At 38.4% G+C, this 57,671-nt stretch carries 53 protein-coding genes and 5 pseudogenes (1 of these 58 only partly in view); 24 read left to right on the top strand and 34 right to left on the bottom strand.

Features of this window, described 5'->3' with window-relative positions; translation table 11 throughout:
• Positions 1-69: 69 nt before the first annotated feature.
• Positions 70-501, bottom strand: a pseudogene (locus N1I86_RS10140) ((Fe-S)-binding protein); the annotation flags it as partial.
• Positions 501-1,913: pseudogene (gene glcD / locus N1I86_RS10135) on the bottom strand (glycolate oxidase subunit GlcD). The pseudogenes N1I86_RS10140 and glcD, both read right to left, overlap by 1 nt.
• A 144-nt stretch (positions 1,914-2,057) precedes the next feature.
• Between glcD and N1I86_RS10130 the strand changes: the two are divergent.
• The gene (locus N1I86_RS10130) at positions 2,058-3,212 is read left to right on the top strand and encodes a CdaR family transcriptional regulator (RefSeq protein WP_341096135.1); all 1,155 of its coding nucleotides are present in this window, start codon (positions 2,058-2,060) and stop codon (positions 3,210-3,212) included.
• Positions 3,213-3,274: 62 nt separating this feature from the next.
• On the opposite strand, the pseudogene N1I86_RS10125 reads toward N1I86_RS10130, so the two are convergent.
• From N1I86_RS10125 to N1I86_RS10105, 5 genes and pseudogenes are all read right to left on the bottom strand, one after another.
• Positions 3,275-3,712, bottom strand: a pseudogene (locus N1I86_RS10125) (DJ-1/PfpI family protein); the annotation flags it as partial.
• A 333-nt stretch (positions 3,713-4,045) separates the two neighbouring features.
• The gene (locus tag N1I86_RS10120; RefSeq protein ID WP_003353085.1) at positions 4,046-5,227 is read right to left on the bottom strand and encodes an IS701 family transposase; all 1,182 of its coding nucleotides are present in this window, start codon (positions 5,225-5,227) and stop codon (positions 4,046-4,048) included.
• A 645-nt stretch (positions 5,228-5,872) separates the two neighbouring features.
• Positions 5,873-7,234, bottom strand: coding sequence for an aspartate kinase (locus N1I86_RS10115; RefSeq protein ID WP_341096133.1), 1,362 nt, complete (start codon positions 7,232-7,234; stop codon positions 5,873-5,875).
• Positions 7,235-7,505: 271 nt separating this feature from the next.
• A complete protein-coding gene (locus tag N1I86_RS10110) occupies positions 7,506-8,663 on the bottom strand; it encodes a cation:proton antiporter (protein WP_341096130.1) in 1,158 nt (385 codons plus the stop codon).
• 386 nt (positions 8,664-9,049) lie between these two features.
• Positions 9,050-9,589: a thermonuclease family protein gene (locus N1I86_RS10105; protein ID WP_341096128.1), complete on the bottom strand. Its 540-nt coding sequence runs from the start codon at positions 9,587-9,589 to the stop codon at positions 9,050-9,052.
• Between the two features lie 318 nt (positions 9,590-9,907).
• Here N1I86_RS10105 and N1I86_RS10100 point away from each other — a divergent pair, with 318 nt between their 5' ends.
• Positions 9,908-11,269, top strand: coding sequence for an IS4 family transposase (locus N1I86_RS10100; RefSeq protein ID WP_341096126.1), 1,362 nt, complete (start codon positions 9,908-9,910; stop codon positions 11,267-11,269).
• A gap of 182 nt (positions 11,270-11,451) precedes the next feature.
• Here N1I86_RS10100 and N1I86_RS10095 read toward each other — a convergent pair whose 3' ends face one another.
• From N1I86_RS10095 to N1I86_RS10085, 3 genes are all read right to left on the bottom strand, one after another.
• Positions 11,452-13,104 carry an IS1182 family transposase gene (locus N1I86_RS10095; RefSeq protein ID WP_341094424.1) on the bottom strand — a complete coding sequence of 551 codons (1,653 nt, stop codon included), beginning with the start codon at positions 13,102-13,104 and terminating at the stop codon, positions 11,452-11,454.
• Positions 13,105-13,356: 252 nt separating this feature from the next.
• The gene (locus N1I86_RS10090) at positions 13,357-14,004 is read right to left on the bottom strand and encodes an NAD(P)-dependent oxidoreductase (RefSeq protein WP_341096125.1); all 648 of its coding nucleotides are present in this window, start codon (positions 14,002-14,004) and stop codon (positions 13,357-13,359) included.
• Positions 14,005-14,101: 97 nt separating this feature from the next.
• Positions 14,102-15,289: a YhgE/Pip domain-containing protein gene (locus tag N1I86_RS10085; RefSeq protein ID WP_341096124.1), complete on the bottom strand. Its 1,188-nt coding sequence runs from the start codon at positions 15,287-15,289 to the stop codon at positions 14,102-14,104.
• A 177-nt stretch (positions 15,290-15,466) separates the two neighbouring features.
• Between N1I86_RS10085 and N1I86_RS10080 the strand changes: the two genes are divergently transcribed.
• Positions 15,467-16,648 (top strand): IS701 family transposase, encoded by a 1,182-nt coding sequence (locus N1I86_RS10080; protein WP_003353085.1) that lies wholly within the window; start codon positions 15,467-15,469, stop codon positions 16,646-16,648.
• Between the two features lie 40 nt (positions 16,649-16,688).
• On the opposite strand, the pseudogene N1I86_RS10075 reads toward N1I86_RS10080, so the two are convergent.
• The 4 genes and pseudogenes from N1I86_RS10075 to N1I86_RS10060 all read right to left on the bottom strand — a co-directional run.
• Positions 16,689-17,498 (bottom strand): annotated as a pseudogene (locus tag N1I86_RS10075) (M30 family zinc metallopeptidase); the annotation flags it as partial.
• 233 nt (positions 17,499-17,731) lie between these two features.
• Positions 17,732-18,910 (bottom strand): RNA-guided endonuclease InsQ/TnpB family protein, encoded by a 1,179-nt coding sequence (locus N1I86_RS10070; protein WP_003353565.1) that lies wholly within the window; start codon positions 18,908-18,910, stop codon positions 17,732-17,734.
• Entirely contained in the window at positions 18,873-19,523 is a 651-nt protein-coding gene (locus N1I86_RS10065) for an IS607 family transposase (RefSeq protein WP_341095540.1), read from the bottom strand. The genes N1I86_RS10070 and N1I86_RS10065 overlap by 38 nt, the downstream gene beginning before the upstream one ends.
• Before the next feature lie 73 nt (positions 19,524-19,596).
• Complete coding sequence (locus N1I86_RS10060) at positions 19,597-20,646, bottom strand: hypothetical protein (RefSeq protein ID WP_341096123.1); 1,050 nt, start codon at positions 20,644-20,646, stop codon at positions 19,597-19,599.
• A gap of 473 nt (positions 20,647-21,119) precedes the next feature.
• Here N1I86_RS10060 and N1I86_RS10055 point away from each other — a divergent pair, with 473 nt between their 5' ends.
• The 4 genes from N1I86_RS10055 to N1I86_RS10040 all read left to right on the top strand — a co-directional run bounded on the left by N1I86_RS10055 (position 21,120) and on the right by N1I86_RS10040 (position 23,988).
• Positions 21,120-21,371 (top strand): hypothetical protein, encoded by a 252-nt coding sequence (locus tag N1I86_RS10055; RefSeq protein WP_341096121.1) that lies wholly within the window; start codon positions 21,120-21,122, stop codon positions 21,369-21,371.
• Between the two features lie 212 nt (positions 21,372-21,583).
• Complete coding sequence (locus N1I86_RS10050; RefSeq protein WP_040341231.1) at positions 21,584-22,036, top strand: MerR family transcriptional regulator; 453 nt, start codon at positions 21,584-21,586, stop codon at positions 22,034-22,036.
• Between the two features lie 360 nt (positions 22,037-22,396).
• On the top strand, positions 22,397-22,978 hold the full coding sequence (locus N1I86_RS10045; RefSeq protein ID WP_003353986.1) for a DUF421 domain-containing protein: 582 nt from the start codon (positions 22,397-22,399) through the stop codon (positions 22,976-22,978).
• Positions 22,979-23,343: 365 nt separating this feature from the next.
• Positions 23,344-23,988: an SDR family oxidoreductase gene (locus N1I86_RS10040; RefSeq protein WP_048622482.1), complete on the top strand. Its 645-nt coding sequence runs from the start codon at positions 23,344-23,346 to the stop codon at positions 23,986-23,988.
• 72 nt (positions 23,989-24,060) lie between these two features.
• Here the strand turns inward: N1I86_RS10040 and N1I86_RS10035 are convergent, their stop codons facing one another.
• Both N1I86_RS10035 and N1I86_RS10030 read right to left on the bottom strand, forming a co-directional pair.
• Positions 24,061-24,402 (bottom strand): VOC family protein, encoded by a 342-nt coding sequence (locus N1I86_RS10035; RefSeq protein WP_315968615.1) that lies wholly within the window; start codon positions 24,400-24,402, stop codon positions 24,061-24,063.
• Positions 24,403-24,713: 311 nt separating this feature from the next.
• Positions 24,714-24,854: a ribbon-helix-helix protein, CopG family gene (locus N1I86_RS10030; protein WP_003352379.1), complete on the bottom strand. Its 141-nt coding sequence runs from the start codon at positions 24,852-24,854 to the stop codon at positions 24,714-24,716.
• Positions 24,855-24,941: 87 nt separating this feature from the next.
• On the opposite strand from N1I86_RS10030, the gene N1I86_RS10025 reads away from it, so the two are divergent.
• A complete protein-coding gene (locus N1I86_RS10025; RefSeq protein WP_003353982.1) occupies positions 24,942-26,054 on the top strand; it encodes an RNA-guided endonuclease TnpB family protein in 1,113 nt (370 codons plus the stop codon).
• A 172-nt stretch (positions 26,055-26,226) separates the two neighbouring features.
• Here the strand turns inward: N1I86_RS10025 and N1I86_RS10020 are convergent, their stop codons facing one another.
• Positions 26,227-27,312 (bottom strand): S-layer homology domain-containing protein, encoded by a 1,086-nt coding sequence (locus N1I86_RS10020; RefSeq protein ID WP_341096118.1) that lies wholly within the window; start codon positions 27,310-27,312, stop codon positions 26,227-26,229.
• 558 nt (positions 27,313-27,870) lie between these two features.
• Between N1I86_RS10020 and N1I86_RS10015 the strand changes: the two genes are divergently transcribed.
• Entirely contained in the window at positions 27,871-29,025 is a 1,155-nt protein-coding gene (locus N1I86_RS10015; protein ID WP_341096115.1) for a S8 family peptidase, read from the top strand.
• Between the two features lie 233 nt (positions 29,026-29,258).
• Here the strand turns inward: N1I86_RS10015 and N1I86_RS10010 are convergent, their stop codons facing one another.
• Both N1I86_RS10010 and N1I86_RS10005 read right to left on the bottom strand, forming a co-directional pair.
• Positions 29,259-29,396, bottom strand: a complete 138-nt coding sequence (locus tag N1I86_RS10010) for a hypothetical protein (RefSeq protein WP_003354842.1) — start codon at positions 29,394-29,396, stop codon at positions 29,259-29,261.
• A gap of 87 nt (positions 29,397-29,483) precedes the next feature.
• Positions 29,484-29,873: a MarR family winged helix-turn-helix transcriptional regulator gene (locus N1I86_RS10005; RefSeq protein ID WP_234395487.1), complete on the bottom strand. Its 390-nt coding sequence runs from the start codon at positions 29,871-29,873 to the stop codon at positions 29,484-29,486.
• 28 nt (positions 29,874-29,901) lie between these two features.
• Between N1I86_RS10005 and N1I86_RS10000 the strand changes: the two genes are divergently transcribed.
• From N1I86_RS10000 to N1I86_RS09990, 4 genes and pseudogenes are all read left to right on the top strand, one after another.
• Positions 29,902-30,183, top strand: coding sequence for a hypothetical protein (locus N1I86_RS10000; RefSeq protein ID WP_340396339.1), 282 nt, complete (start codon positions 29,902-29,904; stop codon positions 30,181-30,183).
• Positions 30,174-30,341 (top strand): Ig-like domain-containing protein, encoded by a 168-nt coding sequence (locus N1I86_RS16755; protein WP_445662262.1) that lies wholly within the window; start codon positions 30,174-30,176, stop codon positions 30,339-30,341. The genes N1I86_RS10000 and N1I86_RS16755 overlap by 10 nt, the downstream gene beginning before the upstream one ends.
• Before the next feature lie 175 nt (positions 30,342-30,516).
• The gene (locus N1I86_RS09995) at positions 30,517-31,698 is read left to right on the top strand and encodes an IS701 family transposase (RefSeq protein ID WP_341094502.1); all 1,182 of its coding nucleotides are present in this window, start codon (positions 30,517-30,519) and stop codon (positions 31,696-31,698) included.
• A gap of 333 nt (positions 31,699-32,031) precedes the next feature.
• Positions 32,032-32,355 (top strand): annotated as a pseudogene (locus tag N1I86_RS09990) (transposase); the annotation flags it as partial.
• A 316-nt stretch (positions 32,356-32,671) separates the two neighbouring features.
• Here N1I86_RS09990 and N1I86_RS09985 read toward each other — a convergent pair.
• Entirely contained in the window at positions 32,672-33,556 is an 885-nt protein-coding gene (locus tag N1I86_RS09985; RefSeq protein ID WP_340397623.1) for a LysR family transcriptional regulator, read from the bottom strand.
• A 124-nt stretch (positions 33,557-33,680) separates the two neighbouring features.
• Here N1I86_RS09985 and N1I86_RS09980 point away from each other — a divergent pair, with 124 nt between their 5' ends.
• Both N1I86_RS09980 and N1I86_RS09975 read left to right on the top strand, forming a co-directional pair.
• Positions 33,681-34,955 carry a hypothetical protein gene (locus N1I86_RS09980; protein ID WP_341096112.1) on the top strand — a complete coding sequence of 425 codons (1,275 nt, stop codon included), beginning with the start codon at positions 33,681-33,683 and terminating at the stop codon, positions 34,953-34,955.
• Between the two features lie 14 nt (positions 34,956-34,969).
• Positions 34,970-35,932: an AEC family transporter gene (locus N1I86_RS09975; RefSeq protein WP_340397626.1), complete on the top strand. Its 963-nt coding sequence runs from the start codon at positions 34,970-34,972 to the stop codon at positions 35,930-35,932.
• A gap of 474 nt (positions 35,933-36,406) precedes the next feature.
• Here the strand turns inward: N1I86_RS09975 and N1I86_RS09970 are convergent, their stop codons facing one another.
• Together N1I86_RS09970 and N1I86_RS09965 are read right to left on the bottom strand one after the other, a co-directional pair.
• A complete protein-coding gene (locus N1I86_RS09970; RefSeq protein ID WP_341096109.1) occupies positions 36,407-37,027 on the bottom strand; it encodes a TetR/AcrR family transcriptional regulator in 621 nt (206 codons plus the stop codon).
• Between the two features lie 175 nt (positions 37,028-37,202).
• Positions 37,203-38,384, bottom strand: a complete 1,182-nt coding sequence (locus N1I86_RS09965; RefSeq protein WP_003353085.1) for an IS701 family transposase — start codon at positions 38,382-38,384, stop codon at positions 37,203-37,205.
• A gap of 91 nt (positions 38,385-38,475) precedes the next feature.
• On the opposite strand from N1I86_RS09965, the gene N1I86_RS09960 reads away from it, so the two are divergent.
• Positions 38,476-39,411, top strand: a complete 936-nt coding sequence (locus N1I86_RS09960) for an Ig-like domain-containing protein (RefSeq protein ID WP_341096107.1) — start codon at positions 38,476-38,478, stop codon at positions 39,409-39,411.
• A 199-nt stretch (positions 39,412-39,610) separates the two neighbouring features.
• Here the strand turns inward: N1I86_RS09960 and N1I86_RS09955 are convergent, their stop codons facing one another.
• Positions 39,611-40,213 carry a lysophospholipid acyltransferase family protein gene (locus N1I86_RS09955; protein ID WP_003353995.1) on the bottom strand — a complete coding sequence of 201 codons (603 nt, stop codon included), beginning with the start codon at positions 40,211-40,213 and terminating at the stop codon, positions 39,611-39,613.
• A gap of 439 nt (positions 40,214-40,652) precedes the next feature.
• On the opposite strand from N1I86_RS09955, the gene N1I86_RS09950 reads away from it, so the two are divergent.
• Positions 40,653-41,636, top strand: a complete 984-nt coding sequence (locus N1I86_RS09950; protein ID WP_341096104.1) for a DMT family transporter — start codon at positions 40,653-40,655, stop codon at positions 41,634-41,636.
• Positions 41,637-41,776: 140 nt separating this feature from the next.
• Here N1I86_RS09950 and N1I86_RS09945 read toward each other — a convergent pair whose 3' ends face one another.
• The 6 genes from N1I86_RS09945 to N1I86_RS09920 all read right to left on the bottom strand — a co-directional run bounded on the left by N1I86_RS09945 (position 41,777) and on the right by N1I86_RS09920 (position 47,218).
• Positions 41,777-42,829 carry a galactitol-1-phosphate 5-dehydrogenase gene (locus N1I86_RS09945; protein ID WP_341096102.1) on the bottom strand — a complete coding sequence of 351 codons (1,053 nt, stop codon included), beginning with the start codon at positions 42,827-42,829 and terminating at the stop codon, positions 41,777-41,779.
• 295 nt (positions 42,830-43,124) lie between these two features.
• Positions 43,125-44,156 (bottom strand): zinc-binding dehydrogenase, encoded by a 1,032-nt coding sequence (locus N1I86_RS09940; RefSeq protein WP_341096100.1) that lies wholly within the window; start codon positions 44,154-44,156, stop codon positions 43,125-43,127.
• Positions 44,157-44,192: 36 nt separating this feature from the next.
• Entirely contained in the window at positions 44,193-45,455 is a 1,263-nt protein-coding gene (locus N1I86_RS09935; RefSeq protein WP_048622470.1) for a PTS galactitol transporter subunit IIC, read from the bottom strand.
• Positions 45,456-45,524: 69 nt separating this feature from the next.
• A complete protein-coding gene (locus N1I86_RS09930; RefSeq protein WP_003354007.1) occupies positions 45,525-45,812 on the bottom strand; it encodes a PTS sugar transporter subunit IIB in 288 nt (95 codons plus the stop codon).
• 2 nt (positions 45,813-45,814) lie between these two features.
• Positions 45,815-46,294 (bottom strand): PTS sugar transporter subunit IIA, encoded by a 480-nt coding sequence (locus N1I86_RS09925; RefSeq protein WP_003354008.1) that lies wholly within the window; start codon positions 46,292-46,294, stop codon positions 45,815-45,817.
• A gap of 33 nt (positions 46,295-46,327) precedes the next feature.
• Positions 46,328-47,218: a PTS sugar transporter subunit IIA gene (locus tag N1I86_RS09920; RefSeq protein WP_341096099.1), complete on the bottom strand. Its 891-nt coding sequence runs from the start codon at positions 47,216-47,218 to the stop codon at positions 46,328-46,330.
• A gap of 88 nt (positions 47,219-47,306) precedes the next feature.
• On the opposite strand from N1I86_RS09920, the gene N1I86_RS09915 reads away from it, so the two are divergent.
• Positions 47,307-48,352, top strand: a protein-coding gene (locus tag N1I86_RS09915; protein WP_076611651.1) for an IS630-like element ISBs2 family transposase whose coding sequence is annotated in 2 segments (ribosomal slippage) — positions 47,307-47,810 and positions 47,813-48,352 — 1,044 coding nt in all. Because the reading frame shifts where the segments join, the coding sequence is not laid out codon by codon here.
• A 4-nt stretch (positions 48,353-48,356) separates the two neighbouring features.
• Here N1I86_RS09915 and N1I86_RS09910 read toward each other — a convergent pair.
• Both N1I86_RS09910 and N1I86_RS09905 read right to left on the bottom strand, forming a co-directional pair.
• Entirely contained in the window at positions 48,357-49,526 is a 1,170-nt protein-coding gene (locus tag N1I86_RS09910) for a BglG family transcription antiterminator (RefSeq protein ID WP_341096097.1), read from the bottom strand.
• 351 nt (positions 49,527-49,877) lie between these two features.
• A complete protein-coding gene (locus N1I86_RS09905; protein ID WP_341096095.1) occupies positions 49,878-50,486 on the bottom strand; it encodes a TetR/AcrR family transcriptional regulator in 609 nt (202 codons plus the stop codon).
• 95 nt (positions 50,487-50,581) lie between these two features.
• Here N1I86_RS09905 and N1I86_RS09900 point away from each other — a divergent pair, with 95 nt between their 5' ends.
• Both N1I86_RS09900 and N1I86_RS09895 read left to right on the top strand, forming a co-directional pair.
• Positions 50,582-51,151: a cysteine hydrolase family protein gene (locus N1I86_RS09900; RefSeq protein WP_341096093.1), complete on the top strand. Its 570-nt coding sequence runs from the start codon at positions 50,582-50,584 to the stop codon at positions 51,149-51,151.
• Positions 51,152-51,275: 124 nt separating this feature from the next.
• Complete coding sequence (locus tag N1I86_RS09895; RefSeq protein WP_341096091.1) at positions 51,276-52,469, top strand: multidrug efflux MFS transporter; 1,194 nt, start codon at positions 51,276-51,278, stop codon at positions 52,467-52,469.
• Positions 52,470-52,653: 184 nt separating this feature from the next.
• On the opposite strand, the gene N1I86_RS09890 is transcribed toward N1I86_RS09895, so the two are convergent.
• The gene (locus tag N1I86_RS09890) at positions 52,654-53,019 is read right to left on the bottom strand and encodes a nucleotide pyrophosphohydrolase (protein ID WP_218016358.1); all 366 of its coding nucleotides are present in this window, start codon (positions 53,017-53,019) and stop codon (positions 52,654-52,656) included.
• Positions 53,020-53,194: 175 nt separating this feature from the next.
• Between N1I86_RS09890 and N1I86_RS09885 the strand changes: the two genes are divergently transcribed.
• On the top strand, positions 53,195-53,521 hold the full coding sequence (locus N1I86_RS09885; protein WP_341097320.1) for a thioredoxin family protein: 327 nt from the start codon (positions 53,195-53,197) through the stop codon (positions 53,519-53,521).
• 481 nt (positions 53,522-54,002) lie between these two features.
• Here N1I86_RS09885 and N1I86_RS09880 read toward each other — a convergent pair whose 3' ends face one another.
• Together N1I86_RS09880 and N1I86_RS09875 are read right to left on the bottom strand one after the other, a co-directional pair.
• A complete protein-coding gene (locus tag N1I86_RS09880; RefSeq protein ID WP_341096089.1) occupies positions 54,003-54,752 on the bottom strand; it encodes an HIRAN domain-containing protein in 750 nt (249 codons plus the stop codon).
• Positions 54,752-55,594 (bottom strand): HipA domain-containing protein, encoded by an 843-nt coding sequence (locus N1I86_RS09875; RefSeq protein ID WP_341096086.1) that lies wholly within the window; start codon positions 55,592-55,594, stop codon positions 54,752-54,754. Before N1I86_RS09875 ends, N1I86_RS09880 begins: the two co-directional genes overlap by 1 nt.
• A gap of 340 nt (positions 55,595-55,934) precedes the next feature.
• On the opposite strand from N1I86_RS09875, the gene N1I86_RS09870 reads away from it, so the two are divergent.
• The 3 genes in view from N1I86_RS09870 to N1I86_RS09860 are tightly spaced (at most 16 nt apart) and all read left to right on the top strand, a layout consistent with a single transcriptional unit that may run on beyond the window.
• Positions 55,935-56,564 (top strand): YhbD family protein, encoded by a 630-nt coding sequence (locus N1I86_RS09870; protein ID WP_341096084.1) that lies wholly within the window; start codon positions 55,935-55,937, stop codon positions 56,562-56,564.
• Positions 56,565-56,567: 3 nt separating this feature from the next.
• Positions 56,568-57,272, top strand: coding sequence for a polymer-forming cytoskeletal protein (locus N1I86_RS09865; protein WP_341096081.1), 705 nt, complete (start codon positions 56,568-56,570; stop codon positions 57,270-57,272).
• Positions 57,273-57,288: 16 nt separating this feature from the next.
• On the top strand, positions 57,289-57,671 hold the 5' portion of the coding sequence (locus N1I86_RS09860; protein WP_327796764.1) for a polymer-forming cytoskeletal protein. The gene runs 349 nt beyond the window's last position; the window shows 383 of its 732 coding nt (coding positions 1-383); its start codon is at positions 57,289-57,291; its stop codon lies beyond the right edge, outside the window.

Below are 57,671 nucleotides of genomic sequence, written 5' to 3'. Positions count from 1 at the left end.
AGAAAATCAGTCCCCTATCAATTCAAATCCATTTCAGAGAAACCCTACCCCATTTACATTACACAAAATTCTTGACGGTACCCCAACCAAGCTAGTGACATTTATTAGATTGCTTTTTTTGGGAAATAATTTTTCAAAGACTACTTTACGAACCGTTCGAACGGGTAAAGAATGTTTTTTATTTTGGTTTATGATGTCTCTGGCTTCTTCCAATAAATGGCCGTAATGAACATCTGACGGACAGACCGGCTCACACGCACGGCAGCCTAAACATAAGTTCAATGAGTTCACAAACTCATCATCCGGTTGTATCACTCCGTCATAAACTGCCTTCATTAAAGCGATTCTTCCGCGTGGTGATTGGCTTTCTTTGTACCCAGATACCAAGTATGTCGGACATGAAGGCAAGCAAAAACCGCATCTCATACAGTTTAATAACTCATCTTCATTCATACGTTCCTTGAAGGCTATTTGAATACTTTTCTTTTCGGATTCCGACATCATTTTGATATCACCACCCGTTTTCGTGTATCTTTTGCGAATAATTTCCCTGGATTCATAATATTATGGGGATCTAATGCTTCTTTGATCGATTTCATCACTTGGATGCCTGATACTCCCAGTTTCCATTCTAAATAAGGCGCTTTCATAGCTCCCACTCCATGTTCCCCCGTAATGGTTCCGCCCAATTCAATCGCTTTTTCAAAGATTTCAGCAAAAGCTTTTTCCACTCTCTCCATCTCTTCTTTATTACGAATATCGGTTGTGCATGTAGGATGAAGATTCCCGTCTCCGGCATGGCCAAATGTACATATATTGACGTTATATTTATGCGCTATGTCATTGATGGCTTTCACCATTTTGGCTATTTCTGATCTGGGAACGGTGGCATCTTCTAAAATAGTTGTCGGCTACAGTCGAGCTAAAGCTGACAAAGCCGTACGTCTGGCCGCACGCAGCGCCTCCGCTTCTTCTTCAGACTGTGCGATCTGTACAGAGACAGCATTTTCGCTTCTGCATATTTCTTCCATTATCTTCATATCTTTGTTTACATTTTCAGCGGTTCCATCTTGTTCGATTAGCAACACTGCTTGAACATCCGTCGGCAAACCGATTTGTGCATAGTCTTCCACCGCTTGTAATGTAGGTTGATCTAAAAACTCCAAAGTCGCTGGAATAACTTTATTCGCAATAATTTTGGAAACGGAACGAGCTGCAGCCTCTAAATCTTGATATAAAGCAAGCATTGTCTTTTTTGTTTCAGGAAGCGGAATCAGTTTTAACGTCGCCTCTGTAATCACACCCAGTGTGCCTTCTGAACCTACCAATAATCGAGTTAAATCATACCCCGCTACATCTTTTGCTAATTTTCCTCCTGTCCGGATGATATCTCCGTTAGGAAGAACTGCCTCCAATCCCAATACATAATCACGGGTTACTCCATATTTCAGTCCTCTTAATCCCCCGGAGTTTTCGTTTAAATTCCCACCGATCGTCGATATTTTTATAGAACTTGGATCAGGAGGATAAAATAAACCTTTTTGTTCAACCGCATTGATTAAATCAAGTGTTATAACTCCCGGTTGACAAGTCACGGTTAAATTTTCTTCATCGATTTCTAAAATTTTGTTCATATGTTTAAACAGAAGAACAACTCCTCCTTCAACAGGACAAGTGCCGGCACACAAGTTAGTTCCCGATCCTCTCGGAACAATCGGTATTTCCCATTCATTGCACAGTTTTAATATTTCGGATACTTCCTCCGTATTTCTGGGTGAAACCACCGCGTCAGGAATAGATTGAAAATTAGGGGTGGCATCGTATGAATAAACTAACCGCTCTACTTCTGAATCTTCGAAATTTTCCCTTCCTACGATATCCACAAAACGCTTCTTCACATGAGAAGGAATCATATTGAAAACCCTCGCTTTTCTAATTTTCGTTTTATTATATTATAAAGAAAGTTGGGTATTTAATCTATGTATGATCATATGATTAAAATGTGAAATATACCGTTTTTATTGTTTTTTAATCCAAAAGAAGGCGGTCGATGCCCCATGCATTTATCAACCAATTTAGCTTCTAAAATTATTTCAGAAGTTCAGCAAGTAATGAAAGAAGATATTATATTAGTGGATACAAAAGGAATCATCATTTCTTCCACTGAAAAAAGCAGAATTGGCACCTTTCATGAAGGAGCGACCATTGTCATTAAAACAAAAAAAGTACTTTATATTGATCAGGACAAAGCAAAAATTCTAAAAGGAGTAAAAGCAGGCATCAACATGCCCATTATGTTTAATAAGCAAGTAATCGGCGTCATCGGAATAACAGGAAAGCCTAAAAAAGTGGAACCGTTTGCGGAATTAATTAGAAGAATGACAGAACTCATTATACAAGAAGCTTATTATACCGAGAGAAACGAATGGGAAATACGCGGTATAGAATCTTATTTGTATGAATGGATCAACTCTACATCGGTTGATAAAGAATTTTTAGAGCGAGGTGTCATGCTGGGAATCCCCGTTTACGACACGCATATTTGCGCCCTCATACAATCCGAAATACAAACACTCGATCACTATGACATTCCCAGAATTCAAAAAGAAATCATGGAATTGTTCTATTCTGTATTCGGGAAAGAAAATCATTTCCTCATTCGCTGGGGGCAAGAACGTTTCTTGCTGTTAAAAAAGATTGGCTCTACTTTTAACAAGAATCATTTCCATAGCCAATTAAAAAACTTTAAAGAAAGATTCGAAAGGAAATATCACCACCATTTAGCAATTGGTGTAGGAAAGACAATGTGCAGACAGATTATCCATAGATCATTTAAAAAGGCAATGAAAGCATTAAAAGTGGCTCAAAAACATCTTGGGATTGTATTTTATGAAGATCTCATATTAGAAATTATCTTAGAAGACATTCCCATCGAAATACAAAAGGATTTTCAAAGAAGAACGATTGACGTTTTGAAAGAAGATCCAATACTCATCGATACTTTGCAGCACTATTTGCATAATAATCAATCGATCAAAAAAACTTCAGAAGAAATGAATATACATATTAATACTCTGCATTATCGTTTAAATAAAATCGAAGAGCTAACCGGAATCAATCCGAAAACCACAGAAGGAATTGTCATATTTTATATATCACTCATGTTATTGAATTCTCATTCCCATCATGAGATGGATAAAAGAAGGCTGTAATCAAACAAAAAGAGAAAGGGGCTGAACCAAACTCTTTTGATTCAGCCCTTTTTAGCTATTCTTTAAACAGAAGCTTCTTTTTTTACATTTAATAATGCAAAGAATTCTTTCATAAATCCCGGCAAATCCGGCCAAGCATGCCCAGACACCAAATTTCCGTCCACATGAAGCAATTTTTCCACGTAAATAGCTCCTGCCGCTTCCACTTCCGGCCGACAAGCGGAGAATGCCGTCATTTCCCTGCCATTGATATATTCTCTTACAGTCGTTAAAACTTGTTGTCCATGGCAGATGGCTCCAAGCGGTTTATTTTCTTTTAAAAAGTGAGCGACGATTTCTTGAACTTTTTTATTTAGACGTATATATTCAGGCGCGCGTCCTCCGGGAATAATCAGCCCATCAAAGTCAGCAGGATCAATTTCGTCTACGGATGCGTGAGATTCGATTTTATACCCCCACTTTTCTGTAACGGTCTCCATTTCAGGGAGGAAATCATGGACGGAATGGACAAAATGGAAAAAATATTATACAACGATCCAGTATTATGTGATTTGCGATTTGCTTTATAATTTTCTTTTTACGACCATACGTTATGGGAATACCGTTCTGTAGAAACAGAATGGTTAAACCACACAATCATTGATCTAATCTTTACATTTTTGATCATACCGGTTGCCATTTATTTTTATTTATCTTTTTTGCCTGAAGGGAAAAAAATGTTTGTGTACATTACGGGATGGGTTAGGGTTATACTGTTTGAAATAATCGAACTGTAGATGAGCATTTTTATTAACAATGATTACCATACGAAAAAGAGACAAACGGGGTACCCCTTATGCCACGTGGAGCTGTTTTTTCACGGCATCAATGGGAATATTTTGTTTTGCTGCACGATAAATGAACTCCACGAGGCTATGTCCTTTTCTCTTGCGCAGGAGATCGAGCCCATCCGAAACATCACTGTTCGACTCGAACATGCTGTACACATACGCAAGTTGCACCAAGATCCAATACCGTTTCACCGCCCGACGCCCGCGAACGCGGTATCCATCGAGTTTCAGCTGGTCTTTCGCTTGACGGAAAAAACATTCGATCGACCAACGCTCGGCATAGTAGCACAAGATGTCTTCATCGCTTAGCTCGCGATCGGTGCTCAAGACGCAATGAAGATGTTTCGGTGTCATCGGCTGATCGGCTTTCCATGCGAGCAGCACCACGGCATCCTTGAGACCGTTCAGAGCACCTTCGTAGCGATACACCCGATAACGCTCTTTTCCCACCGTGACGAGGCGGGTATCCCGTGGCTCCATAGATTTGGCAAATTCCTTTGCTTGAATGGCCGTCCCTTTTGGATAGAGAATCCGATTCGTCTTGAGCATCGCGATGACGTGGAACCCTTTTTTCAAGCAGGCTCCCACGAGGGTTTTCGATGGATACCAAGAGTCCATGAGCACATAAACGGGTCGACTCACATCCAACGAAGAAAGCATCTCGATCGCGAGTTCCCCTTTGCTTTTCCCCGCCGTCTTGTCGTAGAGGCGAAAGGCAAAAGGAAACGCTTGGGTCATCGTATGAACCATGAGCCAAACGAGAGAATGTCCCCAGATCGACTTTTTCTCTGCGTGAGAATAGTGCCAATCACACCCTTGAATGGCGTGTGTTGCCCGTGACGAGGGCTTCGTTTTTTGGCAAATCGTATCATCGATCGAAACAAAAATGGGTTGATTCTCTCGTTTCGAGCTGCGTTCGACACGATGAAGCACCCACTGCTGGAGTTTGCGAAGCAACGTCTCTTCTTCCCATGGGCTTTTCGTGAAAAAATGGCTGAGTGTCGTGCGATGGTTCGGATGAAAACTCCCGTGATGTAGATCGGTCAGTGTTCCCGAAAAGCCCTTTGTAATCATCGCATCCACGATATGAACGAGATGCTTCATGACAGGTTTTGAGAAATAAAGTGCCAACCCCAACATCGTCAAAAACTTGTGGATTCCTAGGTGATGTGCTAATCTATTCATGAGACATGAACCCCCTTGTGAGTAGTTGTGGCACATCTATTCTAACCAAGGAATCGGGTTCATGTCTTCTTTTTTGTTTGGTTGTAAATTTATGTTAGCGAATTTGCTCATCTACAGTAATCGAATTCTTTTTCCACCAAAAAGGGCTGTTTTTATATCATAACGGATGGAATGCCATGTGGTCTTTTATTTTATTTTATCTTATTTACCATGCTTCGCCTTCACCATCGAAGTAATGTCAAAGCTATCATACTAACGGTCCCCGTTATGCCTTGTTGTTGTGGTTTTTCCACCCGAGCTTTGCGGATCTTAAATAATGAAAAGCGAGTTGATTTGATAGCGATTTCATACAAAACGAAAAAGAAAGATTTTATAATTGCATAAAGGGTTACACGCATTCTGATCAATGATATGACCAAGTGTGCTTTTCGGGGCTTTGATCAGATCTCATGTTCGTTCTCCTACGGAAAAACGAAGCGGCGCTTAAAAATTCCCAAGCAATCTCAAAAGTTGTTTTCCTCAAATGTGCCATCATTGTTTTCAGTCGGAAGAGAGACTCGTCCGCCTCACGGGTTTCAACAACGAGAAGGCGAACGATTGCAGCTTAGAATAGTAAGGGCTTTTCGTTGCTATTGCTCTTATGATTCAAACCGGGACGCTGACAAAAAATTCTTCATATAAAGCTTGGACCGCCCGTCTTTCCACTTCTTCCTTTACAGCAAACATCATACTGACTTCGGAAGATCCCTGGTTCACCATTTCAATATTCACTCCCGCTTTTGCTAACGCGCTCGCGGCTCGGGCCGTTGTTCCAATATTACGGCGCATTCCCTCGCCCACTAACATAATCAAAGCAAGACGATGTTGAATTTTCACTTCGTCAGCATCTAGTTTCTCTTTTATTTGGTGCAATATCGCTTGTTCTAGCTCCTGATTGAGTTGATTTTCCCGTAAAATAACCGTCACATCGTCAATACCGGAAGGAATATGTTCATAGGAAAGGCCGAAATCTTCTAAAATTTGCAGCAGTTTCCGACCGAATCCGATTTCCTTATTCATTAAATATTTTTGAATATAAATACTGCAAAATCCTTCGTCGCTCGCAATGCCCACGACCGGTCCGTTTTTCGTTTCCCGTTCATTGACAATTTTGGTCCCCGGCGCAGAAGGATTGTTCGTATTTTTGATGTTGACCGGTATTCCGGCGCGGAAAGCCGGAATCAAGGCTTCATCATGAAAAACAGAAAATCCGGCGTAGGACAACTCCCTCATTTCCCGATAAGTCAGTTCTTGAATTTCCGTCGGGTGAGAAACAAAAGTCGGATTCACGGCATACACAGCATCGACATCCGTAAAATTTTCATAAAGCTCCGCCTTCACCCCATTGGCTAAAATAGAGCCTGTAATATCCGAACCGCCGCGGGAGAATGTCACCACATCCCCGTTTTTACTGAAGCCGAAAAATCCGGGAAAAATAATGATTCCGCTTTGCTCCCGCAACGAATACAATCGCTTGTAGGATTCCGGCAATACCCGTGCATTCCCCGGTTCGTCAGTGACGATTAATCCCGCTTCTTTCGGACTAACATATCTAGCCTCTATTCCTCTCTCTTGAAAATAAGCGGCAATCAGCTTCGCATTATTATCCTCCCCTGCCGCTTTCATATGATCTAAAAAGCGCTCCGGATCCCCTTTGTACCCTCGTAGCCGCTCCTCTAAATCAGCACGGATTTCCTTTACGATATCGTTTGACATCTCCAAATCCATTGCAATGCTTGCGAATCTTTCCACTACCGCTTCCAGCCAATCTGTCGCATCCTCGCCGCGTAATTTCTTGCGGGCGCACGCAATCAGCAAATCGGTTACTTTCGTGTCATCCGCAAACCGTTTTCCCGGTGCTGAAACCACCACAATCTTTCTTTTCGGATCAGAAATGACAATATTCAGTACTTTTTGAATTTGTTTTCCTGATGCAAGCGATGTTCCGCCAAATTTGACCACTTTCATAAAGACAACCCCTGCTCATTTTAGAATTTTCAGTTAAATGATTAATTTCCATTATGGACTCTTTCCATATAGGAATCAAGGATTTTCTATAATATAAAGACAAATGTTTTTTCAGAAAAGACAAATCCTACATACAACTTGACAGGGCGAATGGAAAATTTCGGTTTCTTAATCCATTTTATTTCCCATTCGCCCAATAATCATAGTCTTCTTACAAAAAGAACTGTGACCAAAATCCTAAAAACTTCAACACTCCTGTATTCCATCGATCTCATCCTGTATTTTTTAAAGTCTTTCCTTTCGATCCGACTGTGAAAAACCATTTCATCATCGGCGGCGTTGCAATCGTGGTGATCAGAACCACAACAACCAAAACGGTAAACAACTCCTGACTGACCAATTGATGTTCCAAACCAATATTGGCTAAAATTAAAGCCACTTCTCCGCGAGACACCATGGCGGCGCCAATTCCCAATGAACTACCCCAAGAAAATCCGGCCGCTTTTGCTCCCCATGATGCGCCGATTAATTTGGTGAAAACCGCTAAAATGCTCAAAATGACCAATAGCCAGAAACTTTCACCAATACCATGAAAATAAGCTGCCACTCCGACCGAAGTGAAAAATACAGGAACAAATAAGGAATAGCTAATGGTTTCTGTCTTTTCAAATATTTCATGTTTAAATTCTGTTACACTTATCGCAACTCCGGCCATGTATGCGCCGATAATAGCGGATACTCCCGACAAATCGGCTAAATAAGCATATAGAAAACAAATGATGAGAGCTGCAGAAAGGACGGATTGGTCCACCTTTAAGAGCGCCAGTTTTTCTAAAATCCACGGAACAACTTTCCATGCAGCGAATATCGCTCCCGCAAAAAACAATCCCTTTGTTAAAAGCATGGTTCCAAAATGAACTTCTCCTCCTATCATACTCATAAAAAAGGCTAAAGCGATCATCACTAAAATGTCATCGAGCACTGCCGCCCCTAAAATTGCAGTACCTTCGGGTGATTTTAATCGGTCCATTTCTTTTAACGCTTGAACTGAAATGCTGACGCTGGTTGCTGAAAGCAATAATCCCATAAACCATGATTGTTCGGATGAAAAGCCCAATGCTTTTCCGAGAAAATATCCTCCTAAAAGCGGAACCAAGATGCCGCCGACAGCCACCAACGTGGAAGATTTTCCGGAGCGCAGAAACTCTTTTAGATCAGTTTCCAACCCGGCTATAAACATGAGCAAAATAACACCGATCTCGCTCATCTCCTTTAAAATGTCCGTATCATGAATCACCCCCAGTACCGAAGGCCCAAGAATGATTCCAACCAACAGTTCACCTAAAACAGATGGCTGACCGAGCCTAACACTTATATTGCCTGCCAATTTGGAAGCTGCCAGAATCAACGCTAATTGCAAAACAAGCATCCCCTTACCACCTTTCCTTCTTTGTTTTCTCAAAAAATAAAAAAAGAGCCTGTAACCAAAGGACACAACGATCCCTTGGTGACAGACTCCTCCTCGTCAAAAATTATTCTGTTTTATAATACATTATAACATATTTTCCTTTACTTGAAAGGACTCTCTTTCGATGCAAACGATCAGATGCAACCATTTTTATTATACATCTCTCATTCAAAAAAGGAAAAACCCAGTGAAAAATGAATTCATATATGTTTTCTAACTCCACAAAAATAGTTCGTTATTCAGCATAATTTATCGCTCCTGATTCTCAATTTATAGGTAGTAAGTGATATTTACAAGGTAGTTAGACCCGTACGGTGATGATTTAAAAGATTCTGCGTAATGTTTTTTTATCTTTCGGTAACGCCTAAACCCTCTTTTAAAAGTAAGGCATTAAAATTTTTTAATTCTTTATTGTCACCTATCCAAATATATGCGAGTGTTTCACCTTTATCGTTGGTTTCAAAAGTAGGGTTTATTTCCAGATAAACCTTTTTGTATAATAAATTTTTTTTTATAAATGCTTCTGCTTTATGAGGAGTCATTTTCTGATAAGTGCGGGTATGTTTTTCTTCTTCCGTAGTACGAACGCCTAATAGTTTAACTTTTTCATTTTGGTTGATTTCAACAGTTCCATCATCGTTTACCTTTGTAACGGTTGCTGATTTCATTTTAAATTGAGGATTCGTTGGCCAAAACGATGTTTTTACATTTTCAACCTTTTTAGGTTCCTTCTGTTTGGTATTGTTCATTAGTTTTTTTGTTTGTCCGGTTATGTTATTTAGTTTCTGATCAAACTGATCATCATTTGTAGTCGATAATTCCCCAGCAGAACAACCACTTAATAAAATGATAGAACTTAAAAAAAATACACTTAGCTGTTTATTCACTTAATTCAACTCCTTTCTTATTTCATGTAAAATATATAAAACACAAAAACCCCAATAAACGTATGAATAAATCGGTCTGCACAAAATAATATGCAGCAAACATTCATACACTTATTGGGGTTATCCCTTTTTAATTAATCACTCAACTTTCGCAGTGAAAAATTTATGAATAATCCTTGATTTGATAGGTTTCTTTGGGTATCTCATATTCACTTGACACTGAAAAAATTCGTCTAAAAAACAAAAAGACACCTCTTTCTTTTGGTAAACTATTGGTGACCAAACCAAAAAAACCAAAGAAAGAAAGGTGTCACCATTATGATAACGAAAAAAGAGTATTTTGCGCAATTACCAAAAGAAATAAAAGACGGATTTTCTGAATTACAAATTGGTAATCATTTAAGAAAAACAGGAATTATCAAGGCTTGTGGTTATTCTTGTTTATCGATTTTTCAACTATTATTTCTTCTTGTTTTTCAATACAGAAACTGGTACCACGCCTTACAAAGCAAAAAGGCTGCCGATTTACCAGGAAAAGATACCATTTATCGTTTTTTGAACTCGTCTACGTATAACTGGAGAACCTTTTTACTATCTCTGAGCTCCGAAGTGATTCGTCGTGTGAAACAAACGATTTCGAAGCGCCGTGTTACCGTGTTTATTGTAGACGATTCGATTTATTCTCGTAACCGTAGTAAATCGGTTGAGCTTCTAGCTAAAGTATTCGATCATTCCACTCGTCAGTTTGTCAATGGTTTTCAACTATTAACGCTCGGATGGTCCGATGGCTTTACATTTGTACCTATCGATTTCGCTCTTTTGAGTTCAGCGAACCAAAAGAATCGCTTGAACGAAATCCATTCGTCCATTGATAAACGAACCACAGGCTACAAACGACGGCTCGAGGCATTGGAAGCAAAACCAAACATGGTGTTGAAATTAGTAGAACATGCATTGGATAAAGGAATTTTCGCTGATTATGTGCTCATGGATACATGGTTTACTCATGCCCCGTTGGTGGAGAAGATTCACTCCAAAGGCCTTTTTGTCATTGGTATGGTCAAACAGCTGAAACAACGGTATCTTTTCAACGGAGAACGTTTAACCTTGGAACAACTGTATCGAAAAGCGAAACGAGACATTGGCAAAAAAGAAACACTCGGCTCGATTCACGCAACCCTTCATACGGGTTTACCAGTGAAAATCGTGTTTGTGCGGAATCGAAACAACCAAAGTGAATGGCTAGCCATTTTGAGTACAGATACCACGCTGTCTAATGAAGAAATCGTTCGAATCTATGGGATGCGTTGGGACATTGAAACCTTTTTTAAATTCAGTAAATCGTTTTTACATTTAGCCAAAGAGTTTCAAGGTCGTTCCTATGACATGATGATTAGCCATACTACCATTGTCTTCACTCGGTATATCTTGATTGCTTGGCAACTTCGGAAAGAAGAGGATCCGAAGACCATGGGCAACTTATTCTTGTTTCTATGTGACGAAGTAAAGGAGATGGACTTTAAAACGGCTTTACTACAATTGATTTCTCTTTTCCAAACTTTGGCTGAAGCTAAGGTTTATTTGAGTATGGACATTTTTCAGTGTCAACTGTCCAATTGGATTACTTCTTTACCTCGTTATATCAAGGACTGTCTCCATATTTCTGTGTGCGAAAGTTGAGTTAATCATTTTTATTTTTTTTTATTAACTCCTAGACATTATAACATGTCTTGTAAAACTGTAAAGAATTTTTTTAAAATAAAATCTTATAATTTATTGTGAAAATATCATGATAGCAAAGAACGATTGGATACTGTTAAAACAATTTTTACTTTAAAACAAGAAAAGAGGCTGGGACAAAACTAGCTTCTAGATAGGAAAAAGGAGAATTTGAGCCAACTCAAATTCTCCTTTTTCCATTTATCCCCATTATTTTTGGTTAGTTGATCTTTGTTGGCCGTGTATTTTCGTAAATTCACGGCCATTAAGGCAATGCCCATTTCATTTTCCACTTTCGATTTTCCTCGAACGGAAAATCGAGTGAAACGCAAATTAGCCTTCAAGAATCCAAAAACTGGTTCTACGTCTATTTTACGTTGATGGAAAATAGAACCAGCTTTTTCTTCTGAAAGCTTCGCTCTTACATATTCTTTTTGTTGTTCCCATTTTTCATTCACCATGACCTTTCGGTGATTGCCTTCCTTTGCTTTTGTACATGATGAACGAAATGGACATCCTGAACAGTTTTCACATTCATAGATTTTCAATTCTCGTTTGAAACCGGTCTTATCTGTACGTACAGAACGATAACGGAAGGTTACTCGCTGCTGATTTGGACAAATGTAGGTATCACTTTCTTCGTCGTACATCCAATTGTCTGGATGAAATGGATTTTGTTTATATTTCTTCTTTTGTTCTTTCTCATACATGGTATATGGAATGAGTGCCTCACATTTTCGATTCGAAAGGATGTCTTCATAGTTTTGTTCACTACCATAACCAGCATCTGCGACAATATACTTTGGCAACGGAAAATAATCCTTTTCTATCTTATTCAAGAACGGAATTAATGTGCGTGTATCAGTAGGATTTGGAAAGATGCTATAAGCTAGTGCGTATTGACCTTCTGTTGCGATTTGTACATTGTATCCAGCTTTCAATTGACCGTTTTTCATATAGTCGTCTTTCATTCGCATGAACGTTGCATCTTGATCTGTTTTGGAATAACTGTTCCGTTCCCCCAAGATGTCCAAGTCTTTTTGGTATTTTTGTTTTCGTAGAATGAAGTCTATTAATTGTTTGTACGCTTGTTTTGGATATTTTCGTTCGCTTCTTAATGCTTTTCGTTCTGTGGCATCGGGCGATGTTTCTATCTTTTGGTCATATTCCTTAATGACTTCATCGACTTGTTGCACCATTTGAGCGAGTTCTTCAACGGACAGTTCTCCCTCATTTTCCCGCTCCATTTCAGGGATGATTTCTTTTTCTAATAGTTCGTTGTATAACTGATTGGACTTTTCAATTAAGTTTTGGTTGTATTTTTCAATGGATTTCTTCCATACGAAAGTAAATTTATTGGCATTCGCTTCAATCTTCGTACCATCGATAAAAATGGCTTCTTGATCGATTAACTTTTCTTCCACCAGTTGGCAACGGAATTGGACAAAACATTGACGAATTAATTCTTTTACTTCCGGATGCACACGAAAACGATTGATCGTCCGATAACTTGGTTCATATCCTTGTGCCAACCACATCATTCGTATACTGTCCTTTAATAGCGCTTCAATTTTTCGACCTGAAAAGACAGACTGCGAATAGGCACACAAAATAATTTTTAGCATCATGCGTGGATGATAAGCAGGACAACCTGTATTTCGAAGAAACGGCTGGAAGGCTTCATCTGGAATACTTTCAACTAAATGGTGAATGTGGAAGGCAATATCATTTTCTTGTAATTTTATTTCTAAATCTAGAGGCAAAACTAATTGATTCATGTTATAATATTTAAACATAAGGACCCTTCTTTCTGTTAGTTTTGGTGGTAACTTAATTTTAACAGAAGAGGTCCTTATTTTTTATTGAAAAATGAAGAACAGCCCATGAAATTTCATTCCAAAATTTCATGGGCTGTTTCCATTTTAGAGGGGGTTTTGTCCCAGCCTCTTTTAATGCCCGATGCGTTTGAAATTCCTGCATAAGTGACAACTACTGTAAAATTACTTTCTTTGATGAAACATTCTATCTGTTCAATTTCCTTTATTCTACTAATTCTTATTCGGTGTTGACGCCATGACAAGTTCTTTTCCATAAGTAGATGGATCTAGTAATGCTTTAAGCATTACTTGTGCCACATCTGCGCGATTTGTTCGAGGTACTCTAGGCATTTTATAACCAGTAGCTGCGTCACGAACAAGTGGATTTTCCATTTTCTCCCCGTTAAATAATGGACCGGGGTGAACCGTTGTCCAATCTAATCCGGAATCTTTAAATTTGATTTCGCCTGCCAAATGATCTTCAAAATTCCCTTTTAAGAAGCTGCGTGCAGCGAACCGATAAGGATAGCGTGTATTATCAAATGTATTTCCAACACCTAAAGCGGATAAACTTACGATTCGTTTTACATTTGCAGCCTTCATTGCTCTAATTAAATTTGGTATCACCCATTCAAATAATTTATCATTGCGATTTGATATAGAGTTGCCAATTGCCATCAACACGGCATCAACGCCTTTCAGTGCTGCAGTCAACGATTCAATATCATCTAAATTACCCTTGAAAACTGTTAAATTCTTTTGTGTTGGTATAGCCTCAGGACGTCTGACATAAACGCTTACCTCGTAACCTTTTTCTAAACTTTGTTTCACTAATTCTTGACCAGTTCTGCCAGTTGCACCTATTACTAATACTTTCATCACGTTTCCACTCCTTTAATAGCAAAAGTATATCTGTAAACTCCATACGATAGTCTATCGTATGGAGTTACAGATTTAGCATCTTTCTATTTCTTTACTATTGAGAATCAGTTACTGATTCAGTTTCAGTTTCTTTTTTCTTTTTGAAAACAGTAGCCAATATGACAATCATGCTTGTTAACCCAATCCAAACTTGTGTTGAAACAATATCCCATGATATTTCTGTACTAAAGAAGAAAAGTTTTCGTAAACCTTCAATCATAAATCGCATTGGCAGCCAAGGATATACCCAATCTTTGTAGAATGAAGACATCATTTCAGGTGCTAATGCAAGTAAAGGGGCTCCGAAGAATAATATTAAGACAAAGAGAAGCATTCCTCTAAACCCGATCAATGAAAATACTGCTAACATCATTAAGATAAAACTAAATGATGAAACAGCCAAGAATAATGCTGTATCCATGAAATCTGGAATATTGAGCCCGACTATCCCCCCTGCTATCCAGGTAAAGCCAAAGCCGATGACTATTGATACAAAAGTAGCCATTAAAATTTGCCCTATTTTTGTCCAAAGTCTTTCTTTTCTAGTAGCGAGTGTCATTTTATTAACGGCAAAAAAGAGAATAGCTGCAGTAACCAAACTTCCCATCCACAATGGCTGGAACAAAATCATAGGAGCGTTTCCGTTTGCAGTATGGGTTCCAACTTCATTTACATTTGTGACTTTCTTTGAGATTGGAACTGCAAGGATTTCTGCCTGTTTAGTTGTCAAAGTTGCTCCTTGTTTTTCAAATCCAGCAAGCACTTGTTGGCGGACAAAGTTGTTCATGTTGTCCACTACTCCATTTAAGACTTGCCCCGCTATGGTAGCAGCTTGCATATTCATTCCTTGATTAATAAATATTAGTACTTCAGGTGTCGATGGTACTGGTGTCTGTAATGATGCTAGCTTCACACTAAAATCTTTTGGAATGACTAAAGCCGCATAATACTTTTGATCGTCTAACCCTTTTTGTACTTCCTCATTACTCTTTACTTCTATCCACTTTACGACAGAATCTTCATCCTTAGTTGATGCCGTAGATTCTTGTATCATGTCAACAATTGTTTGCCCCATATTCATCGTTGGTTGATTAGGAATTTCCACTCCCTCATCCTCATTAACGATGGCAATAGGTAGATTCTTCGGTTGTGGCTGGACCGATGGAAATAATGTCATTGAAAACAGAAAAATAGTTGCCAATGCAATGAGCGGCAAAGCTAATACTAATTTATTTTTAAACATTTTAATCCTCCTTTTTTATACCCAAACAAACAACGTGTTGTTTTTGTATTGTATTTACAACTGTAGATGAGCAAATTCGCTAACATAAATTTACAACCAAACAAAAAAGAAGACATGAACCCGATTCCTTGGTTAGAATAGATGTGCCACAACTACTCACAAGGGGGTTCATGTCTCATGAATAGATTAGCACATCACCTAGGAATCCACAAGTTTTTGACGATGTTGGGGTTGGCACTTTATTTCTCAAAACCTGTCATGAAGCATCTCGTTCATATCGTGGATGCGATGATTACAAAGGGCTTTTCGGGAACACTGACCGATCTACATCACGGGAGTTTTCATCCGAACCATCGCACGACACTCAGCCATTTTTTCACGAAAAGCCCATGGGAAGAAGAGACGTTGCTTCGCAAACTCCAGCAGTGGGTGCTTCATCGTGTCGAACGCAGCTCGAAACGAGAGAATCAACCCATTTTTGTTTCGATCGATGATACGATTTGCCAAAAAACGAAGCCCTCGTCACGGGCAACACACGCCATTCAAGGGTGTGATTGGCACTATTCTCACGCAGAGAAAAAGTCGATCTGGGGACATTCTCTCGTTTGGCTCATGGTTCATACGATGACCCAAGCGTTTCCTTTTGCCTTTCGCCTCTACGACAAGACGGCGGGGAAAAGCAAAGGGGAACTCGCGATCGAGATGCTTTCTTCGTTGGATGTGAGTCGACCCGTTTATGTGCTCATGGACTCTTGGTATCCATCGAAAACCCTCGTGGGAGCCTGCTTGAAAAAAGGGTTCCACGTCATCGCGATGCTCAAGACGAATCGGATTCTCTATCCAAAAGGGACGGCCATTCAAGCAAAGGAATTTGCCAAATCTATGGAGCCACGGGATACCCGCCTCGTCACGGTGGGAAAAGAGCGTTATCGGGTGTATCGCTACGAAGGTGCTCTGAACGGTCTCAAGGATGCCGTGGTGCTGCTCGCATGGAAAGCCGATCAGCCGATGACACCGAAACATCTTCATTGCGTCTTGAGCACCGATCGCGAGCTAAGCGATGAAGACATCTTGTGCTACTATGCCGAGCGTTGGTCGATCGAATGTTTTTTCCGTCAAGCGAAAGACCAGCTGAAACTCGATGGATACCGCGTTCGCGGGCGTCGGGCGGTGAAACGGTATTGGATCTTGGTGCAACTTGCGTATGTGTACAGCATGTTCGAGTCGAACAGTGATGTTTCGGATGGGCTCGATCTCCTGCGCAAGAGAAAAGGACATAGCCTCGTGGAGTTCATTTATCGTGCAGCAAAACAAAATATTCCCATTGATGCCGTGAAAAAACAGCTCCACGTGGCATAAGGGGTACCCCGTTTGTCTCTTTTTCGTATGGTAATCATTGTTAATAAAAATGCTCATCTACAGTTTTATTATTTGGATCAGCGGTTCCGGTCACAGACGTGTCATGATCGCCGACTTTATTCACGGATGGTTTCGTAGGTTGTTGTACAGTGGTGCCTTGATCTTTTGTTAAAAACGTATAAGTAACATCTGATCCTTTATCTGCAGGGATACTATAGTCTTCAGGCGAACGAACCTTTTTAACAACCGCTCCCCCGCCATTCAAATAAAGTGAACTTCCGCTGTAGATTTTTTCCTGCAGTGAGTCGAAAGCCGGATTCCCTTTAAATCCGTATAATCCGGATTTTTGTTTCAATAGAAGCGCCGCTCTAAAATCTGTCATAAATTTTCCAAATGTAAGATTTGGATCAATATATTTTTGGATCATATCGTGCACGGCTTGGTAATCGCTGTGTGGATCATCTATCAGCTCTTTAAAAATTCGATTCCCTTGTCCGCATTGAATCTTGAAATATTGCATAAACAAATAGGATAGAGAGTAATTGGCTAAAGTATCCCCATCATAATCCCAATATAGGAGTGAATGTCCATTTGTAATATCCGTATCATAATTATAGTAATCAATTCGATCTTGCAGAGCTTGATTTTCGTAAATTTGTTCGGCGGCCATGGAAAGCCCTTCGTCCATCCATGTATCCATAGGATCTTTCTTTTGAATCAATACTTTCTCGTTGAAATTAATCATATGTTGAAATTCGTGGACAAGCGTCGAGTAAGCAGCAGAGACATCTTTATTTGAGCTCGTCCCCATCGTTGGATATGTATCGATATAAAAGATTTCAGATTGATTGGAATCAGGAACAGCATAAAGATCCGCTGGATTAAAATAACCTGCAACATATCCGTTACAGAAAACTTATAAAAAGTTATAATTTCCTACAACTTTTATGTTTCATTACTTCTTCATCGTGTCTGCTTTCACGTCTATCTATTAAACAGATCGCTACTTGCATTTGGTGTAACACTCCAAAGTCGTAAATTCCCGACTAACGAATCGGTACATGTCTGCATTAACTTGCATTGTTAAGATGCAGATTCTAAAACATTTTCACCATATTTTTTAAGATTTATAGACGCTTGATAATCTCGATCAACAATATTTCCACATTCGCATTCAAAAGTTCTATCGGATAACTTCAAGTCTTTTTTAACTTTTCCGCAACAAGAACACAACTTAGAACTTGGAAACCATCTATCCGCCAAAATGAAGCGAATATTATTCCAATTTGACTTGTATTCAATTTGTCTTCTAAATTCATGGAAACACTGTTGTTGAACAGATTCAGCTAAATGTTTATTTTTCATCATACCTTTTACATTCAAATCTTCTAAAACAATAAACATTGGTTTTCTGTTTACGATTTCAGAAGTGATTTGATGTATGTAGTTATGACGAATATTCGTTAGTCTTCGTGAAACTTTTAAAAGTTGCTTTTCACTTTTTATAATGTTGTTGGTTTTCCTGTAACGGTTTCCCTCCCTTCCTTTTTCATATTTTCTTGAAATTTTACGTTGCAACCTGCGCTTTTTCTTTTCTAATTGCCTAATTCTTTTTGTTTTATTAATATTTCCATAAACTTTACCATCAGAACAAACAGCTAAATCTTTTATTCCTAAGTCAATACCTATCCCTTCTGTTTTTGAAGGAGAATAATCACTATCTGTTTCTATTCCAACAGATACCCACCAATTCAAACCATCAAATGTAAATCGAGGATTCATATACTTAACATTTTCACCAAATGGAATACGTCCTTTTTCTGCTAATCGAATCCAATTTATCTTTTGTTTATTCGACTTTTTACTTGAAGCAAATCCCTCTACTTTAACATGTGTTTTTGTGAATTTGATTTTCACATTATCCTGATAAAAACTAGGTATAGATTTCTTTTTCCTTTTAAATTTTGGATATTTTGATAGTCCTTTAAAAAATCGTTTGTAAGCATCACAAGCATCTTTAATAGCTTGTTTCGTTACATTATTACTTACATTATTCAGCCAATTAAATTCATCAAGCTTTTTCATTTGAGTAAACTGTTTTCTCAAAGTTGAATCATTGATGAATTTACCACCATTTTGATAATTTTCTTGTTGCTTTGCAATTGTCCAATTATAAGCAAATCTAGCTGTATTCGCATATAGAAATAATTTAGTTTTTTGCTTATTATTTGGTTTCAACATCCCTTTTATTGACTTTATCATTTAGCAACTCCTCATTTTCCTCAATTAATTCATCTACTAACTTTCTAGTTTTATTAGCACGTTTTCCTTGTAATCTACAACTAAATACTGTAACAATCTGTATTAAATCTTCTACAAGTTCTTGTTCATCTGTTTTTTCATTGCTATCTAAAACTTCAATCTCACACCCATTAAGGTTTGCCATATACTCAACCAATTCAAAACCAAATCTAAGAAGCCTATCTTTATGGAATACTACTATTTTATCTACTTCTTTGTTATTTATCATTTTGATTAGTTGACGCAAACCTTTTTTCTTGTAATTAATCCCACTACCAATGTCTTGAATGATTTCATATTCAACATTTAACGATTCTAAATATTTTTTCATATTTTCAACTTGTCTTTGCAAATCATCTTTTTGTTTATTAGAAGAAACTCTGCAATAACCAACCACTTTTTGACTAGTTTCTTTAATACCAAGTACCTCTTTAAGTTGATCGTGAGAATAATATCTATAGCCGTTTGAGCCAGTATGATGTGGTTTTAATTTTCCACTTTTGTCCCAATTTCTTAAAGTTTGTGGCGTTCGATTGATTAATTTGGAAAATTCATGAATGCTATAATATCTCATGCTATATTCCTCCTTAAATTAAATATAGCATGAAAAAATTAAAGTAAATAAAAATTTTATAACTTTTTATAAGTTATTTAAAACTGTTTAAGCCTCCGCTTTCATTAAATCCATCTTGTATATCATACACAAGAATATCCACTTTTCCGTTTCCGTCTACATCTGATTCATTCCCGAAATTTTCTACATCTAAAGGGTGAATTTTATCGTCAAATTCTTTTCCGAGTTGCTCTGCTTCTTCTTGTGTAATTTGATTATTATTTACCCATACGTTTGAGTGTGAACCACTATAACTCAAAGTTGCCTTAATTTGATAATCTTGATTCGTTACAAGATTGGAAACCCAAAAATTCTTGCTGTCTCCTACTTGATATAATGGGCGGATTGATTTGGCCTCTCTTTTTATGAAGTTATTTTTATATTTTTTGGCGTCAAAAGGTTTCACATAGTCCATTTTATAGGCGCTTTTTGCGATGTTTTTGTTTAACGAATATTGATCATTATTGATTTTAAATGAACCGGAATTTTCGATTTGATCGCCATTGGTGGATTCGTTGCTAATCAACACATAATGATTAGAATCTGAGGTCGTTGATTCTTTACAAAATGGATTATTCACTTTAAAATAAGTGACATCAGAGTAGTATGAAGCATATAAGCTAGGTATAACTCCTACTCTCATATAAATATAAGGATCATTTTCATAGACCGACTTACCGATAATGGTTTCTAAAGAAAAGCTGCCCACCAGATACTTCACATTAAAAGTTGAGCTTCCTAAATACGACATGGAACCATTATCATTCTTATAAAATTCGATATTAAGATAGGCATCTTTATTTGTTGTATTACTTTGATACCCAAGTAGGACTTCCATATCCGAATTCGAATAATCAACTGTGTTGTTGTAAGTCAGGTAATGAGATTGACCGTAGCTATCCGATAAAACTCCAAGGTATTGTCCAGGTGAAACGAATGGGTAATCATCAGGATTCTTATAATCTTGATCCGTTTCTTGCTTAGCTTTCAAAGGCTTAGTAAATTGATTAGAAATTTTTTCTGGATATAAGATTTTTGAAGGCTTGTTGATACCCTTTTCATTTGCATGCGCTCCTATAGGCAATGAAAACACTAATAGAATGGAATGAAGTAAGTAGCTCCATTTTTTTAATGACCGCTAGACGATTCCTCCCTAGATATGCTATCTTTTAAATTTTAATTCATTTTTCCGTATTTTAACAGATTGAAATATAAAAAAATAGTTCTTTTGCGCTAAAAATAAGTATTTTGCATACAAATAGTATACTTCTAATCTAATAAATGTAAAATCAATTCTAAAAATTCTCAAAACGAATCGATCGTTTTGTCTGAAATTTTTTTGTTTCCGATTTCGTTTTTGTACTACGAAAAACGGGGAAAAGTAATTGGGCAAGTATCCATAAATTTTTAACATTCGCAACGATGCGCGCGATGAACGAGGCATCATATAAATCCAAAGGTTCGGAATTTCCCTAAGGATCAAGGCTTCAACCATTTGATCACGATAAAGAGGGATGATCCCCAAAGGATTTTTGTGTTATTGCGGAGCGGGTTTCAGTGGATCGTGCCGGATGCCGCGCGAAAAAATTCTTGGAAACGATAAAAGAGAGAGGAGATGAAATAGTGAAAGATGCGGAGCGATCTCTTTCAAAAAACATCGTCTTAGCCATTTTGGATACAGTCACATTGGGCATTCCCATTTATGCTGTCAATTTTATAAAGCGGCCAAAAAAGACATTAAAAATTTCTTTCATTGTTATTCCCGTTGTTTCGATTATTGCTTGGTTGATTGCATCATGGAGTGAATGAAGCCCTGGAAGTAAGGGCTTTTTATTTTGTCTTTTTCGTTGGAAAAGACGAGCATTCCGTATGAAAGAGAGATAGAACAATTCTGTGAACTTGGTTTTGGACAGGGGAAAGCGCTCATATCGGTTCCCGTTTTTCATGTATAATAAATAGAAGAACGGATTTCATCCCCTTCATCGAGGAGATGCAGTCAGAAGGAGATTTAGGTGAGGAACATGGATGAATTAAAAATAGATGACGTGGCCAAGCAAAGCGGTTTAACGAAACGAACGATTCGATACTATGAACAAATTGGGCTTCTGCCTTCTCCTCCGAGAAGCAAAGGGGGAATTAGACTTTATTCACAACAGCATGTTGAGTTTTTAAAGAAAATTACGAACGCAAAAGAAGTGTTGGGATTTACTCTTCAAGAGCTGCAACATTTTATTTCTTTAAGCAATACATTGGAACAGCAGAGAGTAAAATACAGACAGGTAAAAGGAACAAGCGAACAAAAAGACAAAGCGGAGGATTTAATTCAAGCCTTAACCGATCTTTTAAATACAGTCGATGCGCAATTATTGCTCATTGAACAGAAAAAGGAAAAGATTTTAAAAGTGGAGTCGGAATTGATGGACTTAAAAAACAGGGCGGAAAAGGCCATTGAACGATTGGAAAAGGAGAAATAAGATAAGATGACCATCTACAAGGGGTCAACTCCCGCAAATGGTTGGTTGGAGATAACGAGCTGTTCGGGGTAGTTTCTCCGCCGCCTGGATTTCGTTTGACCTTTGTGTCTCGAAGGGTAGAGGATTTCTGACCATTGATGCAAGATCTTTTTCAAGCATAGTTGAATTCAGTGGAAAACCTGAGTCAACTGTGCTTTTTTATTTAGGATGAGAAATTAAATGGTTTCAAGAAAGGGAAAGAAGAACTTGGTTCATATCGGAAGCAGCACACTCATAGCACCTTTGGGCATCTGGATTCATACATGCATGTTCCAAGCGCAGCCTACACATATTATTGAATAATGGGACGAGAAGGGAGTTATGGTGTTTCTTGGTACTATTGGAAAAGCTTTATTTCTTATCTTTGCTGGCATACTGCTCCTTCGGATTGCAGGAAGAAAAACTATTTCACAAATGACGTTGCCGGAAACGATTATCATCATATCGATAGGGACGATTATTGTAGAGCCGGTGGCGCAAGAAAGCCTCTTAGGCACCATTTTGGCGTCTTCCACATTTATCGTGGCATTGGTCGTGACCGAATTTTTGCAGATGAAGTTGAATCGATTGGAAACATTTATATCCGGAAAAGCGATGGTCGTCATTCAAAATGGACAAATTCAAACGGATGCGCTGCGTAAACTTCGATTAACATTGGATCAGTTGGAATTGCGTCTTCGTCAGCAAGGCATTGCCAATTTTTCTGATATAAAAACAGCTACGATTGAACCAAGCAGACAATTAGGATATGAGTTGACAGAGGATGCCAAGCCTTTAACCGTGGGGGAGTTTAAAAAGTTGATGCAAGCCTATATAAAGAATGAAGAATCTAAAGAAAGCTCCCAAATAAATATTTTTGATGAAATTATAGAGAAAAAGTCTACTCCTGATTCATTGAAATAAAAGAATGGCTCAGACATTTAGGCGCCGGAGGGAAAGAGCTGTTTCTTACCATTCATTTTAGTAATAAAAAGTTGAACGTGGGAAGCGGTGATTCATTTGCTAATGATCTAAACTTTTGTACAGAATGATTCGATATCAGCAAAGGGCGCCTATTGTAAATTTTTTGTTGAAGCTGATGTGGACATTGCAAGTGATCAAACGATGCATGATATAATAAATTGAAACGTAAATGGGGAGTATGTCCCATGATAGTGGATGGAATATATCGGTTTGTTTCGTTTGCATAGCTCGGGCCAGAAGAGATAAAAAGCAATGAAACATCAGGTTTTGTTTAAGAAGGATAAGAATGGGAGGAGTTGGGAATCTTGAAAGTTTTGGTTGTTGGAGCGAATGGCCAAGTTGGGCAGCATGTTGTTCGGTTATTAAAAGAAAGCAATGAACATACAGTGCGAGCGATGGTCAGAAAAGAAGAACAGGCTCAATCTTTCGAAAAATTGGGTGTAGAAACAGCTATTGCCGATTTGGAAGACAGCGTGGACAAAATTGCGGAAGCGGCGGAAGGCTGTGAAGCCATTGTCTTTACTGCCGGCTCCGGTGGGCATACAGGAGCAGACAAAACGCTGTTGGTGGATTTGGATGGAGCTGTGAAAACAATGGACGCTGCCGAAAAATTGTGGATCAAGCGGTTTATTATGGTGAGCGCCATTCAGGCCCACAATCGAAAAAACTGGAACGAGGCCATCAAGCCGTACTATGTGGCTAAACACTATGCGGATATTATGCTGGAACAAAGCAGTTTAGCCTATACCATTATCCGGCCGGGAGGATTGTTGAACGAACCGGGAACAGGAAAGATTTTTGCGGCTGAAAATTTAAATAGAGGGACGATTTCGCGGGAGGATGTGGCGAAAACGATTGTAGCCTCTCTGGATGAGGAAAATACGTATTATCGCTCCTTTGATCTTATTTCCGGTGAAATTCCGATTGCGGATGCTTTGAAAAACCTATAGTCTTTTTTAAAAAGCCCTCCATCCGTATTTCAGAATCTCTTTGATACGGATCAAGGGCTTCTTTTTTTGCCATTATTTTTGATAATTCAAAAGCCAGCCTATGCCGTACTTGTCTATTACATTGGCATGGAGAGCGCCCCAAAACGTATCTTGCAGTTCTAAAATCGCTTGGCCGTCGGCAACCAATGATTGATATACTTTACGAATTTCTTCTTCACTGTCAAATTCGATCGTGATTTTGACATTATCCCCTTTTTCCACACGGCCGAAAGGATCGGAGAAATGGATGATGCTGTTTCCAAGATGCAGCTTGGCATGCAAACATTTGCCTTCATGGCCTTTAAACATTTCGACATCGTCTGCTAATTGAACATTTTTAATTTCTCCGCCCAATACTTCTTGATAATAATTCAATCCTCTTGACAATTTTCCACAATGATATAAGGATTGACGCTTTTCATATTTTATCCTTTGCCACTCAGAAGCGATAGTTTCAGTATAGCAACTTCCTATCTGATTTAAACTTTTGGCTTTTTTATATTTCTTCTGCCAAATGGATGAGATGAAGTAATTCAAGCAGATTTTCATGTTGAAACAGAATAACGTTGGTAGATAAGGATTATTTAACGTCTTTCCGAAAGAAGTCTCCCATCCTCTAGGAATGTGAAGGTGCGAATAGCACCAATGAGTAGGTGGAGATGAATTTCGGTTGGCTTTAGCCAAAGTTATTTTTCCAATCCCTTTCTCAACAATTCTAAGATTGCGGCTGTTCTAGTTGGAATCCCATTTTCTTTTTGATATTGCTCCAATTTTTCTAATATCGTCTTAGGCATACGAATTTCTACACGTTCTTTCTCTTCTCTCATGATTATCACCTCATATTGATTGTACGGATTTTTTACGGTATAATCAATATATACGAAATTTTTCCGCACAAAGTGAGGTGAATTGATATGGCCAAGCAAAACAAAGCTTTCAAGTTTCGTTTGTTACCAAACAAAGAACAATCCGCATTATTAGCTAAGACATTTGGTTGTGTTCGCTTTGTCTACAATAAGATGTTAGCTGAACGCAAAGAAACGTATGAAAAGTTCAAGGATGATAAAGAATTGCTTAAAAAGCAAAAGTTTCCGACCCCTGCAAAATATAAAAGTGAATTTCCATTCCTAAAAGAAGTGGATTCTTTAGCTTTGGCAAATGCACAAATGAACTTACAGACTGCTTATAAGAATTTCTTTGAAGGAAATGCGGATTTTCCAAAGTTCAAAAATCGTAAAGCAAAACAATCCTATACAACTAATATGGTCAACGGAAATATTAAGCTAGAAAATGGTCATATCAAACTGCCAAAAATCAAAAAGCCAATAAAAATGAAACAGCATAGAGAGATACCTGCTGATTATAAAATCAAATCTTGCACTATTTCTAAAACAAAGACAGGCAAATACTACATTTCAATTTTGACAGAATATGAGAAAGATATTCGTCCAGTTAAAATACAGAAAGTTGTTGGTTTGGATTTTGCTATGGATGGTCTATATGTCGAGAGTGAACAGGGTAAGAAAGCCAATTACCCACGTTACTATCGGCAAGCCTTAGATAAATTAGCAAAAGCACAACGAATTCTTTCTCGAAGAAAGAAAGGTTCTGCAAGATGGGAAAAACAACACCTGAAAGTGGCTAAGCTACATGAAAAGACAGCGAATCAGCGCAGAAACTTTCTTCATCATAAGTCAAAAGAATTAGCAACAAACTATGACGCTGTGATTATTGAGGACTTAGACATGAAAGGCATGTCTCAAGCCCTCAACTTTGGAAAAAGCGTTCATGATAACGGCTGGGGGATGTTCACTACTTTCTTAGCGTATAAGCTAAAAGAACAGGGGAAACAACTTGTGAAAATTGATAAGTGGTTTCCCTCCACTAAGAAGTGTTCATGTTGCGGCAAGGAAAAAGAAATGCCATTATCTGAACGTGTATATAAATGTTCTTGCGGCTTTGTATTAGATCGCGATCACAATTCAGCAATCAATATCAAAAATGAGGGATTACGCTTATTAGCATAAAGAATAATAACTTTCGGAACGAGAGGGTTAGCTCGGTCAATTTTCTGTCATTAGACGGGATTACCCGAGAAGCCCCCACTTCAATCAAACCGTAAGGTTGATAAGTGGAGGGTAGTTCACAAACCCCCTGTTCATAAAAAACAGGAGGTTTTAGCCTTAAGAAAAAATCATATCAGAGTCCGAAAAGCGGAAGCTCGTCCGGATCTGTGCTATATGCTTGGAAATCATAGATTTTCCATTTTTGACTCTTTGAATCTAGCTTTAAAAAGAATAGACCAGATAGATCTTCGGTTACATCAAAATTAAAGTCTGGAGATTTTAATGTGATTTTGACTTTTGCATTGGTTAATTCTACTGTTGCATAACGATTATTTAAAGTTTTTACGTTATAAGTAGGATCACCGATAGGTTCAATCGTGATTTGAGCATTTTCATTCTTCAACGATTGATAAAAGTCAATTGATTCTAAACCTGATGCTCGGTAATAGCCGATTGTATTGTCTTTATACAATTGAGTCAAAGCATCAAAATTCTGATTTTTTATATATTGGCTTTCATTTGATTCAAATTGCTTTACAAAATCAATTAATTGCTGTTTGTCAGGAAGTGCTGTTGTCTCTTGGTGCAAAGCACGATAAATCATAACAATGGCTTGTGCTCGAGTTGCCAAATCATTCGGCTTAAAAGTAGTTCCATAGCCTTGGATGATTCCGTTGGCCGCATTTTTATGAATGGCCTCATAAGCAAAGCTTGATTTTGGCACATCGCTAAAAGTTTTACGAATGGGGTTAAACTGAATGGTATTTTGGAAAGCATTGTACACCATTTTAGCAATTTCACTGCGTTTAATTTTGTCTCCCGGATGGAATGTTCCATCGTTTCGTCCACTAATAATGCCGTTACTGCTTGCAATTTGAACATATGGATAATACCAAGCGCCGGATTTTACGTCAGCAAAAGACTTGGCTTTTCCTTTTAACTCCAGTCCCATTGCATTGACAATCATCTTTGTGAATTCAGCTCTCGTAATATTTTCATTTGGCTTTACATAGACGGAAGGGAATCCATCTTCATCATACTGTATCTTTCCATCAATAATATCAGCAGATAAAAAGTCCTGTATCTCGTCATGTGCCCAATAATCATCATCCACATCTTCAGGATAGTACATGTCTGAAGTCTTTTCAGCGGCCGACACCATTTTGAAAGGCACAAGAAGAGCCAACAGCAAGGCTAGAATAGGAATAACTTTTTTCATATAATCCTCCTTTTTTTGTAAAAAGTGCTTGTTGTTCTATTTTAAGAGAAAAAGCTCTAAATAGTCACTATTAATTTTGAAAAATAAGATTAAATCAGTCCAAAGACCTGATATTTTGTCAAAATTAACATATTATAAGGATTTTACTCCTGGCGAAAAAGATGTAATATTTATGCTGGATTTCCAATGAATAGTTTTTTGAAATTGAACAGCAGTATGAACACGTTCAACATGAGATTCTGCTCCACTTATATTTTGACAACGATTAATGTTGCCCGAAATCTCTTTGAGGACGTAGTGAAGAGAACATCATGATCAAAATAACACCAATTATGGAGATGTTGCTGTAACCTGAAAAATTTAAGGAAGCGATTGAGGAATAAATAGAGATAGATTGTACATAGGAAAATCACTAGTCTCTTTTTCCGCCGATGATGCAAAAGTTTCCATTTATACTGTTTTGTAGAGCAGATGTTAGGTGATATAATGAAAATAAAAGATTGTAATATCTTTCTAATTTTGTTTTTACATAGAATAAAAATGTGTGCCTCTGGGGGAATGGAAGATGAAAAAAAAACGGCATTTTATGCTTTATTGCTGTCGGTTTCTTTGGCTTTAGGGTTGAATGTGGAATCGGGGATTGCCTCGGCGAATGACCAGCCCTCTTCTCAAAAAGGCGAAAAAGAAGTGGTCGTCGTTTATAAAAACATGAAAGGAAAAGAGGCCGCTATTGAAAACAGCCATGATGTAGAACATCAATTTAAAAGCATTCCGGCCGTTTCTGTTACGGCGGACAAACAAGACGTTCGTCAATTAGAGTCGAATCCAAATATTGCCTATGTGGAAGAGAATGTTCCGTTTCAATTGGCTGATTCGAGTTTTCAAACGTTAAGTACAAGCCGCGCCGTTTCTTCCAACGAAAAAACTTGGGACATGCAGGCGATTAATGCATCCAAAGCTTGGGAAAACGGGGTGACCGGAAAAGGCGTCAAAATCGCCGTGATTGATACGGGGATTGCCCCTCATTCGGATTTGAATATTGCAGGCGGAGTTTCCACTGTCGATTATACCTCTTCCTATAAAGATGATAATGGACATGGTACTCATGTGGCCGGGATCATTGGCGCTAAACGTAATGGCGTAGGGATCGCCGGTGTCGCACCGGATGCTCAGATTTATGCCGTAAAAGCGTTGGATAAGAACGGAAACGGAAACTTGCAAGATATTGCAGAAGCTCTGGATTGGGCGATTGCAAATAAGATGGACATTATTAACATGAGTTTTGGGACAAGCACCGACTCCAAAATCCTTCATGATTTAGTCGATAAGGCATATAAAAGCGGCATCTTGCTTGTCGCAGCAGGAGGAAATAACGGGAATTCATCCGGTACAGGAGATACGGTGGAATATCCGGCCAAATACAACAGTGTTGTAGCGGTATCTTCATTAAATTCAAATAAAAATCGTTCTGTTTTTTCCGCAACTGGTCCGGAAATTGAAGTATCTGCACCGGGTGAAAATATCGTCAGCACTTATTTGAATGGAGAGTATGCAGTCGGAAGCGGCACCTCGATGGCGGCTCCTCATGTGGCCGGCATGTTGGCTCTATTAAAACAAATGCATCCTAATGAATTGAATAGCCAGCTGCGGGCAGAGGCGGAGAAGGAAGCAATGGATCTTGGAAAAAAAGGAAAAAATCTTACAAATCAGTAGCGCAATCTTATATTAACAAACTTCCAAAGGGGTCAGAAAAAACAAGGCTTCAAAAACGGCTCAATTCAATGCAGGTTCGGTAATAGAAAAACGAGGCTGACTCAAAAGCAAAATGACTTTTGAGATCAAGCCTCGTTTTTGTTGGAAATTCTCTTTATTTGATTTGAACTAACTGTTCAATTGAGAAAGTTCTCTCTTGGAGAGGGTCTTTCACTTCTGTTTCTTTCTATTGATCACATGAAAAACAGCCCCCATGCCACTCCAATCGCAACGGCAGTAACTATGTGACCTAGTACAACACCAATGACGGCGCCAATGATTGCACCAAAGGATATCAAGTGGATATTCCGTTCACCGTTTTTCTTAGACATAATTCATACTCCTTTTATCTTCAATTGGATATTTCGATCACTAAACGGAAGGGATGAAAAATGGCAATTTATTTTACTTCAGATCATTCAATCGAGCTTTTCTAAGATTCGAATGATTTTATGGATCGCATAGTCAAAATCAATCAAATCCTCTTCGTCAAGTTGACCTATTTTCTCGCAGAATAGATAATAGAAGTCTTCCCAGCGCTTTTTTACTGTTTCTTTTCCTTTTTCGGTTAACATCAGTTTGACAAATCGCCGATCGCGATCGTTCTTCGCTTTTTCCACATAGTTGTTTTCCGCCAACTTAGCGATCAGAGGGGTCAACTGCTGCTTTGAAATGTTGATGTTTTGCGCTAGTTGGGTCATGGAGATACCCTCCTTAGTATGAAACAATTCCTCCAGTATATGAAATTGCAAATGGGTCAAATCAGACGTTTTGGGTGCAGCCTTATGATTTGCGACAGGTTTGTTCATCTTGTTGTAAATCAGCGGAAGAAGTCGGATGAAGCTCTCCGCGATTTTGTCTGTTTTCGAAGTCAATCCCATGCATCCCTTTCTTGATTTTAATAGACCTTCAAAATTTATTATTAAGGTAGCAAAAGAAACTACTGGAACGCCTATATCCCCTGAACAACTCAAAAAGTATAAAGAGCTGTTCAAACCAATTCCTAATGTAAGACCAAACCAAGCCTTTTCAATTAATTTTACAACGGAATTAGACCGTTCTACTGTTAACAAGGAAACGGTTTTTGTTCTTAACAAAAAAATGAAAAAGTGGATATAGATCTTCAACTAGCTAGTGATAATAAAACTCTTATTATAAAACCAGTGAATGCATATGTATCTAGGGAATCTTATACCTTATATATTGACGATGCCATTAAATCAAAAAATGGTAAGAATTTGTCGCAGGCAGTAAAGGTGACTTTTAGCATTCGTTAAAAGTTAAAAGAATTTCTTCGATACAAATAAAGCGGTGATATAACAGTAGTAGTAACTGTAGATGAGCAAATTCGCTAACATAAATTTACAACCAAACAAAAAAAGAGACATGAACCCGATTCCTTGATTAGAATAGATGTGTCACCAAAACTATTCACAAGGAGGTTCATGTCTCATGAATAGATTAGCACATCATCAAGGAATCCACAAGTTTTTCACGATGTTGGGGTTGGCACTTTATTTTTCAAAACCTGTCATGAAGCATCTCGTTCATATCGTGGATGCGCTGACCACCAAAGGATTTGCGGGAACATTGACCGATCTTCATCATTGGAGCTTTCATCCGAACCACCGCACGACACTCAGCCATTTTTTCACGAAAAGCCCTTGGGATGAAGAGACGCTGCTTCGCAAACTTCAACAGTGGATGCTTCGTCGTGTCGAACGCATCGCCAAACAGGAGAATCAACCCCTTTTTGTTTCGATCGATGATACGATTTGCCAAAAAACCACGCCTTCGTCACAGGCAACGCACGCCATTCAAGGGTGTGATTGGCACTATTCTCACACAGAGAAAAAGTCGATCTGGGGACATTCTCTCGTTTGGCTCATGGTTCATACGATGACCCAGGCTTTTCCCTTTGCGTTCCGCCTCTACGACAAGGCGGCTGGGAAAAGCAAGGGGGAACTCGCGATCGAGATGCTTTCTTCTTTGGATGTACACCGTCCTGTTTATGTGCTGATGGACTCTTGGTATCCATCGCAAACGCTCGTGGAAGCTTGTCTGAAAAAGGGATTCCACGTAATCGCAATGCTCAAGGCCAATCGGCTTCTTTATCCAAAAGGCATTGCGGTTCAGGTGAGGGAGTTTGCCCGCTACATCGAACCGAAAGACACTCACCTCGTCACGGTGGGAGAAGAGCGTTATCGGGTTTATCGCTACGAAGGCTCTCTCAAAGGTCTCGATGATGCCGTGGTGCTGCTCGCTTGGAAAGCCGATCAGCCGATGACATCGGAACATCTTCACTGCGTCTTGAGCACCGACCGGGATCTAAGCGATGAAGAGATCTTGCGCTACTATGCCCAGCGTTGGTCGATCGAATGTTTTTTCCGTCAAGCGAAAGACCAGCTGAAACTCGATGGATACCGCGTTCGCGGACGTCGGGCGGTGAAACGCTACTGGATCTTGGTGCAGCTTGCTTACGTGTACAGCATGTTCGAGTCGAACAGCGATTTTTCTGATGGGCTCGATCTTCTGCGCAAGAGAAAAGGACATAGCCTCGTGGAGTTCATTTACCGTGCAGCGAAACAAAATATTCCCATTGATACCGTGAAAAAACAGCTCCACGTGGCATAAGGGGTACCCTGTTTGTCTCTTTTACATGGTAATTATTGTAATTAAAATTGCTCAACTACAGTAGTAAAATATTCTATCTTCTTGTATTGAATTTAATGAATAACAGTGTACAACGACCTCTTGGTGATGATGTATAAAATTTTGTGTCAAGCATTTGGCTAGACCAAAAGAAAAAGGTAGGGTATTCTCTGATTTGAGCAAACATTCTAGAGAAAGGAGTACCCTACCTATGTCTAAAAGTATATCGAATATAGATTGGATGAATCAACTGGAAAACGTTATTCGTGAGTTTGTAAAGGAAAAATTAGAGCTGATCATGAAGGAAGAAATCTTCAACAGTTTGAGTCGAAATGGTCGAGCAAGTATCCGAGAGAAGTTCAATCTTGGGCCAATGAGTTGGATGTCCTCCTTACATCTATGGATTATCCAAACAGTATTCGAAGTGTGATTTACACGACCAATGCCATTGAACGAGCGATCAAAGAGATTCGGAAACGTCTAAAGCCGATGAACAGTTTGAGTAGTTTAGAAGCCGCTGAAATAGTCGTATATTTGATCATTCAAGATTTTAATGAGAAATGGGCAGGGCGAAAGTTGCGAGGATTTGCCGAAGCCTATGAAGCCTTTCAACGAATGTTTGAAGAATGTTATAACTAACCAAATATTGTAAACGAACAAAATAAAGGGATTATCCCTTTCTACAGTAGAGACTGAATATTCAGTCTCCTGGGTGGAGGAAACCAGTCTTCCCCTCTATTCTAAATCTATTTCAGAGATACCCTATCTATCTTACATAACACAAAATTCTTGGCGGTACCTCTTTTATGATTTAGAATTAAAGAAATAAGAAGATTAAATATAATTTATTGCTACATAAAACCTTGCGAACCAAGGTTTTATGTTTTTTCTAGCGAAATTCTAATGATGAAAACAAAACAGAAAAAAACTTGGTTCTTATAAACCAAGTTTTAATTTAAAATCTGCCTTCCTTATTCACAACATTTTTTGCACTTTTCAAAAAATTCTTTAGAGATAAAAACTCATGTACATTCTTACGCCTTATAAAAACGGTTTGTACTTTTGAATATTTTTCCGGTAGTGGACAGCAAAAAATTTGTTTTTCATCCTTTAATTGCTGATAAATGATTTCAGGCACTACAGTTGCTCCCAATCCAGCTTTAACACATCCCAACATTCCTTCAATTGTTCCAAACTCAATTTTATTCGAAGGAATGATACCATTTTCTTGCAGGCAGTTTTCAAGCATCAAACGATAGGTGCATCCATGTCCAAATACTAGTAATGTTTTCCCGCAAAGATCAGAAATGCTCTTCATTTGTTCTTTAAACGAATGTATTAAAACTACTTTTTCATCTACCATAACTTCAGAAAAAATTTCGGGATGATCTATAGGACCAGTAATAAAAGCTCCATCAATTTCATACTTTAAAACCGAGTCAACCAGTTTTTTTGTATATCCAGTTTTTAGGGTTAAATGGACATCCGGATAATGATCATGAAAATCAGATATGATCGATGGTATTCTTACAGCAGTTGTGATATCAGTTGCGCCAATTGACAAACTACCGCTTGTATTTTCCTCATCTTGAATCATTCTTTGTGCTTCATTAAGCAAATTGAGTATTTGCCCTACATAAGAAAGTAAGGTCTTTCCTGTTGAGGTTAATATTACTCCCCGACCATGTCGATGAAAAAGGGTTGTTTTGAATTGCTCTTCTAATTTATGAATTCTCCCGGTTATATTCGATTGAACATAGCATAGTTCTTGAGCAGCTTTGGAAAAACTCCCCGTTCGTGCAACCGTTTGAAAAATGAGAAGGTCCTTAGTATCGATCATTTGGCATGATCCTCCTTTCCTATTATTTTTAATGATATCTAAATTCTTTAACACTCATTTCAAATTATATCAAATAGATTGTATGATGGAAATATAAACCAAACCTTATAGGAGGGTGATATTTATGGCGATGCAGTTACCAAAGAACCATAAAAAAAGGGAGAATAACTTTCAGATCGATGGCTTTCTTGATGAAACACTTCGAGAAGGTGCGGAACGTTGTCTATTCGCCGTAGATGAAGATAAGAAATATGAATTGATTAAAAAGCTAGTAGATTCTGGAATTAGGGATATTATAATTGGATCAGGTCCAAAGGATCCATCTCTAATATTTAAATGTTTATCTGCAAAACATGATTTCGGTAAATTACCTGAAGATGTAAATTTTGCTTTTATTCTTCTTCTCAACTCATGGGAACCGTTATATGAAACCTTCAAATCTTTCCCAAAAGAATTTCTAAATGATTTAACGATTAGCTTTGGAATGGTGGAATATCAACAAGAGCATCAACTTTTCGAAAGAGTTGTCGAAAAATTTAGGAAAATAGGGGTTACGAAATTTAGAGCTAGTTTACTAAACAATTTTTCAAACGGTGTAGACGAAGATAAGTACGCACAAATTACTCATCACATTAACCGTTGTGTCAATGAAGGATTTGACACAGTACGAATTAATGATTCCCTTGGTACTATTTATCCAGAGGCTATGGAAGTTTTGTCAGCGAATCTCGTATATGATTATCCTAACTTGAATTTCTGTTTACACGCTCATAACGATAGAGGGTTAGGTCTACAGAATGCCTTGATATCCATTTATAACGGTTTTAACATGATTGAAGGTGCTGTGGCGGGTTACGGAAACCGTTCTGGACTTCCAGCTATTGAAACACTCGTTAGAATTTTCTCAGAAAAAAATATTACCATTAAAAATACAAATTTAGATCTGGAAAAGTTAAAGGAAGCAGCCATCCGAACGGATGAAATTTTCATGACTGTCCCCAATATTTACAGACCTGAAAGTGGATTAGTTGTGAATAAAGAAAATTTAGGTGTGCTTAATATACCTGATTATCTGGGTGTTGAGCGAAAAACAGATTATTTCCTTAATAAAGTTGGATTGCATTTGGGAACCGTGCAAAAAGCACTTAAGTCTGGTGGCTTTAGCGAATCGCTAATTAATAATTCTGATTTTATTAAAGAGGTAAGAGAAAAAGTCGAAGAGAAGATGATGCTTATTGCCGCCGAAAAACAAAGTAAGTTTGAAGGAATCGTCTCGGAAATCTATGAATTTTATTCAACTGGAGTGCTGGGTGCTAAAGATATACAAGAAATAGCTGAACAATGCGCTTTAGAGAAACGTACTTTAGAGCAGAAAGTATTTCAATATTCAGAAAGGTAAAAAGGTGCGTTCATATGCAAGTTCTTTTTAATGTCATATTGCCAGTATTTGCGATTATTCTCTGTGGATATCTATCAGGTTTATTTGGAGTTATTTCTAAAGATGGAGCTAAAAGTCTGAACAATTATGTTTTCTATGTGACTCTACCGGCCTTGCTTTTTTATTCAGTCGCAAAGGCGCCTATTGAGCAACTGACTAATGTGGCGTTTATAAGCGCTAACCTTATTGGTATCCTAGCGAGTTTTTTGCTTTCAATGTTCATTGCAAAACTGGTTTTTAAAAAAAGTTTTCCGGTTCTTGCGATTCACGGAATGAATGCTTCATATGGAACTACTGGTTATATGGGAATCCCATTGTTAATTGCGGCGTTTGGTCAGAAGGCGGCTCTTCCAGCCGCTCTTGCAACATTAATTCATAATATCCCTGTCATAACGCTAGTAATGCTTATATTTGAAACTTCTAGGGTTATTCAGAAAGACGAAAAAACAAATTTTATTAAAATTGTAAGGGATATCGCAAAGCCAGTATTAATTAGCCCATTGACCATTTCTGTAGTTTTAGGGGCTGTTATTGCATTTTTAGGTATTCAGCTACCTACTTCAGTAGATGTTTTTGCTCGTTTTCTTGCGGATGCTTCCGGACCAACAGCTTTATTCGCAATTGGATTAAGTTTTGTTAATCAAAAAGATATATTTAATAAATCAAACATTATAAGCCCAGAAGTAAGTCTACTAGTAGGGCTAAAGTTAATTTTTCAACCACTTTTGACCATTTTGTTAGTCTTATATGTATTCCAGCTGGATCCACTTTGGAGGACAGTCACGATCATAATGTCTGCATTACCTGTAGGCGCTGGTGTCTATGTCTTTGCTCAAAAATATGATCAACTGGTTAAACAGACATCTTTAGCTATTGTTGTATCGATGATATTTTCCCTCATAACCTTATCAACATTGTTTATTGTATTTGTTCGCTAAATAACGAACTACAAAAAATAATAACCAAAATGTGATCTTATAGAGCGAGGCTGGGACAAAACCCCCTCTAAAATGGAAACAGCCCATGAAATTTTGGAATGAAATTTCATGGGCTGTTTTTCATTTTTTCAATAGAGCATTTTGCAAAATTAGATTTTTTGGATAAAAGTATAAAAAATAAAGCACTCGACAAATAGCTACCAGCATGCTTGCAGGTCATACACATAGGGGACAAATATTCCCAGGGAACTTAATCACAAATGCGGTGTTTGAAGTAGACTATGGATACTATCAAAAAGATGCCGACAGTCCAAATGTTATCGTTACTTCGGGCGTTGGAACGTGGGGGATGCCAATGCGAGTCGGATCGAATAATGAAATTGTAAGCATAATTTTACATTAGATTTTAAACGTTGCAAAATTCACCTTTAAGGACAATTCCTATTTTTAATGGTATTGTCCTAAAGGCATTCATTATTTAGATTTTAAACCTGCTGCATAAACAAGTCCATTGACTGTCATGGTCGAAAGAATATGGGCCATTTCATAAGGTGATTCTTTCATGCCGTTTTCTAACCACTTTTGAATCACCCCGATATGTGCAGATGCAATATAAGAGGCTAAATACTGTCCAGGAACAAGTAACTTTTCTTCCTGAATAAATGAATTCGGACCATCCGTAAATATTGTTTTCCACAAAAAATCCTTCAGTCTTGATTGGAAAGTTAAATGTCCTTTCGGCCCTAACATAGCTTTCATAAATTTACTATTCTTATTGATGTATTCAAGCGTTGAGATGGCAATAGGATTTGGTGCTTGCGTAGGTAAATTGGATTCAAGTACCTCAATAAGCCTTGGAAAGTTTTGTTTAGCAATTCGGGTCATTTCATGCATAATTTCTTCCTCACACTTTGTCATTAAATCAAATTTATCCTGATAATGTGCATAAAATGTACCTCTGTTTATTTTAGCTCTTGTTGTTATATCTTTAACTGTAATCGCTTCAAATCCCTTTTCTTCAATTAAATCTACTAAAGCATCCCGAATGGATTCTTTTGTTCGAATGACACGTAGATCTGTACTATTTTCGTGCATACCATTTCCTCCTAGAATTTTATCCGACACATTTACAAGAAGTGTACCATAACCGACATATCTTTCATTTTTGATTATTGAAAGAGAACTAATATCCCAATTATATTGTAATCTGTAGATGAGCATTTTTATTAACAATGATTACCATACGAAAAAGAGACAAACGGGGTACCCCTTATGCCACGTGGAGCTGTTTTTTCACGGCATCAATGGGAATATTTTGTTTTGCTGCACGATAAATGAACTCCACGAGGCTATGTCCTTTTCTCTTGCGCAGGAGATCGAGCCCATCCGAAACATCACTGTTCGACTCGAACATGCTGTACACATACGCAAGTTGCACCAAGATCCAATACCGTTTCACCGCCCGACGCCCGCGAACGCGGTATCCATCGAGTTTCAGCTGGTCTTTCGCTTGACGGAAAAAACATTCGATCGACCAACGCTCGGCATAGTAGCACAAGATGTCTTCATCGCTTAGCTCGCGATCGGTGCTCAAGACGCAATGAAGATGTTTCGGTGTCATCGGCTGATCGGCTTTCCATGCGAGCAGCACCACGGCATCCTTGAGACCGTTCAGAGCACCTTCGTAGCGATACACCCGATAACGCTCTTTTCCCACCGTGACGAGGCGGGTATCCCGTGGCTCCATAGATTTGGCAAATTCCTTTGCTTGAATGGCCGTCCCTTTTGGATAGAGAATCCGATTCGTCTTGAGCATCGCGATGACGTGGAACCCTTTTTTCAAGCAGGCTCCCACGAGGGTTTTCGATGGATACCAAGAGTCCATGAGCACATAAACGGGTCGACTCACATCCAACGAAGAAAGCATCTCGATCGCGAGTTCCCCTTTGCTTTTCCCCGCCGTCTTGTCGTAGAGGCGAAAGGCAAAAGGAAACGCTTGGGTCATCGTATGAACCATGAGCCAAACGAGAGAATGTCCCCAGATCGACTTTTTCTCTGCGTGAGAATAGTGCCAATCACACCCTTGAATGGCGTGTGTTGCCCGTGACGAGGGCTTCGTTTTTTGGCAAATCGTATCATCGATCGAAACAAAAATGGGTTGATTCTCTCGTTTCGAGCTGCGTTCGACACGATGAAGCACCCACTGCTGGAGTTTGCGAAGCAACGTCTCTTCTTCCCATGGGCTTTTCGTGAAAAAATGGCTGAGTGTCGTGCGATGGTTCGGATGAAAACTCCCGTGATGTAGATCGGTCAGTGTTCCCGAAAAGCCCTTTGTAATCATCGCATCCACGATATGAACGAGATGCTTCATGACAGGTTTTGAGAAATAAAGTGCCAACCCCAACATCGTCAAAAACTTGTGGATTCCTAGGTGATGTGCTAATCTATTCATGAGACATGAACCCCCTTGTGAGTAGTTGTGGCACATCTATTCTAACCAAGGAATCGGGTTCATGTCTTCTTTTTTGTTTGGTTGTAAATTTATGTTAGCGAATTTGCTCATCTACAGTAATAAAATAACAGTAGAGGCAAGCGGTAATGTGATTGGTTCTGACGATGCAAATGAAAATGGCCGTTTTTCCGTCGCCATTCCTGCGCAAAAAGCGGGCACTGAATTACATGTATATGCGGAAGATTCGGTGGGAAACAAAAGTGAAGAAACCATTGTAACGGTGAGTGACAACACCGCGCCGACAAAACCGGCAGTCAACGTAGTAAGCGACCGAGATACAGTTGTCACAGGAACAACCGAAGCAAATGCCAAAGTAACCGTAAAAACAGGCAACACCACACTTGGAATTGGTACAGCAAATCAAAGCGGTCAATTTAAAGTAACGATTACGAAACAAAGAGCAGGCACGACCTTAACTGTATTCGCCGAAGACGCGTCCGGAAATAAAAGTGCTGCCGTTGCAGTGAATGTGCTGGATAAAACCCCGCCGGCAAGCCCAACAGTCAATATTTTTGGCGACAACCAATTAACCATAACCGGAAAAGCTGAACCCGGATCAACCGTCACAATCTATTCCGGCAATACCCTACTAGGAAAAGCCACTGCCAATAGTTTAGGAGTCTTTTCAGTTCTTATTAAATCTAAGCAAAAAGCAGGCACAACTGCCACGGACAAAGCCGGCAACAAAAGTGCAGGCAAGGCTTTTAAAGTAGCAGACAAAACGGCGCCAAGTATTCCAACGGCTAATAAAGTGACATCTAAGTCCACAGTGATTGCAGGGAAAGCTGAAGCTGGATCAACCGTTTACGTATACAACGGGAATAAATATATCAGCAAGGCCATTGCCGACTCTAAAGGAAATTACAAAATCAAAATATCCAAACAGAAAAAAGGCACGACTTTAAAAATTTATGCGAAAGATAAAGCCGGAAATCAAAGTGGAGTTCGATATGTGAAAGTACAGTAAGGGATTGATCTTAAAAAGAAATTCCACATGAGACTGTTTCAAAACGACGGAGAAAACCATCCAGCATCACTTGATTTAAGTGGTTCGGGATGGTTTTTTAAGTGTTATTGATTTCCTCTTTAATGAATCAACCTATGGTGCTCATTCGCGCTCATCAATCAATAAAAATACCCATCATTTCAACGATGGGCATCTTCTTTTATTCCTTTTCTAATTCATTTTCCAATTCTTTTATTTTGTTCTCTAATCGTTTTAAGGCATAGTCGATTAATTCATCTCGGTTCATTTCTTGTTTTTCTTTATCAAAGATAAGGGGTTCACCGAATAGAACGTGCGATTTTTCTCCCTTCCATAATCCGCTGAAATTGGTTGGACCTTTATAAGCAGCAGGCAATATAGGGGCATTCGATTTTAATGCGACAGTCACAGCCCCTCTTTTTAAAGGAACATCTTCACTTGTTCGCGTCCCGCTCGGAAATATGCCTACACATTGGTTCTTTTTCAAGATCTGCATAGGAATTTTTAAAGCACTCGGCCCCGGATTTTCCCTATTGACAGGAAATGCGTTAATAGAGCGGAAAAAACGATCTCTCCATTTTCCCTTAAAGAGCTCTTGCTTCGCCATATAATGGACAGGTATCGGATAAAGAGCAAGAGCCAACATAATGACATCGACCCATCCCCTATGAGAACACGTCACCACAAATCGTTCATCAGATGGAATATGCTCTTTCCCCTTCACCTTTAAAAGGCGAAACATTTTCACTAACAACAATAAGATCGTACTGATCAGTCGATACATGAATTTCCTCCAATCTTTCACAACATCATGATATGGAGAGGCAAAGAATAAGAGGCAGAAGATTCTCTTTTCTGCCTTCGCTTCATTTTAACATACTCTTAGGAAGAAAAATTCCTAAGTTCTAAAATATTTATAAATTTTCATAAACCTTTTTTGACCTTCATTACAAGTGTTATAAATACAGAAAAAATGCCAATATATGTTTTTAATGCCAAAACCATAAAAGTGCTCAAAAAACAGAGCATTCTTAAGATATCTTTTAAACAATCGTTTTCATTTTATTCAAAGCGGGTATATTGTTCAGTAATTCACATAACTGCTCTTTTTCATTTGTGAAATACTGAACTATAATGATGTTTGTGTCAAAAGGAATAATGAATAGTTGTCTACATTTAATACTCAGACGACTGCACGATTCTAAAAAATCGAGGTAATCAAGATGAAAAAAGGTTTTCTATATATCATTCTATCGGCTGTTCTTTTTAGTACGATGGAGATTGTGATTAAAGTCATGTCTAGTGACTTTGACTTTCATCCTATTCAACTGAATCTTATTCGTTTCTTTATTGGAGCGATGATTTTAGCTCCTCTTGCTATTCAACATATGAAAAAAAGCGGATTTACTTTTAAAAAAGAACATCTATTCTTTTTCATCATCACAGGTTTTTTATGCGTTGTCGTTAGTATGACGTTTTATCAATTAGCGATTGTTTATACAAAGGCATCAACCGTAGCAATACTATTCAGCTGCAATCCACTTTTTGTCGTTCCGCTTGCCCATTTTCTATTAAAAGAGAAACTGACTAAGCGAACCATATGGGCATTAATCATTAGCTTGATCGGCATTTTAAGCATTGTAAATCCATTCGAAATTTCTAATCCAGCAGGCATTGTTTATGCACTATTATCAGCCGTTTCATTTGCCCTCTACAGCGTTGTAGGCAAAAAAGGAATTCAACAATATAAATGCGATGGCGTTATCTTAACTTGTTTCAGTTTTGTAACAGGCAGTTTAGAGATTCTGGCTCTCATTCTTATTTCAAAAATAAATGCTGTATCTAATTGGCTTACAAGCATTGGACTGGATGTGTTTGCGAATGTGCCTGTCACCCAAGGAATTACATGGAGTACATTGCCTAGCTTAATTTATATCGGTATTTTTGTGACGGGACTTGGATTTGCTTTCTACTTTTTAGCAATGGACGTCACATCCGCTTCTACAGCCTCTACGGTGTTCTTTATCAAACCGGCATTAGCTCCGATCTTAGCCTTCTTTCTCTTGAATGAAGCTATTTCTGCCAATACAGCAGCCGGAATTGTTTTCATTATGATTGGTTCATGTCTGATTTTATTTGCAGACAAAAAACCAGCAAAACTCAGTGTCCATCGCCCAAAAATTCATTCTCATATTCGTTCCAATTGATTGAAGAGAGTGTCCCAAAAGCGGAAGATTGGGGGCACTCTTTTTGTAAAAAAGAAAAACATTCCCTTTGTAATAAAGAGAATGACCGGGAAAAATTATTTTTTCTTACTTTCCCAGTCATCCTTTTAAATAACCGTTATTCACGTCATTTCCGGATAAAACAGAACCTTTCCGTAAAATCCTTCTTTGTTCGTGATTTTTGAAAAAATTTCCGGGCCTTCTTTAAGCGAAAGTCGATGAGATATTAACGGTTTGACATTCATTTTTCCTTTTTTCATATAATCGATGGTCGTGCTCCACTCCTTGCCTGGAAATGGAGCAGAAATCGCATTCCATGAGCCTAATACGGTTAATTCATTTCTTACAATTTTTTCAAAGTAAAATCGCTCAATGTTGACATCGCCGTAAGGGATTCCCATAAAAACAACTTGGCCTCTTCGTTTGGCTAACGCAAAAACTTGTGCCGATGTAATAGGAGAACCAGCTGACTCAATCGCTATATCTACACCTTTTCCATCCGTCCATTCCATCAACTGATCATAAGCTGGTTTTTCAAGTGAGTTCATCACGACATCTGCTCCTACTTCTTTAGCGATGTTTAATTTTTTTTGATCAATATCGATTGCATAGACTTTGCTAGCGCCAAATATTTTGGCCCATTGAACAGCTAGCAACCCAATGTTTCCACATCCCACCACGGCGATCTCTGCTTCAGGTATCCTTGTTGTGCGATAAAGACTGTGGACAACGACAGCTGAAGGTTCAATAAAGACAGCCGTATCAAAATCAATCGTATCCGGTAAAGGAAGAACATTTTCCTCAGGAAGTTTTACATATTCTGCAAATGCCCCCGGATATCTCGACCCGATCACGGTCAATTTTTCACACTGTGATAATATTCCTTTTTTACAGCTGTCACACTTTCCGCAATAAAATGTAGGACATCCTGCTACACGATCCCCTATTTGAACATGATGGACATCAGAACCAATTTCCACTACTTCTCCACAGAACTCATGCCCCCATATCATTCCTTCAACGTAAGGGCCTAGTTTGGCATATCTTGACACATCAGAGCCGCATATCCCCGCTGCTTTTACTTTTATAATCACCTCGTTGCTTTTTTCAATAACCGGCTTTTCTGCTTCTTCGAATCTTAAATCTTTTTTTCCATAAAGCTTTAGTGCTTTCATGAAAGTGTACTTCCTTTCCGATCAGTCTCCATAACCTCCTGTAGTTTCCGTCGAGCGCTCTTATTTTTTGGATAAAACCTATATACTAGTGCCAAACCCAACACGATAGAGTTGATCAACAGCTGATGTTGAAAATAAAAATCGCTCATTGATCTGCCGTACTGCCCGAGTACAAAATCAAGAAATTTCTCAACCATATACGTTTATGTCGCCCGCCTTCCGTTTCCCCCGAATATCTACCAAAATCATTTTCTATTCTCGTACAAGCTGCAATCGAGCATTCTTTTTTCATCCATTATTCTGTCGGTTTTAATATTACTTTAATGGACTCACCGTTCTTAATGACCTTATATGCTTCGTCCCATTGTGTTATATCAAATTGATGAGTCACAAGCGCTTTGGCATTGACGAGTTTTTCATTCATTAAAGCTAATGACGGTTCCCAATCACTTGGCTTTTGGCTTCTCGATCCAATGAATGTGAGTTCTTTTTGAATAATTTTTTCAGAATCAATAGGGATTTCCGGGTTTTTAAAAATACCGACCTGGACAAATTGTCCTTTCTTTTTCAACAAGTCCAGTCCCATATTCACAGCCGGAACAGCACCGGTACATTCCAAAACAATATCAGCACCATATCCATCCGTTAAACTTTGTACAAGAGCGTTGATATCTTCTTCTTGAATATTGACAGCATAATCAATCCCTAGTTCTTTTGCTTTTTCCAATCGAATTTTATCGTTGGATAAACCCGTGATGACAACGGTTGTTCCATAAGTTTTCGCTATTTGAGCAGTAAGCAAGCCAATCGGTCCAGGTCCTAATACAACGACAACATCGCCTTTTTTTATCGCCGATTTCGAAACAGCATGATGAGCACATGCCAAAGGTTCCGTCATCGCTGCAGATAAATAATCTACATGTTCAGGCAGTCTATGAACGCTCTCTTTTCTAGCAATCACATACTTAGTGAAACTTCCATTTTGTTGCGTTCCCAATCCTTTTCGACTGCTGCATAAATTGTAATCTCCTGATTGGCAGTACTTACATTTGCCGCAAATATAAAACGTCGTTTCGGATGTCACTCGATCTCCAGGTTGAAACTCCGTGACATTTTTGCCAACCTCAACTACTTCACCCGAAAATTCATGTCCTAAAATAACCGGTGCACTCACTTTATAATGCCCTTGAAACGTATGAATATCGGTACCACATATACCAGAATATTTCACCAATATTTTGACTTGATCTTTTCCTACTTGTGGTTCTTCTACTTCTGCCACTTCTAAGTTTCCGGGACCAAGTTTTGTTTTTAACAGCGCTTTCATTAAAATTCCTCCTTGCTCACGATCAATAAAGACAGATTAATGGATCCAGAAGAATAGCTTATAAATCAAGTAGTTAATTAAGTTTCCACCTTGGTCAATGCTAGATATTTTACTCGCTCCATGAGGCATATGGAATTTGGCATCGATAGCCATTTGCGTATGAAGAGTCGCTAGATCTGTCGCCATGTAAAGAGATAAAGCAATCAGAATCGTTCCTACAATCACCGAATGAATAATGTTCCCTCGAGAAGCGCCAACGATAAATGCAACAATAAATGGAATAGTTGCTAAATCCCCAAATGGGAGTACGTTGTTGCCTGGCAAAATAACAGCTAATACAACCGTGATCGGTACGAGAATCAACGCAGTTGAAATGACGGAGGGGTGGCCAATGGCAACAGCTGAATCCAGCCCAATATAAATATTTTTCGCTCCGAACTTCTTTTGAAGTAATTCTCGTGCCGATTCTGAAATAGGCATAAGTCCTTCCATTAAAATTTTCACCATTCTAGGCATGAGAACCATCACGGCTGACATTGATATGCCGATTTGAATCGTTTTACCAATTGAGTAGTCAGCCAATAATCCCAACACGATTCCAAGAATAAGTCCCATAAAAATCGGTTCACCGAATATTCCGAATCTTTTTTGTATCGTTTCAGGATCGGCGTGTAGATTTTTAACTCCCGGAATCTTTTGAATCAATTTCACCAACGGGATCCCAAGCACAGCATAAGAGATGGTACTTCCTGTAGCGACCGATATGCCCGGTAATCCAAAATAATCTTCTAGCATAGGTGCAGTCCAATCAGCGACTTTTAAACAAACAATTTGGAATAAAATCGCTGCTATTAAGCCTTGAATCATACTGCCTGTTAGAGTATAAACAATCGCTCCCGTAAACGCGTAATGCCAAAAGTTCCAAATATCTACGTTCATGGTTTTAGTTGTTTTCGTCACAAGCATCAATATATTCACTAACAGCCCAAGCGGTATAACAAACGCCGCAATCTTAGAAGCCCATGAGATCGAAGCGGCCGCCGGCCACCCGACATCAATTACATTTAACTGAATTCCAAATCTTTTCACCATCCCATGAGCCGCTGGACCAAGATTGTTAACGAGTAAATCTACTACCATAAAAATTCCTACAAAAGCTACACCGATTGTAAGACCCGCACGAAAAGCTTTTCCCGGTTTTTGTCCGAACAATAGACCCAATAAAAAGATGACGATAGGCAATATAACGGTAGCACCCAGGTCCAAAAATGCTTGTATAGCATCAAAAAATCCCTTCATTTCATTGCCCTCCCGATGTCAACTGGTTAGATTTCATGGGTTCAACATGAAATTTATATCCTTCATACCCTATTTTTTTAATTCCTCTAAAATTTCTTTTTTCGCCTCGTCTAATCCAATTCCAGTTAAAAACGCTCTTGCATTGATGACCGGGAACGGATATTCCTGCTGCACGATCGTTGTACTAATTAATAAATCTGCCGAATCAACATACGACCCTACTTCGGTAATTTTGATTTGGATAATATCGCAATCAATATGATTTTCTTTACAAATTTCTTCAAGCGCCTTATTTACGATCGTAGATGTGGCAATTCCCGCACCGCATGCAACCAATACTTGTTTTTTCTTTTTCATGTTTATTCCTCTCCTTTTTGTACTCGTAAATCATGAATTAATCGATTTTTAATATTGGTTTTATTTTCTTCTGACAATAGATAATTCAATTCTTCTTCGTTTTGAAATATTTCCATTAATTTTTGAAGAAAGGTTACATGTGACCTTTTCTTATCGATCGCAAGCATAAACACTAATTTAACAGGAGTTTCGGCATTCTTCTCTCCCATGATGCCAAAATGAACTTCTTTTTTTAATATTGCTAGACTAATAGCTTTCTTATTTACATGCTCAGGATCTGTATGAGGGATCGCTACAGATACACTTTTCGTCGGTAAACCGGTCGCATAGTTTTTTTCCCTTTCGATGATCGCTTTTATAAAACTTTCTTTTACTAATCCTTTTTCCATTAAATTAGTCCCCATCATTTTCAATAATTCTTCTTTATCCGTAACCTCCAGATCCGTCAAAATTAATGATTCATCCAAATAAATTCCACACACTCATTCTCTCCTCCAGACTTTCTGAAAAACTATTTATTCGTCTACTGCATATTTCTCCATAATTGCTTGTATCTCTTGAACGGACTGGGCATGAATGATTTGCTCACGATCGCGGTCATTCCTTACTAGCTTCATTAGCTGCATTAATGCTCTAAGGTGTTGGTCTTTGTCTAACGCAGCAATAATGATGATTAACTGGATAGTATAATCAGTGGCGAATGATACTCCTTTTCTTAATCGAAGCATACTCATAGACAGTTCATTGACTCCTTCCTCTGGAGCTGCATGAGGAATCGCGGTATTGGGACCAATGACAATATAAGGATCAGAGTGACAGCGTTGAATCATGGATTCGACATATTGATGAGTAATATGTTTGCTTTTTAATAATGGCTGAGAGGCCAGCCTGATAGCTTCCTCCCAAGAATGAACAGAATGACGAAATGTAATCGTGGAAGGAGTGATTAATTCATATAAATTGGGGTTTCTGTTATTCCACCCATAATCAAAGTAAGAATGGTCTTGACGGATATACTCCATTAACTGCTTAGACAAATTTTTTTTATCTTTGATAACGCAATATTTTTGGATGATTTCCATCATATCTTCTATATTTAATTCATTTGGCACATATCCGTACAATTCATGCATGACTTGCTTCCGCAGTCTTTTTTTCTCGTCATATCCAAGAAAAGAATTTACATAGAAAAATTTCTTTTTCGTTTCTACAAAAACTGGTGAAAATACAATGTCATAGTCCATCGGATATTGTTGAAATTCTCGAATGGATAATGAATCCAAAAATATAAATTCCGGAAACAAGTTTCTTAAAGTACTAAACATATATCTGGAAACCGAAACCCCTTTTGGACAGACGACAACAGCTTTCATTCTTTTTCCAATATTTTCTCCTTGCCGTATCATCCATCCCCCTATATAAATTGAAATAAAGGTTTTCTCCCGTTCCACGGCGAATAAATACAAAGAGAAAATAGGGGAACGGAGAGAAAATATGATGCCAAATCACAAAGACGAGATCGAAAAGTTGTCCACTGCCATGAAAGAAGCAAAAAGTAAACGAGCATATGAACGCTACCAAGCGATTTATCTTCATTTGCAGGGATATACCAAAGGAGAAATCGCAACGATTATTGGTCGATCCAAGAAAACTATTTATAACTATATTCATGCCTACGCCCAGCGCGGTCTTGATGGACTGGAGATGAAATACTCACCTGGCGCCCCACGTCGATTGACCCCTGAGCAGGAAAAAGAGCTGGCTTTGATCATTGAACATCAGCTCCCCGTAGATGTGGGATTCGAAGCAAAATATAATTGGACGCTTGCGATAATCGCTGAACTCATTCAACAAAAGTGGGGGCCAACATACACGCTTCGCGGAACAAGTGACATTCTGCATCGGTTAGGGCTAAGCTATACGAAACCGACCTATACACTAGCCAATGCCGATGAAGAGAAACAAAAAGAATTCGTCGAAATCACCTTCCCTGAAGTAAAAAAAAACTGGTAGATGGGAACATCGCCCATGTCCTCTTTCAAGATGAGTCGATGATTCGTGATTACCAAGCGATTCAAAAAACATGGTTTGTCAAAGGAAAACAACGAATCATTCCGACGTTTGGAAAACATCAAGGGCTGAAGCTGATTGGCACGTTGAACTACGAAACAGGGGAAGTGTTTTGCATCGAAGAAGAATGCTATGACGCGGAAACATTTCTTCGATTTCTTCAACTTGTGTTAGAACGCTATCCCACAGGCAAAATAGTGATGATTTTAGATAACGCTCGAATTCACCATGCCAAACTCATTCAGCCATTTTTAAAAGAACACGAAGATCGGTTAGAGCTCGTCTTTTTGCCACCATACAGTCCGCAATTGAACTTGATTGAAGGGCTATGGAAATGGCTGAAATCAGACGTGATTTACAACGTGTTCTATTCGAGTGTGCAAGAAATTAGAAAGAATGTCCAAGCCTTTATTCAGCGAATCAACCAGAAACCAGAACAAACGATCGATCGTTTGTGTGTTCAGTTGTAAATCTTTAATTCAACTTATATATCAACATCGTGAAATAAATGATTTCGTTTTCCGGAATATCACATCCGATTAGGTGAACTAGCGGTTGGATAGATTTTTTCACAAGATGATGGAGTTCTTTAAAATCCTTGTTCACAACTTCATGCATATTATTCGCTTCAGTTAAGCGATATTTAATACGGTAGTAAGCAGGCTTCATATGAAGAAGCAACTTCTGAATCAACTGTTCCTGGTCTTTTAAAAAAATACATGTATTCTTTTCAAACAATACAAGCAGCTCATCTAATGCCTGAACTAGATCAGGTATGATTTCTTGTGTTAACCCTTCTGACCAATATACATTCGTTGTGAGTAAATATAGCGTGATAAAAAGACGTTCCTCTTCCGGCACATCTTTAAAATCATGAAGAATTTCCTCCGTCGCCAAATATTCCTTTGTATCCGAAATTTCTTCATAGTGGATATAAAAAGAATCGATTTGATTCCCTTGCTTAATTCGTTTTAATATAAGCAACAAAATATAGGGCATTAATATAACTTTTTCATCCGTAAATTTTAAATTTAACCGTTTTTCCACTCTTTCTATTTTCTTTTGGAATTCTGCTATTTCTTCATCCGTTATACAAGCCATTCTCTTTATTCTTTCTTTACCTTCATCCATTTTTATAACTTTATCAATCGTCGATACCAGCAATTTACGAATGTTGAGCTCTTTTCCTTCGATTAAATACCCAAATTTTCGTGAATAACGAAACTCAAGACCGTATTCAGAAACAATATTCTTAACCCGTTTCAAGTCATCCAAGGCCGTATTCTTACTTACCTTTAATTCACTCGTAAAATGAATTAATGATAACAATTCATCGCAACATAACAGCATTAATAAAATGATGTTCACACGTTCTATTTTTGATAACTCATTTACATTGCCACATTCCCATTCTTCATCTAGACGAAACTTAGATTTTAAGCCTTTATCTACAAGAAAATAGCCTTTATTTGTTCTATCAATTTCAGGAAGATTCCGACTTTTAAGCCAACCATTAATTTTTTCAATGCTATATCCAATCTGTCTTCGACTTAATTGATATTTTTTCTCTAATTCCTTGCTCCTAATATTCGGGTTTGTCATCACCTCTTTTAGGAGATATCTACTTCTCCCGTCAAGCTGCATTGTATACCTCCTTTCTTTTCACACACATTGTAGCACCAGCAAACATAAATATGGATGCGCTTTCATCCTTTTTTTTGAATATATGCAATACAAAATTGTGATTTACCTTTGGATTGAAGTTTTAGTCGTTTTTGTTTTTGCGAATGAATCAATATGAATATGAGCTCACTTCAAATGCAAGCCACTTAATCAGCGTGAAACTTCCTCTCTAATGTAAGAAAGGCAGAGGCAGCGAAGGCTGATTTCGCTGCCATCTGCCCATGAAATTGTAAGGTGTGTTTAATACCTGAGAATATAACAGGATGTTGTAGTTCAACTATTACAAGTTGTGTAGCTTTTGGTCAAAAGCACTCATTGAGGCGGAATAAATATAGAACAGAGCTGTTCCAAAATCATCTCAGGCGTATAGCCACGCACCTCTCTTTGAAACAAATAGGAATCGCTGCTTAAAGCCGCCAACAATATATCCGCTCTAAAGACATTGTGAAGATGGGTATGCTCGGCTGCAGACATCTCATCAAAAAGTTCGACGATGAATTGATGCAATTTGTTATATAAAGGACTTCGAGTTCGGTATCTAAGTCGATTGGTTGGTGCGGAGTCCTCGACTCCTTTAAGCAATTGTGCCTTTTTCTCACGAAAACGGATAAATAAGCTGAGGATCCCTTTCAATCGTTTACTTGGCGGCTCTGTCCGGTTCTGATTCAAGTACGCTTCCATATCTTCAAAAAGCAGGGAAATGTTGTCCTTGATTAAATCCAAACATAATTCACCTTTGTTTCTATAACGACGATAGAGCGTTCCCGAACCGACCTGTGCTTCTGTGGCAATTTGATTCATACTGACTTGTTCAACCCCATATTGCTCAAATAGCCTACGAGCCGCATTTAATATACGCTGACGATTCTCGGCAGCATCACGACGTTCAGAACGAGTGTGGTTTGCATCCGCATCATCCACTATACCATCACTCCCTAATATTCAATTACCAACCGCCTTGACAAGTGGAGAATTCTCCGCTTAATATTAACATAATGTATAGGAGTGTACAATATATGCAGAATCATCACAATAAAACTGCTCTGTTGGTCATGGATGTGCAAAACGGCATTGTATCGCGTTTTGCAGAAAATGAGAAAGTGCTGCTCCCGTTCCAAAAAGCCGTGGAAGCTGCTCGCCGGCACAACATCCCAGTTATTTTTGTGCGAGTCGCATTTCGCGAAGGCTATCCCGAGATCAGCCCACGGAATAAGTCGTTCTCAGCCATTGCTGGACTTGGTGGCATGACCGTCTCAGACGCATCAACGCAAATTCATGAATCGGTGCAGCCCCGACCAGACGAGCCCGTTGTGACAAAGCTTCGTTTTAGCGCGTTTGCAGGCAGCGACCTTGAAGTCATACTACGATCCCGCCAAATCGACACGCTGATTCTCAGCGGTATTGCCACAAGTGGAGTCGTTCTATCGACATTGCGGGAAGCAGCGGATAAAGACTTTGCGCTTACGGTGCTTTCAGATGCATGTCTTGATCATGATCCTGAAGTTCACCGTGTTCTCATGGAGAAAGTGTTCCCTCGTCAGGCAGAGGTGCTGACTGTCGACGATTGGATTGGTACCTTGGATTAAAAATATAGCACCCGCGTCCGCGGGCCCTGACGAAAAAATACAAGCATGGTTCAATGATCATTGTTCATGATTGATTCGCTAGCAATGAAAAAGAGCAAGTATAGCAAAAGGAAGGCTTATATTCATGCCGATTTGGAAAAGGAATTTAATCGTTTGTTGGTTTGGAATGTTTGTAACCAGTATAGGGATGAGTCAAATTGCCCCTGTTTTACCTCTCTACATAAAAAATCTCGGAGTTCATAATACAACTCTAATCGATCAATTTTCAGGGGTTGCTTTTGGTGTTACCTTTATCATTTCATCTGTTTTCTCACCTATTTGGGGCCATGCTGCTGACAAATTCGGACGAAAACCCATGCTTTTGCGAGCAAGCCTTGGTATGGCAATAGTTGTATTCTGCATAGGTTTTGCGCAGAATGTATATGAATTGATTGGATTAAGAGTGTTGCAGGGCATTATCACAGGTTATAGTACTGCCTGTACGACTTTGATCGCTACTCAAACAGACAAAGAGCACGCTGGATGGGCTTTGGGTACCCTTTCAACAGCAAATATAGCAGATTCTTTGCTTGGACCAACGATTGGTGGTTTTATTGAGGATCACTTCGGCATGCGAAATGTATTTTTTATAACAGGTGCACTGCTGTTGATTGCCTTTGTGACAACCGCTTTATTTGTAAAGGAATCTTTTACTCGTCAAGATAAAAAGACGCTTAGTACAAAGGAAATATGGAATACTATTCCTAAAAAAAGCCTGATTATTATCATGCTTGTGACTTTTTTTGTCATATATCTAGCATTATATTCTGTTGAACCAATCATAACCGTGTATGTCACCCAGTTATCCCAAAATACCAGCCACGTTGCTCTGTTAGCCGGAATCACTTTCTCGGCTTCAGGTCTGGCAAATATCATTGCCGCTCCAAGACTAGGGAAAAATTCTGACAAAATCGGAGCTCAGAAAGTGATATTAGTTGCACTTGTAATGTCAGGACTGCTTTTTATACCACAAGCCTTTGTCAAAAACCCTTGGCAGTTCATGGCGCTTCGCTTTTTATTAGGATTAGCAACGGCAGGGTTGGTTCCTTCTGTTAATGCCCTTGTTAAGAAAATAACACCAGATTCTCTTACAGGCAGAATTTTTGGTTTTAGCATGTCAGCAGGGTATTTAGGCGTATTTGGCGGTTCGATATTGGGCGGGCAAGTGGCAGCCTATTTGGGGATCAGATATGTCTTCCTTATTACTGGTGCATTGTTGCTGATAAACGCAGTTTGGGTTTATTTTAAAGTGTATAATAAGCTTCGTTTAACAGAATAAGCTCACTATGTGATTGGGCATACATTCTTCTTGTTACTGATCGGTTCATCCTTTATTGGGCAGATGGCAGCAAAATCAGCCCTCGCTACCTCTGCCCTCTAATAGAATGGTAAGCTTTTTGTTCTCATCATTAAAGACTAACAATGAGATGGATGGTGTGTAGAATAATCGCCTTTCTCCCCTACTACTTTAATTCAGTATATTTCTTTTTTGATCCGAAAGATTTTTCAATGGGATATTTTTGTTCGTTTTTCTTTATTTTTTCTTCAATGGCTTCCTCTAAATCAATTTCTAATTCATGCGAAAGCAACAGTGCATAAATGACTACATCGGCTATTTCGTCTTTGATGTTTTCAAAGTTCACTTCTACGGCTTCCTCGCTGCTTTTCCATTGAAAATTCTCCAGCAACTCCCCCGCTTCTAAACTCAATGAAATCGCTAAATCCTTTGGATTATGAAACTGACTCCAATTCCGAGCATCGCGAAATTCAATAATTTTTTGCTGTAAATGTTTCAATACCGTCACCTCTAAATAATGAAATGATTTCATTACGAATTGTATCAAAAGACTAGACAGCTCTGTTGCCTTACCAACTCCAACGTTTCATCGGTATCATCTTGACACACCCTGAGCACCAACGATCTGTTGATGTGATGTGCCGTGTTATAATCACTATACCTTATGGTTTTATCCCTTTACGGAAGGAGATCTACTTTTGAATATCATGAAAGAACTATTTTCTGTCAAAGAAGTCGATGATTTTGTTGACCGTCACGAGTTAGCGTTTTTATATATATCCAGAGATCATTGTAGTGTGTGCCATGATTTATTGCCAAAAATTCAAAATGTCATGGCCGATTTCCCTGATATTCAACTAGCTCTTGTCAATGCCGATCACGTTCCGGAAGTTGCAGGGCGTTTTACCATTTTCACCGCCCCCGTTTTGTTGTTATTTGTAGATGGGAAAGAAGTACTTCGGGAAGTGCGATTTGTTCATGTAGAGCCGTTTCGGGAAAAAGTGAACAAAATTTATCGTTTTATACAAGAATAGGCAGCCATCTTGAAGTGGCTGCCTTTTATTTTAGTGAAAGCGCCAATTGCATACGCATCATTCCAAAAATGAATAACAATTTTAAATAAGTTTGTATTTTGTCCTTCCGTTTCAGAGTATGGTCCGAAGGATACTGTCACAAATTGGAATGCGCCGGTTCACAACAGCTTTTTTCTGATGCTCTTTTTTTCTTTACCCTTTCCAAAGATGAAATACTTTTTACACTTATAAAACATATTCATGATATCGTTCATAATCATCCTCAAACACTTCTATAGATAATTTTTCTTCTTCATTATCAAACGAATGTCATACGGCAGTCGAAATTTTAGAAATAAAGCTCTCTATTCATCCATCTAGTGACAGACAAAAAGGGGGCACTTCGATAAGTGAGTGTCCCCCAGCAATTGACATAGACCGAAATTTATTTTTTTCAAAAACAACTACCCCACGTAATAGGGACGGTTCACCATTTATTGCTTTATACCGTTTCCAACGGTATATCATAGACTATATCCAAATTTATATTTCTAAGAAAAGGGGGAAGAATTCCACAGACGCTTACATTCACTTTTAATTGCGGAAGTGCTTCTAACTGAATGGAGTGAATTTTTGCCTCATAATCACCACGTTTCTTAATAAGTTGAAACATAAATTCACTATAAAAGGCTGGGATATAACCCAATTTCCGCCCTTCACTAGTTAATACAATTACTGCTTTTGAATCATGTAAATTATCTGGCTCTAGTTGAAACTGTACCTTTTCTCCGATTTTCAGTTGTCCAACGATCTGTTCTCCTTCATAATATTTCCATCCAGCAATGTAAAAATTAAAGTCAAAGTAATTTCCGTATACATAAATAGGGGCAACAAACTCATATGAATCAGTTGCAAGCCTTCCGCCGGTAACTCTCAATAAATCCATTTCCGTATAATCGTTGGACAAACCGTGTGTTCGTAGAATTTCCTGGAAATCTGGTCGCCGATGATCCGGCAAACGACGTGCAAAAGGACCGAATAACTTATCAGAAATATATGTTTTATCAATATCTCGAAATGCCAGATGCGGTTGATATCCGTTCTCTATCGCTTCTAATAACCCTCTTCTTCGTCTAATCTTATTATAATAAAAAACATATTTATCTTCATTGTGTACTAAATTCCCGATATGATAACGTTGTCGAGTACGTTCATTTTGCCAAATGAGCCAAAGCACAAAAGGACGAAACATTATTTCACCTCCGTATACCAATTCATTAGCCATTCTTTCCGGTATTTTAATAATTGTAATACCCATTCTTTATAAACTCTATTCATTACCTTGTCTGAAATCGAACTTAAAATATCAGATATTTCGTTTTTATTTATTTGACTCATTCGTTCAATCATTTCTTTCATTTCGCACGGGAATAATTCGTTAATAAAAGTTAACAATTCTCTATACTTCGGCTTCTTTTTGTGTGGTAATCCAATTAAAGAGTAACTTCGGTTTGTGAAAGCTTCAAACATTCTTTGATCTCGAAACATTTTCAAAATACGCTCTTCCCTTAATTGATATCCTAATGATGCCCCATTATCGTATATAGGAGCAAGCTGATAATTTGATTGATCAACAATGAGTCCCCAATTATCGCAATGTCGATCTTGATTAGCAATGAACGCATCGAATACTGGAATTTGTATAAAATCTCTTTCGAGGCTAAATTCAGATAATACTTTTATTATATTCGGAAAATCGTAATATTTTAAACTATATCTATCAAAATCCTCCGCAATGGCAAAAAATAAATCACCGCCTTCATAAAACTCTTCCCCATCACGGATGAAGTTTTCCGATAAAACACCTAATACACCGTTATAAATCGCTAAATCAGCTTTCATTGTTTTTAAATCTATTTTTTGTCCAATTTTTGACGCAATTACCTCTGCCCAAGCTTCTCCTGTACTCTCCTTAGGTATTTTAAACAAATAAGTACGTCTGTTCATCGGATTAATCAACCAAAACTTCTGCCTAGTTCCTGAAGCTTGTTTTTCATCATCCTTTTCCCACCGACTAACATCAATCAGACTCATGAGCGAAATCCTCTTTCATTATTTTTAATCCAATACCTTAATTTGACTAAAATCAGAAGACAACGCACTATCAACCAATCCTATATTTGGTGGCTTAGTCACAAGTTTCTTAACCACTATCATTGAATTCCTAACATGATCAAATATATTTCCCGTTAAGTTTTTACAAACATTATAGCATGTCCAGACTCACTATAACTCATTGAGAAATACCCGATATTTTTCGGATGTACTTTGTATCAGATAGAGACTTCTTGGCTCATTTCGTAGCTCTTTGTATCTTTTATTTACAACGTAACATTGTTATGTTACATTTTTCGTGTGAAGGAGGTGCCGTGTAGTGGATCAAGAATTGATTTCTAAAAAAGAGCTGCTCGAATTAACCGGAATTTCTTACGGACAGCTGTATCGTTGGAAACGAAAAAAGCTAATTCCTGAAGAATGGTTCATTCGAAAATCGACTTTTACCGGACAAGAAACGTTTTTCCCGAAAGAAAAAATATTAACAAGAATAGAAAACATTAAAAATATGAAAGACGATTTATCGTTGGATGAATTGGCGAGTATGTTTTCTTCTAACCCCGCAGACATCACACTCAAAAAAGACGAACTTCTTAATCGAAACATTATTTCGTTAATGACATTGCGTTTTTATAAAGAACAAAAAGGAGAACATGAAACATTTTCATTTGTTCAACTGTTTCAACTCTATGCGCTGGAAAAGCTTCTCCAATCCGGAGATATCAGTTTGGAAGAGGGCAAAATCATCTTGAATGTATTAGAGACCCATTATCCAAAACTTCAAGGTCGGAGTGGTGAATTGATTTTGATACGAAAAATGGGGATATCGACCTGTATGATAGTGGCAAACGGAAACGACGTGTATTTTGAAGAGGATGTAAAAGTAGTGGCCCGTCTTCATTTATCAAGCTGCATGGAGGAATTAAAAATGAAAATATTGGAGGGATAACGGGTGGAAAGACAGGATTTAGTGATCGCAGGTTTCGGAAATGCTTCCGGCGGAAATTACAACCTTGTAAAAATTTCCGGAAATGGTGAATTGCAAGGCGATCTTGATTGTATCGAATTGAACATTCAAGGAAATGCCAAAATTTATGGCAATGTGAAATCAGAAACAACCTATGTTGCCGGGACAGCGAATATGCACGGAGCGCTGCACTCAGAGAAGATAAAAATCCAGGGCAAAGCTAGCATTGTCGGAGATGTGGAGTGCAAAGAAGTTCGTTTTAACGGAAGCGGAAAAGTGAAAGGAAATGTAACAGCGGAAGAGTTGCGTATTCACGGCGGAGCGACGATCTCAGGTGATTGTGCATCAGAAGTATTTGAAACAAACGGGAGTTTCCGTGTCGGTGGATTATTAAATGCAGGAAACATTCAAATTCAGTTGTTTGGAAATTGTCAGGCAAAAGAAATTGGCGGCGAGAACATTGAAGTGAAAAAACAAAGAAGGATTTTTTTTAAAAAGTGGTTTTTCAATGCCGTATTAAACGCTGAAAGCATTGAAGGAGACGAAATTTATTTGGAGAATACAAAAGCAAAAGTAGTGAGAGGAAACCGAGTGATACTTGGTCCTGGCTGCGACATAGAATTTGTGGAATATAAAAATCATTTTCAATGCGATAAAAGATCAAAAGTCAAAACCAGCAAAAAATTATAGAGGAGGGAGACCGACAGTGGAAAATGATACGCTGCGTCATTTAACGGTGACCGGTACTGGTATTACTTCTGGAGGAACTTTCAACAAAGTAAAAATTCGCGGAGAAGGCACCATTAATGGAGACTTGCATTGCGTTCAATGGAAAGTGTTTGGAACCGCCGATGCGAACGGGTTCGTCAAGGCAAAAACGATTGACATTTTCGGTCAGGCAAATATGAAGGGAAATGTAGAGGCAGAATCCATCAAGATTTTTGGAGAAGCCGATATAGAAGGTCATGTCACGTTGAAAGATTTAAACCTTCGTGGAGCCGTTCATATAAAAGAACGTTTAGTCGGAGGACATATTCATGGTTATGGCGAATTGAAGATTGAAAACGATTGTGAAGCCGATTCTATTTC

The sequence above is a fragment of the Bacillus sp. FSL W8-0116 genome (assembly GCF_038003825.1).
GTDB classification, from domain to species: domain Bacteria; phylum Bacillota; class Bacilli; order Bacillales; family DSM-4216; genus Bacillus_O; species Bacillus_O smithii.
This window is presented reverse-complemented; position numbering and strand designations above follow the sequence as displayed.

Excerpts from the sequence above, each read along its gene's own strand:
- N1I86_RS10130 (WP_341096135.1), top strand. The coding sequence starts at position 2,058 with ATGCATTTATCAACCAATTTAGCTTCTAAAATTATTTCAGAAGTTCAG.
- N1I86_RS10120 (WP_003353085.1), bottom strand. The coding sequence starts at position 5,227 with ATGAATAGATTAGCACATCACCTAGGAATCCACAAGTTTTTGACGATG.
- N1I86_RS10115 (WP_341096133.1), bottom strand. The coding sequence starts at position 7,234 with ATGAAAGTGGTCAAATTTGGCGGAACATCGCTTGCATCAGGAAAACAA.
- N1I86_RS10110 (WP_341096130.1), bottom strand. The coding sequence starts at position 8,663 with ATGCTTGTTTTGCAATTAGCGTTGATTCTGGCAGCTTCCAAATTGGCA.
- N1I86_RS10100 (WP_341096126.1), top strand. The coding sequence starts at position 9,908 with ATGATAACGAAAAAAGAGTATTTTGCGCAATTACCAAAAGAAATAAAA.
- N1I86_RS10095 (WP_341094424.1), bottom strand. The coding sequence starts at position 13,104 with ATGTTTAAATATTATAACATGAATCAATTAGTTTTGCCTCTAGATTTA.
- N1I86_RS10090 (WP_341096125.1), bottom strand. The coding sequence starts at position 14,004 with ATGAAAGTATTAGTAATAGGTGCAACTGGCAGAACTGGTCAAGAATTA.
- N1I86_RS10085 (WP_341096124.1), bottom strand. The coding sequence starts at position 15,289 with ATGTTTAAAAATAAATTAGTATTAGCTTTGCCGCTCATTGCATTGGCA.
- N1I86_RS10080 (WP_003353085.1), top strand. The coding sequence starts at position 15,467 with ATGAATAGATTAGCACATCACCTAGGAATCCACAAGTTTTTGACGATG.
- N1I86_RS10070 (WP_003353565.1), bottom strand. The coding sequence starts at position 18,910 with ATGATAAAGTCAATAAAAGGGATGTTGAAACCAAATAATAAGCAAAAA.
- N1I86_RS10065 (WP_341095540.1), bottom strand. The coding sequence starts at position 19,523 with ATGAGATATTATAGCATTCATGAATTTTCCAAATTAATCAATCGAACG.
- N1I86_RS10050 (WP_040341231.1), top strand. The coding sequence starts at position 21,584 with ATGGATGAATTAAAAATAGATGACGTGGCCAAGCAAAGCGGTTTAACG.
- N1I86_RS10045 (WP_003353986.1), top strand. The coding sequence starts at position 22,397 with ATGGTGTTTCTTGGTACTATTGGAAAAGCTTTATTTCTTATCTTTGCT.
- N1I86_RS10030 (WP_003352379.1), bottom strand. The coding sequence starts at position 24,854 with ATGAGAGAAGAGAAAGAACGTGTAGAAATTCGTATGCCTAAGACGATA.
- N1I86_RS10025 (WP_003353982.1), top strand. The coding sequence starts at position 24,942 with ATGGCCAAGCAAAACAAAGCTTTCAAGTTTCGTTTGTTACCAAACAAA.
- N1I86_RS10020 (WP_341096118.1), bottom strand. The coding sequence starts at position 27,312 with ATGAAAAAAGTTATTCCTATTCTAGCCTTGCTGTTGGCTCTTCTTGTG.
- N1I86_RS10015 (WP_341096115.1), top strand. The coding sequence starts at position 27,871 with ATGGAAGATGAAAAAAAAACGGCATTTTATGCTTTATTGCTGTCGGTT.
- N1I86_RS10010 (WP_003354842.1), bottom strand. The coding sequence starts at position 29,396 with ATGTCTAAGAAAAACGGTGAACGGAATATCCACTTGATATCCTTTGGT.
- N1I86_RS10005 (WP_234395487.1), bottom strand. The coding sequence starts at position 29,873 with ATGAACAAACCTGTCGCAAATCATAAGGCTGCACCCAAAACGTCTGAT.
- N1I86_RS10000 (WP_340396339.1), top strand. The coding sequence starts at position 29,902 with ATGAAGCTCTCCGCGATTTTGTCTGTTTTCGAAGTCAATCCCATGCAT.
- N1I86_RS09995 (WP_341094502.1), top strand. The coding sequence starts at position 30,517 with ATGAATAGATTAGCACATCATCAAGGAATCCACAAGTTTTTCACGATG.
- N1I86_RS09985 (WP_340397623.1), bottom strand. The coding sequence starts at position 33,556 with ATGATCGATACTAAGGACCTTCTCATTTTTCAAACGGTTGCACGAACG.
- N1I86_RS09980 (WP_341096112.1), top strand. The coding sequence starts at position 33,681 with ATGGCGATGCAGTTACCAAAGAACCATAAAAAAAGGGAGAATAACTTT.
- N1I86_RS09975 (WP_340397626.1), top strand. The coding sequence starts at position 34,970 with ATGCAAGTTCTTTTTAATGTCATATTGCCAGTATTTGCGATTATTCTC.
- N1I86_RS09970 (WP_341096109.1), bottom strand. The coding sequence starts at position 37,027 with ATGCACGAAAATAGTACAGATCTACGTGTCATTCGAACAAAAGAATCC.
- N1I86_RS09965 (WP_003353085.1), bottom strand. The coding sequence starts at position 38,384 with ATGAATAGATTAGCACATCACCTAGGAATCCACAAGTTTTTGACGATG.
- N1I86_RS09960 (WP_341096107.1), top strand. The coding sequence starts at position 38,476 with ATGTTAGCGAATTTGCTCATCTACAGTAATAAAATAACAGTAGAGGCA.
- N1I86_RS09955 (WP_003353995.1), bottom strand. The coding sequence starts at position 40,213 with ATGTATCGACTGATCAGTACGATCTTATTGTTGTTAGTGAAAATGTTT.
- N1I86_RS09950 (WP_341096104.1), top strand. The coding sequence starts at position 40,653 with ATGAAAAAAGGTTTTCTATATATCATTCTATCGGCTGTTCTTTTTAGT.
- N1I86_RS09945 (WP_341096102.1), bottom strand. The coding sequence starts at position 42,829 with ATGAAAGCACTAAAGCTTTATGGAAAAAAAGATTTAAGATTCGAAGAA.
- N1I86_RS09940 (WP_341096100.1), bottom strand. The coding sequence starts at position 44,156 with ATGAAAGCGCTGTTAAAAACAAAACTTGGTCCCGGAAACTTAGAAGTG.
- N1I86_RS09935 (WP_048622470.1), bottom strand. The coding sequence starts at position 45,455 with ATGAAGGGATTTTTTGATGCTATACAAGCATTTTTGGACCTGGGTGCT.
- N1I86_RS09930 (WP_003354007.1), bottom strand. The coding sequence starts at position 45,812 with ATGAAAAAGAAAAAACAAGTATTGGTTGCATGCGGTGCGGGAATTGCC.
- N1I86_RS09920 (WP_341096099.1), bottom strand. The coding sequence starts at position 47,218 with ATGATACGGCAAGGAGAAAATATTGGAAAAAGAATGAAAGCTGTTGTC.
- N1I86_RS09910 (WP_341096097.1), bottom strand. The coding sequence starts at position 49,526 with ATGCAGCTTGACGGGAGAAGTAGATATCTCCTAAAAGAGGTGATGACA.
- N1I86_RS09900 (WP_341096093.1), top strand. The coding sequence starts at position 50,582 with ATGCAGAATCATCACAATAAAACTGCTCTGTTGGTCATGGATGTGCAA.
- N1I86_RS09895 (WP_341096091.1), top strand. The coding sequence starts at position 51,276 with ATGCCGATTTGGAAAAGGAATTTAATCGTTTGTTGGTTTGGAATGTTT.
- N1I86_RS09890 (WP_218016358.1), bottom strand. The coding sequence starts at position 53,019 with ATGAAATCATTTCATTATTTAGAGGTGACGGTATTGAAACATTTACAG.
- N1I86_RS09885 (WP_341097320.1), top strand. The coding sequence starts at position 53,195 with ATGAAAGAACTATTTTCTGTCAAAGAAGTCGATGATTTTGTTGACCGT.
- N1I86_RS09880 (WP_341096089.1), bottom strand. The coding sequence starts at position 54,752 with ATGTTTCGTCCTTTTGTGCTTTGGCTCATTTGGCAAAATGAACGTACT.
- N1I86_RS09875 (WP_341096086.1), bottom strand. The coding sequence starts at position 55,594 with ATGAGTCTGATTGATGTTAGTCGGTGGGAAAAGGATGATGAAAAACAA.